Origin of the sequence: Lactobacillus gallinarum DSM 10532 = JCM 2011, from assembly GCF_001434975.1 — a bacterium.
GTDB lineage: Bacteria > Bacillota > Bacilli > Lactobacillales > Lactobacillaceae > Lactobacillus > Lactobacillus gallinarum.
The window spans coordinates 1-57,671 of the sequence record NZ_AZEL01000004.1; the positions used below are offsets into that span (position 1 = coordinate 1).

Genomic DNA, 57,671 nt, shown 5'->3' on the forward strand with positions numbered 1-57,671 from the left:
AATTGGATCATATCTATCAAGCAGCTTAAGTGTTCAATTTATTATTGCAATTTACGTCAAAGATATTTTATAATTGAGATTAAATTTAAGAAAAGAGAATAAATATGAAAAAAGCGATTGTTTTAATCAGTGTAATGGCCGCTGCGCTATTGACGGGATGCAATAAGCAAACAGCAAAATCAAATTCAAGTTCACAATCATCAAGTAGTTCAAAAATTGTACGTCATGAGACTAAATCATCTAGTGAAGCTCCTCGCATTAATATTCATAAAAAATATAAGGGCTTTAAACTTGCGACTGTACCTAGCCAGTACCGTGGTACCTGGTATCGCGGCGATCCTTATTCTAAAAAGGCTAGAAAACTCGTGATTACTGAGCATACGGTTAACGGCAATGTCACTTATCAGAAAATCGATCCAAATTTAAAATTGAATCGTCACTCTGAAAAACAAAATAAAAAATACTCTGGCAATATTGTTCTAATTGATACTCAAGGTAATTCGTTAAAAGTGCGCGGCTTCTTGGATCTGGTGAACTTGGATTATCAGCCTGGTCAATTTAAGAACCATGATTGTCTCTTCTTAAGCTATGGGACTGATCCTAGTGTCATCAACGGTGCGATTTTTATGGATAAAAATGTTGCACTTAAATATAGAAAGTATGATTTTACTAAGGTAAAGAAATAGTAAACTATTTTACCAATAAACGGCTGGACAAATCATTTAATTTCTTTAGCTATTTCACGATACTAATAAATAAAAGGTCTCTTAGAAAGTTTATGTCTTTCTGGGAGACCTTTATATTTGCTATACATTTTATTCGTAGTCTTCAGGATTAATATCAGGTTTCGGTAAATTTTGCTTATGATCAAAAGTCACACCTTGAATCCCATTCACATAAGTCCAATCCTTAAGTGTCTTCATGTCGCCGGACAAATAATATTTACTGATCAAATTATTCCAAACATCCCGCTTATCCAATGGTACGTTAATCAATCCTGCACCATGATCTATCATCAACTTATTCGCTACTAATATCGCCGTTCTTTTATTTCCATCCCCAAAAAGTTGATTACGCATATTATGATACATTAACGTCATTGCTTTATCTGTAACAGAAGTATCTTTTTGCATCAAATTATTAAAAAAATCTACTTCAGATTGATAATCTAATTCTTGAGGCTTCCATTCACCTTTATCATTACCAAGTTCTACAGTAACTGAGCCTGTTCTAAAACTGCCCGGATTTAACGAATCATACCTCGCAACCAACAGATTAATATTCTGCTCAATTTTTAACGATAGTTCTTTATTTTCCCTAATAACATACTGCCAGCCCCACTTCAATTGAACAATTACGTTCAAATTATTAATAGATAACACCAGCCGGACTCATGCTATCAATAATCGTTTGCGTTTGCGGTAATATAGTATTTACCCCTTCAAAACGTGAATTTGTAAAAACTAATCTAACTAAATTCTTTTTTGGCAAAACGTCTATTTTGTTCTTTTGTTAAGTGAAATTTATCAGGATACATCAATAACTCCTTGTTTATATTCTACTAAAAAGAAAACGACGCAACCAATAACAACAAACTAAGAATTACGAATTTAAAAAGCATCAAAAGTTAGAATTTTCTAACCTTTAATGCTTTTTTACTATGACTTTTCAATCGCATAAGCAATTACCCATATTACTACTATGAAGATAATTGCAATTAGCCACGCAGCTGAAGAAAATTGCCCACCTACTAAAATCATCAGACCAATTGCTACAGCATAGATACCGGCTAATGCCATTTTTGCTCGCTGATATTTTCCCTTTAAAGTATTTTTATACTTCTTTAGTATTTCAGACATAATCGTATAAATGACTATTGCGGTATAGATAAAGGCACTACTGAATGCCATCTCTTTTCTATAATACATTATCCAAAGGATAACCATTAATAGAAACATGAAAACATAACCTAAGATATTCAATACTTTTTCTAACTTAGCTAACTTTTTCTTCTTGGCATAGCTAGCTAAAAGTGCGGCGGCTACCAACACAACAATAACCGGCAAAAACCACTGTCCACCGGTTAAAACACTCGTTAAAAACATCATCTCACCCCTTAAATATTGAACAAGACACCAACAATTGAAAATAGTATCAATACCCAAACGAAACTTATAATCAGACCTAATGCAAAAGCCAACCATTTTTTCATTCTCTTTTGTAAAATTACATAGGTCAAAATTAATACAGCAGTCTGAGGCACAGCGGCCAAGAAATTAGTTAGCGATTCTATCCGCAAAGCACTAATTGCAACAAACGCCAGACTAGTAATGAATGAGATAATCGCCATTCGCTTAACGCTAATATCTTCTACAAATTCAAAAACCAGAAATGCCACAATGAATCCTCCACCAATGTAGGCAGATTTAAAACCATGAAGAGACAAATTCATCAATGAATTGTGCAAACTAAATCCATTTTTAGCAAAATACAATAACCCTGCAATTACAATCCCTAGCAAACTGCACCAAAAATATTTCTTTGCTAAGCCACGATTATTTTTAACTAAAAACCAAAACGCGATGACAAAACCAATTACTGGAATAACTAAACTCGCCACTATCAAGACATCTTGTATATATTCTTTTTTGCTTAAGTCTTCATTCATTTTCCCACCAGATTCCCTATATTTTTCTAAAATTATACACTCATAAGATGAATAAACAATAAAAAGTCGTATTTGAATCAAAGAAAAAATCAAATACGACTTTTAGTAAAAATATTCAGTTAAATCAAAAACAAGAATGCAATTAAAGCAGGAAGCAACTGCACCAGCCAAATCTTTTTAGTTGCAGTAAAACCACCAAAGATGGCCACAACCATGATCATCCCCAACAGTAACTGCCAAACTTTAATCACTGTACCAAATGGGAAAACAAAGTAACTCAAGATTAACAATAATCCCAGCATCCCATTATAAATACCTTGATTAGCCATCGAAACACGAGCTTCTTTTTGCTTAACAAAATTTTCACTCATATCAAAGGCCTTGGCTTGCTGAGCTGGTTTACCAAATATTTCTAATAGACAAATTCCAATATGTTCAATTCCGACAATAAAAACTAGCGCGATCTCAATCATCAAAAAAGTTGCTGCTGTTCCCATACTATCTCCTATCTATTTGACAATGTTGTCACCCGACACTGCGCTCATTTTTAAATGGCTACCATTAGTTTCTTTACCAATTTGCGCATGAGTAGCTTTCCCTCCAAAAATAGTGTTATCACCACTCAATGTTGTCAGGTCACATTGGTCAACTTCAACATTTTCTATTAGATTATCCCCTGAAACAGTTGTAACTGCAAGACTTTTCGTGATTTGACTATTCTTTAAAAGAAAACTACCACTAGTCAGATCCGCATTACCAGAATCGACTTTCAGTTGATCTAATTTTGCATCCCCTGAAACAATGGACAGCGATAGCTTTGCGACCTTTAATCTATCAATCTTCAAATCACCACTAGCAGAGCTAAATTCCAATTCATCTAAATTAACATCTTGTATTCTCGTATCTCCGCTAGCTAGGCCAATATATGCTTCACGTAATTGGTGATCTTTTGGAACAGTAATTTTTACTTTACCTACATCACTGCTTGTCACTACTTCTATTTTGAACAAGCCTTTCTGCCAGAATTTACCATTCTTACGATCAGTTTCAGGCTGCTTAAGTCGCAGCTGCTGCTCATTTTGTATTACTACTGGCTGTTTGTCTTCTGGGCCATGATAGTGAACCTCAAAATGATCCCCAGATTCAATTGCTAAATTTATATCCGCAAAATCTACTTGCAGTTCCTCAAATGCCTCATTAGTTAAGATCTTATCTACCTTTTCAATTTTATCGTTTTTATTAGAAAACATGTTACATCACTCCTTAACTAAGTGAATCTCACGATCAAACAACTGCCGCATGCCTTCATTAAAGTTATGTGCAATAAAGACAATGGTAGCTTTTTCTTTGACCAACTTTTGCAATATATTCATCGTAGCCTTTTGATCAATGGCGCTGGTTCCTTCATCGATCAAGATGATGTCGGCATCGTGAATTTTAGCTCTGGCTAGCACGATCTTTTGTCTTTGACCACCAGAGATATTCAAATTATCCAAATTCAGTTTTTCGTTAACGCCGTCTTTGAACTTGGCAATGTCGGGTGCAAAATTAACTTCATCAATGACCTGGGCAACTTTTTGATCTAAATGATCGTTAAACATCGTAATGTTGTCTTTAATAGTCCCAGGGAAAAGGTTAGGATCTTGCGGAATATAACCGATTTTAGTCATATCTGGGTTGACCACGTTGCCTTTTTTATCTTTAAATTCAACTTTTCCCTTACTTGGCTTAATTGAACCTAAAATCAGCTTGAACAAAGTGGATTTACCAGCTCCAGAGTCGCCTGTTAGAAGGATCTTTTCACCTTGATTGATTTTTAAATCAGGGAAACGCAAGCTTTCGCCATTGGGAAAATCGAGGGCTAAATCATGTGTCGCAATCGTTGCGGGTGCAGCTGTAGTATGTTTTTTCTCTACATTAATTTCAAAAGTGTCTGCACTAATATTATTCATCAAATTATGTGAAGATTTCATATAACTGATTGCCTGCAACATTTGCCGTAAACCAATCGAAATATTAGCTGCAAAATTTTGCACAGACATAATTGCACCGAAGATAATCAATCCCTTAGTGATCAAAGAAGCTGTCATTGCCATCAAAATTATTTGCATGACAATATTGCATACACCGTTAAGAATGATCATCTCTTGTTGTGCTGCAGTTTGCTTAACGTGAGCCTGCTCGACTTTATCAGCTGCTTGCTCTTGCACCTTAAATAATTTGATCCCGGCAAAATATCTTCTAATTTCTTCAAGTCCAGAAAACCACTGCGATAAGGTATTCAAGTACATCTTATTTTGTTTGGATAAATTATCGGTTGCCCGTTCCATCTTTTTCTGGACTAATTTCGGTACATAGTAAGCAAAAATATCTAAGATAACACTAGCAACAAATAATGACCAATGCACAGTAATTAAAGCAACTAAGGCTGCAACAAACATCGTGCCATAAAAAGGAATAATTATATACCACTCAAAATAATTATCTTTTACCAAGTTAAGATCATTAGTAATTCTGTTTTGTACATCTGCAATTGCATGATACTTTCCATCTTTGAAGTAATGATCAAAAAGTTTTTGACGCAGCTTTTGATTATATTCTTCCTCTTGAACCCTAACTTCGTATTGAATGTAATAAATCAATCCTTGTGCAAATATGTAAAAGATACCTAATATTAAAACGGTCCAAAGTACACCAGACCAATTATGATCTTTAACATAAGTCAGCCAATACATCTGAACATAACCACCGCCAATAGCGCCCACTCCAGCTAAGATGGAAAGAACATTAATGTAAATAAAACGGAAATAGTTAGTCTTAATAAATCCTTTAAAGCTCATCTGTTTCACCTGCCTGTCCATTGCTTAATACAATCTTGCGGTCAAAGGCATTTATTAATTCATTTGAAAAGTTATGAGCAATCATGACAATAGTCAGATCGGTTTTAAGCAAGTTCTTCAAAACTTTCTTAGTTGCTTCACTATCTATTGCGCTAGTTCCTTCATCAATAAAAAGCCACTTCGTTTGATAAACCAGAGCACGAGCCAAAATAATCTTTTGTTTTTGCCCTCCAGATAGATTATCTTGATCAAGGTCAACTGCTGTCCTGATTCCTGCAGAGAATTTTTCAATGTCTTTATTTAGATCAACCCACTGAACAGCTTTTTCTGCTAACTTATTCAACTTTGGATCAAACATTGTGATATTGTCTTGAATACTGCCAGGAAATAAAATCCCATCCTGAGCTACGTAGCCAATTTCATCAGAATTAATATTTAAATCTCCCTGTTCATCTACAAAAGAAATTTTGCCTTGAGTTGGCTTCAGTTTGCCCAAAATCAGCTTAAACAAAGTTGACTTTCCAGTTCCGCTGTCACCCAGCAATAAAACTTTCTCTCCCTTTTTCACTTCTAAGTCAGGATAAGTAATTTTCTCACCATTAGGAAAATGCAAACCCAAATTTTCAATTTTTAATTCAGCAATATTTTGATCACCGTGTTGATTTTTTGCAATTTGTACAGGCTTCTCCATCGCTGATATTTTTTGATTAAGTTCTTTAGTTGATTTGATTAAATTCCACTCTGAAACTAAATATGTAATCCCGTTCATCACAGTTGAGCTAAATGCAATCGTCGTCATCACAGCACCAAAAACAATTTGTCCTTGGAAATAGAGATAACCACACAAGAGCATCAAAATTACCTGACCAAAAGTATTAAAACCAGCACTCACTACATCCGCAATAGCTACAGTTTGTCCTTGTTTAATAGCAGCCTTTTTATACGCTGTTGTCGATTGATTTAAAGAGCTATTGAAAATATCAAAGCTAGCATATCTTCTAAGTTCATCTAGTCCATTAATCCACTTAGCAATACTATTTAATAGAGATTTGTTTTTCTCAGTAACTTGAATAGTGGCCTTCGATGTCATATTTTCAAAAAGCTTAGGCAACACTAATGAGATAATTGTCAGAATTAACGTTAAAATAGCTAAAATCCAATTAAAGTAGAATAAAATGATAATGGATAAAATCACATCCAAAGCATACATGTAGACATTTTTTAGTGGTGTCGCATAATTTTTAGTTAACTGATCAAGATTAGCATTCAAATCATTTTGAACTTTAGCTGTTTCCGTAATATTATTTTTAAAAATGAATCGACTAATTTTTATTCTAATTTTGTGCAAATAGTTTTGTGTTTGTTGACTAAATAAATAATCTGAACCAGAGATTAAAAGTAAGCGCATCAAATCTAATACTTGTGAAAGAATTAAAAAGAATAAAAAGCCGCTAAAATTCAAATTTTTCAAATTATTGTAGGCTGGCGTCATTAAATATTGTGTACTAGCGTTTATTGCCATGCCGATTGTTACCATGGCGAAGACTAAGATAAAGCGTCCCCTATGTATCTCGTAAAATCCCTTAATATTCATTCATACTCACATCCATCATATTATTGAAACTATCATATTTTTATTTATTTTTAATTTTACCCCCCTGTTTTTAATTTTCAACTCAATTTTGCCAAGTGGTCAAAAAATTACCCCAAGATGCAAAAAAAGCATGCCAACTTGACATGCTTCTCATCAAAAATATGATATTTTTTTACTTTTCAAACCAATCCCAATCGTTGCCCATAACGTGAACTTTGCTATCACTGTTATCAGCACTACTGATTTTTTCAGCTCTTGTAGGACGTTCAACTGTATATTCATCACGCGTATTCTTCTTCACGATGCCTTCAAATTGAATTACGTCGCCCTCTTCTAGATTTAAGTCTTTGAATGCCTTAGTCATATGAAGGGCAATTTGTTTAACTACTACATTATCTTCATTATCGACAGTTAACTCAGTAAAGATCCCTTTACGATCGTCAGGACGTAGAAACTTCGCAGTAAAGATATGACGATCTCCATCTGCATATTTTGCTAAACTCTCATTGTATATATCAATCATCTGAAAATTCTTCCTTCCGTGTCCACTATAACATTTTTTACTTGTATCGACGCATTTTCATAAGAAAAAGAGCGGCAAACGCACACAGTTGTCGCTCTTTAGCAAGATGATGGAATGAAGAAATTTTTTAATTGCTTATTTCACTTCTAAAGGAGGAAGGATGCTCATCCAGCCACCTGTTATAGTAGTTCTAAATTGTTGATTTGTTAAATGGTTTTAATCTTTTATTCAGCAAGTGCCTTTACTTTAAGTAGCAATGCAATTTTGGCAACATCAGCTTCGTTTTCTGCCACGATCATCGCCTCGTTTGTTAGCGGATAATCGATTGCCTGTTCATGTTCTAAGGCAAATAGTTGCAAAAAAGTTCTCGTGCTCCGACCATTGCCTTCTCTAAAGGGATGAAAGAAATTAATCTTGTCGATCAAACTCGCATAATTTTCAGCAGTCAACGGTCCTTTTTTCGGTAAATTAGAAATAGCTTCGTTAATATCCTCTTCGGCGTAGTCAAAGCGTTCACGTGGGAAAAAGACGGTATTTCCTTTACGAAAATCACCCTTGCGGTAATGTCCCGCCCATTCATATAAAGGTGAGAACATTATCTTATGAATTTTCTTTAAGTCCTCGATTTGGCCTACTTTAACTTTTTCCTTTAACAGCAATAATTCTCGCTCAGCTGAAATTTGAAATTCCAAGTCTGCTAATTCTGCTGCATCCCTAATCCCCAACTTATTCTTCATTGTTCCATTAGGATAAAGAGTCACTGAAATCCAATCTTCTGCCATTAAAATGCCTCATTGATTTCATCAATAATACTTTGATCTGGCTTATTTGCCTGGTCAACTAACCGTGCAATATCTTTAGTTTCCGGCTTCCAACCCTCTAAGTGATTATTCTTTACTACAAAACAAATTTGTTGAAACATTTGGGGATCAGGAATTGTTACTCCTTGGATTGTTTGTTTATCTACATCAATTTCTAGTTTATAATCTTGCATTTTATCTACCAATATTTCTCAAGTGGGCGTTCATCTCTGCCCTCACGACTTTGACGCAAGTGCTCTGTAATTATCATCGTCAACACTTCTGCCAATTTATCTATTTGTTCTACGGTTACATATTCATATCGGCCATGATAATTACCACCACCATTGAATAAGTTCGGAGTCGGAATGCCTTTTGGCGTAATAAAGTTACCATCAGTACCGCCTCTAAATGATTGAACATGTGGTGTCAGACCACACTTGCGATAAGCATCTAAAGCTAAGTTGACGATATATGGCTTATCCTTTAATCCATTATAGATGTTCTCATATTGACGACGAATCTTAACAGTAAAGCGATCGCTGCCATATTTTTCATTCAGCTTCTGAACGATTTCTTTAATTAAATTCTCTTTTGCAATGAATTTATCCCATTCAAAATCACGAATTATCATACTAATATCCGCATGGTCTACCGTGCTTGTAGCATCAGTAACTAAGAAAAAGCCCTCATGATTGCGTGATTTTTCTGGAACTTCATCTTGCGGTAATGCTGATAAAAATTCGTTCATTAATGTGGTGGCATTGACCATTAGGCCGTAAGCTTCACCGGGATGCACAACGGTGCCTTTAATATGAATAGTAGCTTCAGAAGCATTAAAGGTATCATAAGAAAAATCACCGGGGCGGCCATTATCTAAAGTATAGGCAAATTCTACGCCAGGAAAATCGTGCGGATCAAAATATTTACCGCCGCAGCCAATTTCTTCATCAGGGCCAAAAGCAATATATACGTCTCCATGTTTAGCATCGGGATGTTCTACCAAATAGCGTAACATGGAGAGTGCCCCAACAATGCCAGCTTTGTCATCAACACCCAATAAAGTATGACCATCTGAAGTAATTAATGTTTGGCCTTTTAAATTTAACAAATCCGGAAATTCCGCAGGATCGAGAACTATTCCTTCATCTTTGTCTAAATAAACCTTTTCTCCATCATAATCAGAATGAACTTGGGGCTTAATATTTTCAGCATTAAAATCTGCAGTATCAACATGCGCAAAAAAGCCAATCGGTGTAACCTCATCAATTGTATTTTTAGCTAATTTTCCAATAGCAAAGGCTGTTTTATCATTGTAATATGCGTCGAGTCCCATATCTTTTAATTCTTGTACCAACTCTTTAGCTAATACAACTTGACCAGGTGATGATGGAATTTGGTCATGATTTTCAAAGAAAGAACGCGTATTTTCCTTAGCATAATGAATAAATTTATTTTGTTCGTAATTTAAATTATAGAAACTCATATCTCACGCCGCCTTTTCATTTTAATTTCATATTGTATTCAGTATAATAGATTACTTTTATGAATTAAAGGATTTTTCACAAATCGCAACCATAAGTAGATTCAAAAAAGAATATAATGAATTGACAAGAATTATTTGAATGAGAATAGGAAAAACTTATGGATGAATTATTTGAAAAAGCACCTATTAAAAATAGTCCATTTTAAATTAGCCTTCCCTGTGGTGCTAGGGATGATTACCACAATGATTTATAACTTAGCTGACACGATGTTTGTAGCTAAGACTGGTAATACTGACTTGGCGGTAGTAGTCTAATTTCACGTCTTTTGGGTGAAAAGCGTTATGATCTAAGCAAAAGAATCAGCAGTTTTTGTTTATTCGGATCTGTGATTGTTGGTATTATTTTGACAATTTTACTTCTAGTTTTTGCCAAACCAATTTTGATCCTTCTAGGAGCCAAAGCATCTACTTATTCATATGCTTTTGATTTTTATCGGATTATCGCTCTGGGTTCTGTCTTTATTATCTTTTCTTTAGTTCCACAAAACTTAATTCGAACTGAAGGCTTAGCTTTTGAAGCCATGCTCAGCACAATGATAGGAACTATTTTATCTATTATTCTTGATCCCATTTTTCTTTTTGGCTTAAAATGGGGCGCAACCGGTGTCGGATTAGCTAATATCATTGGCTATTTGGTAACTGATTTATTATTAATCTTTTTCACCATCAAGAATGCTCATTACATTAGCTTAAATCCGAAAATTATGAAGATTTCTGGGCAAAATATTAAGAACGTGATTGCCATTGGTATTCCGGGTTCAATCACCAACTTTGCTCAAAGTTTCGGTATGGCTTTACTTAACTCATCTCTTGCCGCATACGGCGCTAACAAAGTTGCCGCTATGGGAATCACTCAAAAAATTTATAGCATCGTCATTTTAGTTATTGTTGGTTTTGCCTTCGGTGCACAGCCATTGATTGGTTATAATTATGGTGCTAAAAACTGGCAACGATTAAAAGACATTTTACGCTTTGATACTCTAGTTTTAGTAGCATATGCAATTATCGTTGGTGGCTTACTGATCATCTTTGCCAAACCAGTGACTGCACTATTTATGAATCAAGCCTCAATTGTTTCAGCTGGTAGCTACATGTTAATTGCCACGATTATTACTACCCCGTTTGTTGGAATTATTTTAGTTTATACTACAGTTTTCCAATCAATTGGGAATGCCTGGGGAGCCTTCGTTATGGCAATTACTCGTCAGGGCATCATTTATTTCATTGTGTTAGAAATTTTGAAGAGTACTTTAGGCTATCATGGTATCGTTTGGTCACAAGCAGCAAGTGATATTCTAACCTGGATTATCGGTTACTTCATGTTTAAAAAGAGTCTAGATCTAAAAGATAAGTTAAAGAAATAAAACAATAAAAGACCTGCAGAATTTGATATTCCGCAGGTCTTTTTTTATCGCAATTATTCATAAATAATAACTGGTTCATTCTTAGAAATGTTATTCCAAACTTTTCTAATCTCGCTAGGCTTAACATTGACACAGCCATGTGAGCCACCTCTTAAGTAGGCTTTCTTACTCCAATCGGTTCTCCAACTAGCATCATGGAAACCACAACCACTTAAAGTAAATGGCATCCAGTATTTAACTGGTGAAGCATAACTTGAACCATCGTCATTGGTACCACGCAAAGTACTTGGAGATTCCTTGTAGTGAATATACCAAACACCACGTGGAGTTTGATCACCCTTGCTACCTTCCATCGTACCAGTAACTACATCATCCAAATGTGCAGCTAACTTACCTTTTCTAACAAGCCAAACTTCTTGCTTCTTTAATGAAACAACTGCATAAGTATTGCCGATTTCATGATTACTCTTACCGTAACCATGAGCGTAAGTACTATAGCCTAAACCATAAATTGCATCAGCACCATCAAAAGTGGTTTTCCCATCTGCAAAAGCTTGTAAGATCAAACGACAAGCCTTTTTAACATAAACGCCCCAGCCCCAGGTCTTATTTTTAATGGTAATTGTCTTACCCTTAACCTTATTACCAGTAGGAACCGTAAACTTATAGCTTTTATGCAAAGTAGAAACTTCTTTATCAATTTGGTTTAATTTTTCAGTTAATTTAGATGTATTGCCAAATTGATATTTACCATCTCGGTAGCTGACATCATTTAAAAGATCTTTGGCCTTTAACTGATAACTCTTGCCATTAATTTTGTAAGTCAATTCAGCCTTCTTTAACGCATTCAACTTCTTCTTAGCAGTAGCTAAATTTTTAGTAGTAAAATTATAGGCTTGATCTGAAGGCGTCTTAGTTTGTTGCTTTTTAAACAGTGCTTCAGTTTCTGCCTCATCGATTGTCGGTGCGGTCGTATTATAGCTATAAACCAATTTTTCATTTCTTAATTGCACATGATTTTTAGCTTTTTTATTTACTTTGGCAGTTGCCTTAGCAACAGTTAATTTGCCAACCTTCACACCATCGATTTTAACATTTGGATTAAAGTGTGTTCGTGCATACTTCTCCGCTGCAGCTTGACTGGCTACACGATGATTGTGAATACCAAAACCTGCAATAATGCTGACCACAACTAAAATACCAACCATTAATATGATTAGATTGCTTCGTTTATTTTTTCTTTTTAGATCCTCGTTCATACTATTCTACCTTTATTCCCATAAGTAAGCTAATAGTTTAAATATAGCACCCAAGAACATATGTGTAAAATCTTATGTTTTTATTTGGCTTTTTTCATGATAACTCTCGTCGCATCCTTCAATGCAAAATATAATATTGGCGTACAAATTGCAGTTGAAATTGAGTTAATTACGGTTGCAGGCAAACTTACAAATGCACCAATATATGCTACTTGCAAGTTCGTTCCTACCATTAATGCTTCAACAATTGAAACGCAATATGTAGTAAAAATCTTAGTCACACCGGCAACAATACCTAAGATGATAATATTCTTCTTACTATCTTGATAATTCATCCCTTTAAAAATTAAGCTCAAAACTGTCGCAACCACAACAACTTCAAGCATAGTGAGCCATGATGTAGCAGCATAACCATTTAATAAATCAAAACCACCTAAACCAATAATTCCGGCAATCATCCCATTGCGATAACCCAAATAAAGAATAGCTACTGCCGTCAAAGTATTGCCAAAATGAATAAATGGTCGACCTACCATAGCAGGTACAGGAATTCGTAAGACCCAGATACCAATATAAATAATTGCTGCAAATAATCCGGTAAAAATCAATGCTTGTAAAGAATTTTTATCTGTTTTCATTATTTTCTATTCCCCACCTTTTCTAATAGCCAACTTAATCCTGCCGCATAATTCGGCCCTAAACGCGGATCTTGCTTAGGAGTATTCAAAATAGCTCGTTCCACAAAATCAGCCGCAATAGAGCAACTTTCTTTTAAACTATATTGATGTATAAATGCCGCTAAAAAGACACTCGCAAAAATGTCGCCGGTACCAAAGAAGCTTCCTAGCAATCTTCTCTGGGTTAGTGACCATTCTTTTCCTTCAGTAATGCCCACTTCTCCGATTTTTTCATCTGACAAATCTATTCCAGTGATAATTACATTAGGAATATCAAATTTAGTCGATAATTCTTGCGCTAAACTTGTAGCCGTTTGAATGGAATTCTCTTCAGCTTTTTTTCCTAATAAAAATGCGGCTTCAGTCATATTTGGCGTTAAAATTGTAGCCTTAGTAACCAATTGCCGCATTTTTTCAATATACTGCTGGCTTAAGCCACGATACATTTTGCCATGATCCGCCATCGCCGGATCTATTAAAATAATTTTTTGACTAAGTAACTCTTTATTTTGCAGCCAAAAATCTAATGCATTTTCACCTAAATAACCTAAATATGCTGCTTTAAAACTTATATCTAATTCTTGCCAATGTTTAGTGATTTGAGTCATTTCATGACTTAAATCTAAATATGTATTATTGCCAAAACCACCAGTATGCGTTGATAAAATTGCAGTCGGTAATACAGTGGGCTTCAACCCACATGCACCCAAAATTGGCAGGGCAACACTCAATGAAACTTGCCCCATACATGATAAATCTTGACTGATTAATACTCCCCCATCAATCATTTTTTCACTCCAATCAAAAAATCCTGCTATTAGCTTAACATAGTTAATAGCAGGAAACATTAAAATTTAACGTGCATTAAATGTATTTGGTTTGATATGATTTAAAATTTGGTAACCAATTGCTTTGTTTCTATTTTCGTCATTTTGAGTTTGATTTAAAAACATGATTAAGCCATTTTGATTATCAGATGTCATTTGAATCCAATTACCAAAGTGAGTGTTGTATAAGTTACCATATGCTGACTTCAAGGCACCGTTATTCTTGATATACATACCACCTGAATAACCATTTGGAGATTTAGAACTCAAGTTAGTCATGTAATTATACTCGGTTTTATTCAAAATCTTTCCATTTGTAAGTCCAACTTGAATACGGTAGTAATCCATTGGTGTAGAGAACAAATTACCTGCACCAACTAATTGAGAAGCTTGTTGTTTTTTAACATATTGTGCCCATTGATAATTTTTCTGATTCCAAGTATAAGAAATACCATCAGTCATACCAGCTGGAACATCTTCCAAGAAGTAAGTTCTCTTTAAATTAAGTGGATTAATAATTCGTTCTTTAACATTATCTTTATATGATTTGCCTGTAACTTGACGAATAATTCCTGCTAACAAAATATAGTTGGTATTATTATAAGAAAAATTGCCTGGTTTATTTTGACTAGTAGAATTTAACTTATCAACCACCCAATTGATGGCACTAGCTTCAGAAACTACGGACCCACGGTTAACCTCCGTGTCACTAGCCTTAAGTCCTGAAGTGTGCGTCATCAAATTACCAACGGTAATATCTGATGAGCCCTTTAAGTTAGGATACCAAGTTGAAATTTTAGTATCTTGATTAAACTTTCCGGCATAGATTAATTGTGTAATCATTGCAGCCGTAATTACCTTTTGCAATGAACAAACAGGATAAACAACCTTTCTATTTCCAGCACCAAGACGCTTGCCATAATAGCCATAGCCATAACTAATTTGTTGTGGATGACCATCTTTAATAATTACGGTAGTACCTCGTGCATAATAATTAGCCAGTGTACTTCTAACAAAACTACGCATTTCAGTTTGATTATAACTTGCGGCATTTACTTGATTAGCGGCTGCTAACCCACCTATTGGTAAAGAGGCAGCCACAGTAAGTGAAGCGGCTGTTTTAATTAATGCCTTTCTTAAATTAATTTTTTTCGTTTTAATTCCCTCCAGAATCGATCAGTTCTTTATAAAATATATTAGCAATTATTTTTTTCAGTGAAGTTACAGATTAGATAAAAATTATTCATACTTAATATGGATAGTCATCTAAATGATCTTTTTCCGTGATTTTGCGGATAACTTTAGCTGGAACTCCCACTGCTAAGGAATTATCTGGAATATCATGCGTAACTACAGCACCTGCTCCAATTACACAGTTGTCGCCAATCGTCACTCCTGCACAAACAGTAACGTTGCTGGCCAACCAGCAATTATTCCCTACCTTAATAGGTGCACCATATTCAATATCTGCCATTTTGCCATCTGCTTGCATTCTAGGATTTCTTTGTTCAGGTAGTAAGGGATGCAAAGGTGTGGCAAAAGTAACATTAGGGCCACACATCACATTATCACCAATGGTAATTGGACAAGTATCCAGAATCGTTAAATTAAAATTAGCATAAAAATGATCACCTAATTTAGTAAAGCGACCATAATCTACCTCGATCGGTCCTTGCAAATAAACCCCTTCTCCGTGATCCGGAAAAAGCCGATCAATAATAGCTTTTCTTTCTAACTTATCTTCATCAGTTGTCAAATTATAATCTCGTGATAAACGATGTGCCAAACTAGAAAAATGTTCCAATTCTTCGGTATCAGGGCGATATGGTTTACCAGCGAGCATGTTCTTAGTATTTTCTTCCATAATTATTTTTCCGCATTCTTTTTAATTTTTTGATCATTAATAATAATTATATGATAAACTCGTTACTGTTGTTAAAAAATAATATATTAAAGAGGAAAAAATGCAAAAGAAAAATATTACAGCTATTTGTATTGGATTGCCTGTCTTTTTGATCTTGGCAATCTCAATCATGATTCATGCCAGCTGGATTAATGGTTTTGACAACTTCTTTGAACAAATTGTTCATACCATTCCTAATCTACAAGGCATTATGAAAAAGATTACTTTTTTAGCAGATACTAAAGTTGATTTAGTATGGATGATTTTAATCGCCATTATTTTATGGATTAAAAAGCAACGCCCTCTTTCGCTTAGTATCGTAATTACTTTAATTACTGCAGATGCTTTTGGATGGGTGGTAAAACACATTATTCAACGTGCCCGCCCTGTGCAACACTTGGCCGTAGATGATGGCTTCAGTTTTCCTAGTGGTCACACATTAGGAATGGCAATTATCGTCTTTTGGTTAATGATGATTTTAATCCCAGCATTAGTAAGAAATAGAACTGCCAAGATTTGGTTGAATGTTTTATTAATCGTTTGGCTGATTTTAGTCATGATTTCAAGAGTATATCTTTATGCTCACTTTCCATCAGATGTTTGTGGCTCTGTTGCTCTTGGAGCAATGTGGGTTGGCATTATCGATGCTATCTGGGATAAAGTTACTCCTAGAACTTCTAAAAATAACTTTTAAAACCAAAACGCTAGTTTTCTAGCGTTTTTTTATGCACAAAAAAAGTCACTAAGGAAAATGTCCTTAGTGGCTTTTCTACACCTTCAAATTTCTTCCTATCAGCAAATGCCATAAGAGACATCTTGCCTAGCCTTTTCATCCTCGGAGCGCTCATCACACGCTCCGCTATTATGATAACAGATTAAATAAGAAATATAAAGTGGTTTGTTTTGATTTTATTGAAACTAAAATTAATTTACCCATTCAGTGATTTTACTGTCATTTTCAGCTACGCCAATCACATTTAAATCTTTAGCCCATTTTTTAAAGTGGTTAACATATGCCTTGCGATTAGCTCCTGCGGAAGTAAAGAATGAGGCTACTTCTCCTTGATATCCCTTCATTTGATCTAATAAGGTCTTGATTGGAGTTGCTGGATAGCCTGACCAAACAGGACTACCAATTAAAATTAAATCATAATTATTAAAATCAATATTATCTAGCTTAATATCTGGAAAACTATTGGCTTGGATTTGATCTAAAGCGATATCATTGGTTTTATATTGATCCGCATCAAAAGTGCCGTCAACAGCATCGACTTCCTTAAGATCACTATCTGAAATTTGAGTATGAATCTTTTCTGCTAATTTCTTAGTATTGCCCGACCATGAATAATACAAAATTAACGTTTTCTTAGCCATAATTAGCCCTTCCTTTAATTATTTTATAGATATAAATAACCTTATAATCATAATTTACCAATTATAGCCGCCAATGTAAAAAGAATAACCTATTAATTTATAAATTGTCTAATTACATTAAGCATTGTGTGACCATATTTTTTCAATTTAGCTTGACCAACACCACTTACCTCTAAAAAATCATTTTCATTTTGTGGCTTAATTTTGGCCATATCATGTAAACTACGATCCGAAAAGATCATAAATGCAGGAACTCTTTGTTTTTTAGCTAGTTCTTTGCGTTTTTCTCTCAAAGCGTCAAATAGACTCACATTTTCATCTTCATCAAAAATTTGCTTCTTCTTTTGAATCTTACTGATCCGCCGTTTTACTATAGCTTTTCCATCTAAAACATCCCAGCCGCGGTTAGTTACATGGAGCAAAGGGTATTTTGTCCCTTCAATTTTTAAATATCCAGAGGCAATTAAATAGTCAATCAAACTTACAGCCTCTTTTTGACTGACTTTTAAGCTATTAAAATGTTCGTATTGCTCCGCATGCATTTCCTGCATCCGCTGATTAGTCGAACCAACTAAACATTGAGCTACGACATTTTTACCAAAACGTCCATCAAGTTCATAAACTAACGCAATAACCTTTTGGGCATCAGTAGTGATATCTTTCAAATCACCTTGATTAAGACAATTTGAACATTTACCACAAGGCGGACAATCTTGACCGAAATAGCGCACAATAAATTGTTGCAGACATTCACCGGTATTTACGTAATCAGTAATCGCCTGGAATTTTTGATATTGTAATTCCTTATATTTTTGATCTGCATCTGATTCTTCAATAAAATAGCGATACTGGTGCAAATCCCCTGGATGGTAAATCATCACTGCTTCACTTTCTTCACCATCTCGGCCGGCTCGACCAGCTTCTTGATAATAGCTTTCAATGTTGCGAGCACTTGATGCATGAACTACAAAGCGGACATTACTTTTATCAATTCCCATACCAAAAGCGTTGGTCGCCACAATTACTTGAAATTCATCAAATTGAAACGCCTCTTGCACTTGTGATCTTTCTTTTGCATTCATCCCGCCATGATAAGCGCCTACTGAAATTTCTTTTTTAGCAAGATAATCCGTTAAAGATTCAACTTTTTTACGAGTATTAGTATAAATAATCCCGGCTTCATCAGGATGAGCCTTAATGTATTGCGCAATGTAAAGCTGAGTATTTTGCGGAGAATTAACCACCTTAAAACTGATATTGGGACGAGCAAATGAAGTAATAATAAAGTTCTCTCGTTGGATATTTAACTGTTGTCCAATATCATCTTGAACTGCTGGAGTGGCGGTTGCCGTCAATGCTAAAATATTCGGCTTACTTTTAAGAGAATTAATTCCTTCAAAAATTTGTCTATAAGCCGGGCGAAAATCGTGGCCCCACTGTGAAATACAGTGCGCTTCATCCACTGCGACTAAATCAACATCCAAGAAGTTAAGCTGATATCTAAAATAATCCATCGTCAAACGCTCAGGCGTAATATAAATTAGTTTGATTTTTCCCTCATATGCCTGACGTAAAATAGGATTTACTTCTTCTTGCGGGGTGGTTGAATTCAATGCCGCGGCGTTAATACCATTTTGTTTTAGAGAATCAATTTGATCTTTCATTAAAGAAATTAACGGTGAAATAACCAGCGTAATACCAGGATTCATTAAAGCAGGAACTTGATAGCAAAGCGATTTACCTGCACCTGTTGGCATAACTGCCAAGACATTTTTTCTATTTAAAATTAAATCAATTACTTTCTTTTGACCGGGACGAAAACTAGAATAGCCAAAAGTTTGTTTTAAAATTTGTTCTGGATTCATAAATTTTCCTAACTTATTTGAAACATTTTCTTTATTTTAGCAGAGTCCATCAAGGATTATAATTGAAGTATTATATGTAAGAAAGAAGGAAAAAAATTGATACATCTTTTTCATCGACGTATCACATTCTCACTCGCTTTAACTATTGGTTTTTTAACTCTGATAATTATCGGAAGCATTTTATTATCACTACCTTTTGCAAATAAAGTAGGACAAACAACTAATTATTCTGATGCACTTTTTACTGCTACTTCAGCGGTTTGTGTTACAGGATTGAGTACAGTTACAACAGCAACACAATGGTCATTCTTTGGTCAATTAATTATCATGATTCTGGTCGAAGTGGGCGGTTTAGGGTTCATGACTTTTGCAGTTATGCTCAGTAATTTTGCTCATCAACGAATGAGCTTAGGCGCAAGAATGCTAACTGGAGAAGCATTAAACCTTAATCGTCCTTCTCAACTTCGAATAGTACAATTGATTATTAAACTTTCCTTGGTCGTTCAACTGATAGGGGCAATATTACTCTTTATCGCTTTAAAGCCGCGATTAGGGATAGGAAAAGGTATTTGGTATAGCATCTTTCATTCGGTAACAGCTTACTGTAATGCAGGATTTGATTTATTCGGACCATCTCTTGAACAGTTTAATAATAATCCCTATTTTCTAACTATTATTATGCTTTTAATCGGTGCTGGTTCATTTGGTTTCTTAGTATGGCGTGACTTGTTAACATATCACATTCATCATAAGCTTACCTTACATACTCGATTGGTATTAACAGTTGGCATAATTATTTTAATATTATCAATAATCGGTTTCTTAATTAGTGAACAAAATCTTAAACAATTTGATGGCAATCTCAACGCTGTTCAGAGATTTTTCAACACATTATTTTTAGCAGTAACGCCAAGAACAGCTGGTTTTGCTTCAATTCCTTATACTAAGCTTAGTGCAGCTAGCATTGTAATTACTATTATCTTAATGTTCATTGGTGGAGCTCCTGGATCTACTGCGGGTGGTGTTAAAACGTCAACAATAGGGATTTTATTCTTACAGAGTTTAGCAACCTTTACTGGAAAAGAAGCATCATTTTCTCATCGTCGCTTCACTCGTAATAATATTAATCGTGCCCTAACCCTATTTTGCTCTGCAATTTTATTAATTATTTTTGCGACACTATTGCTAACTATGACGCAACCACTCTCACCTCATAATGGCATTATCGAAGCAGTTTTTGAAGCAGTTTCTGCATTTGGTACCGTTGGATTAACTCTCGGTCTTACTCCACACCTTAATTTATTTGGAAAAATTATTATTATTGCTTTAATGTTTATCGGACGAGTTGGCATTTATACTTTTATGTATTCTATTTTCAAATCTCATCCTGCTAAACAAAGTTATCGTTACCCAGAGGAGGAAATTATCATTGGCTAATTTACATCAACAACAAAGTTTTGTAGTTTTTGGTTTAGGAAAGTTTGGCATGGCACTGACCATGGCGCTTTTACAAGCTGATCAAGATGTTTTAGTAGTAGATTCAAATGAAGAGGTCGTTAATGATGTCGCTCATTTGGTTACACATGCTGTAATTGCTGACGCTACTGATGAAGAGGAATTACGTGATCTTGATATCGGTTCTTTTGATCACGTTTTCGTTACTATGGGCGAAAACGTGGAAGGTAGTATTATCACTACTATGTTAGCTAAAAAGATTGGTGCACCAGATGTTACTACCCGAGCTAATAATCATAATCACCGTTTAGTTCTAGAAAAGATCGGAGCTGATCACGTCATTGAACCTGAACAAGATATGGCCAGACAATTGATTTTTCATCAGCTTCATCCTAATGTCGTCAACTATTTCAATCTTTCTAAAAACGTATCTTTAGTCGAAGTTAGCGTTGAAAACCCTAGCTTTTTTAACAAATCATTAGGTGACTTGGACTTCCGTAAAAATTACGATGTGAACATCATCGGCATCACTCATAATGGTAAATTGAATCAAGTTCCTCTTGCTACTGACATTATTAATCCGCATGATCGGATCACTTTGATAGGGTCAAATGAAGCCGTGCAGAAGATTAATGAAATTTTACAAGAAGATAAATAAATATAGAGCATTACAAAAAGCCTTGAGAATTTCTCAAGGCCTTTTAATTTGGTCAAAACTTTATTTACTTATAAAAGGTTTCTTCAACGGCATGCGTAATCGCAATTTTATCATGTGCATAAGACAAACCGCCTTGAATATAAAGCATGTATGGATCACGAAGTGGACCATCTGAAGAAAGTTCAATAGTTGAACCTTCGACAAATGAACCTGATGCCATGACAACTTCATCTTCATAACCATCTTGGTGATATGGAATTGGATCAACAAATGAGTTCATTGGTGAGTAATGTTGAATAGCCGCACAGAATTTAACCATTGGGTCTGGTTTACCAAAGGTTACGGTTTGCACAATGTCGCTTCGTGGATCACTCCACTTTGGTGATACTTGCATCCCCATTTCTTCTAACAATGCAGCTGTAAAGACCATTCCTTTTTGTGCCTCACCAGTTGTATGTGGTGCCATGAAGAATCCTTGGTAGATATCACGTAAATAGCCCCAAGTTGCGCCTTCACCTTTACCAGCACCAGGAACAGTTAAACGCGAACCTGCTCCATCGATTAAGTCTTGACGACCAACTAAGAATGCGCCACCCTTTACTAAACCAGCACCCGCATTTTTGTAAAGTGAACCTGCCATCATATCTGCGCCGTAGAAAGTTGGTTCTTCACATTCAGAAAATTCACCATAGCAGTTATCAATAAAGATGTTAACATCAGGACGAACTTCCTTGATGAACTTAAGCATCTTTTTGATTTTGTCCATAGTAAAAGTTTTACGAGTTGCATAACCCAAAGATCTTTGAATGGCTACTACTTTAATTGACTTGTCTTGCAAATCTTTTTTAGCATTTTCATAGTCAACTTCGCCATTCTTTAATTCAGTTGTCTTGAAATTGATGCCCCATTCCTTCATGTTGCCTGGTTTATTACCAGCAAGACCAATTACTTCTTGGATTGTGTCGTACGGGGTACCTGTCAAATAGTAAAGAGTATCGCCTGGGCGCAACATACTAAAGAGACCGACAGTGATGGCATGAGTACCTGAACCGAATTGTGGTCTAACTAAGGCATCATCAGTCTTGAAATAATCGGCATAAATATCTTCGATCTTGTCACGGCCAATGTCGTCGTAACCATAACCAGTTGAAGGCACGAGATCTTCTTCACCAACATGATGCTTTCTAAACAAATCAAGTACACGTTGTTGATTATATAAAACTTGTTCATCAATCTCATCAATGCGAGGTTGGATCATTTTTTCTACTTTAGTAACTTTATCACTTAATTCTTGTGGTAAATTTTCTTTCCATGAAAAACTCATTTCTTACTCCTTAATTTATCTATCCTTGATAACTTCAGCTTGCACTTTTATGCTGCCATCTTCTTGTGGTTCTAAGTAAACGCCCTGAATTTCTGGTACAAAGCCTGGAAATTTTTCAATCGCATGAGCCAAAACTTCAAAGTATTTTTGATCGATCTCTCCCCACTTTTCACCTGGTGCAACGATAAAGACTCCTGGTGGATATGGCAAGGCACCCTCAGCTGCCGTTCTGCCCACTACATCTTCAAGATCAACTAATTCTGTTTGATCTTTCTTAAAGAGTTGGTCAGCTTCAGCCGGTGTCATTTGGTAATTTTGCATATTAGGCTTAGCAAACAACTCTTGCTGCAGGACAAAAGTTTTATTTTCTTTATAATACTCATGCATTTCCTGGCAGAGCTGCTTCAACGTATAACCATGATAACGCTCAGGATATTCTTGATATAAAAATGGTAAAACATCCTTTACCAAAGCATCTTCATCATAATACTTTTCAAATTTTAAGAAGGCATCCAGCAAAGTATCTAATTCTTCTTGTGAATCACCAGGTGTTAGAAGAAACAGCAAAGAATTCAAATCATTTTTGGCACGAATAATATGATTTTCCATTAAAAATTCTGCAACTACCGCACCAGGAATACCGGTTTCTTCATACTTAGCATTTTTGACATCAATGCCCGGAGTTTTAACTGTAATCTTGAGTGGATCGATCATAGCTTCACCACTGCCCATTTTTCTAAAGCCATGCCAATCGTCATCTTGACTCATGTTCCAGTATTTAGCTTCATTCATTAAATCAGTAGTAGGAATTTCAGCAAAATTGTCAGGTACTAATGGCTTAAACAATTTAGATTGCTTTAATAACTTGTGGCGCCATTCAATGCCCATGCGTAGGGTGTCTGCCCACCACTTTTTGTTTCCTTCACCAGCAGTGACATAGGAATTTACTGTAAGGGATGCATATAACGGATATGCATATGAAGAAGTAACAAACTTCAAATAAGCATGATTGAAATGTTTGTGGTCCACATAACGCTTTTGCCCTTTAATATGCGAATCCTTTTTCAAAATTTGTGAAGCTTGAGCCATCCCTGCTTGTTGTTTATGCAAGGATTGAGTTACTAAAATTCCCGGATCATCTGGTCCCAGATTTAAAAGAAGCGGTGACAAGTGTCTCATAATTGGTACAAATTCTTCAAACCCGCCCCAAGCACAGTCAAACAAAATATAATCGCAAAGTTTACCAATTCGATCTACAATCCATTTTGCATCATAGAATACGCCATCATAGGTTTCTGCCTGCACTATTGCTAATCTAAATGGACGCTTAGCCTTGGCTTTTTCTGGATCAACTTTTGCTACTTCAGCTCTAATTTTGTCTTCAGTCAAAAAGTCGGGATCCATCTCACCAATCAGCCCCAAAGCATTACGATCAGTTGAAATGTAAACCGGCTTAGCACCGCTCATGACCAATGCGCTGTTATACAAGGACTTGTGGTTATTACGATCAAATAAAACCAAATCCCCTTCAGATAAAAGTGCGCTGGCACAAATTGAATTAGCACTAGTTGTACCGTTAGTACAGAAGTAAACCTTATCTGCATGATAAGTTTTTGCAGCTAATTTTTCAGCATCAAGTGGTGTACCTGCATGAGTCATAGTATCACCCAGCTGAGGCACAGTATCACTAGTATCAGCAAACATTAAATTCTTACCAAAGAACTTATTGAAAACAACACCTGCTGGATGCTTATCATAATACTGACCATTATGGTGACCTGGGGTAGTAAAACTAATCGGTTTTGCCTGCGCAAAATTAATTAGATCAGTCAAAAAACCTGGCACCATTTTCTGTTCATAATTTTTTGCCAGATCAACAATTTTTTCTCGATCAGCTGTTGAAACTTGCCTATCAACTTCAATTATTGGAATAGAAAAGCCAGATTGATCTCTTAACGCTTGGGCTTGCTTTTGCGCATTAGGATCTTTATTTTGAATTACAATTGCAGCTATTTCTGCACTATTTTTAACTCGATCAATAGGAACTGATTCCCAATTTTTTATTTTGCTTAAATTAACGCCGCTTCCGAACGCTATTTTCAAAAAATCCATGCTTTTCCTTTCCATTTTTATTACAAATTACGAATTCAAGTTGCAAAACTTAAATAATTCTTTATAATCTTTTTACAGTATTATGTAGTTTCTGAATCACTTCACAAATTACGGTACATATTATATAAATATTGGAGGTTTTAAACAAGTGCACTTGCCCTGTTCGCCCCCTGAACATAAAGATATTTAAATGTAATTGAATAAATACTTGGAGGAAAATATTTTTATGTCAGAGGAAATAGAAACCATTAATTTTGAGCCCGGCAAAAAACATTATATGAGCTGGCCGGTCATCGCATTAATCGACTTTGTTACTATCATCAGTTTTGAAAACATCTTCTATCCATTTCAAAACCAAGGGTTATCTGTAGTTGTATCTTGGATTTTCCTTTTATTTGCCTACGTTATTCCTTATGCTCTTATGTCCAGTCAAATGGGATTAACGTTTACAGATCAGGCCGGAGGTTTAGCATCATGGGTACGTCATTCATCTAATGACACTCTCGGTTACTGGACTTCTTGGATGTATTGGGTTCAAACTGTACCATACTTAGTTGACGTTTCTAACTCAGTCATCGTGTCATTCTCCTGGATTATTCTAGGAAACAACACGCTAGACAAGCATATGTCTACTTTCTGGTTTGGAATTCTTACTTTCGTAATCATTTTAGTCTTTATCTTGATTGAAAATGCCATTAAGAATTCACTTGAACTGCTCTCATTAATCGGTGGTGGTGCAATGTTCATCATGTCCATGCTCTTTGTTTTACTTGCTGTTTGGGCAGTAATGCATGGTCATCATATTGCCACGCAACCATTTAACTGGGGTGCATTCAAACCATCATTTAGTTTGCGTTACTTCTCTACCACCGGATTATTAATTTTTGCTATGTCCGGTGCTGAACTTGCTGCTCCTTACATTGTGCAAATGCGTGATCCTAAGCACGAATTTCCTAAAGCAATGTGGATGTTGGCATTAATGACTGGTTTCTTAACTATCTTTGGTACCCTAGCTTTAGCAATGTTCTTTAACGCACACCACATCCCACATGACTTCAAGATGAATGGTCCTTACTACGCTTTCCAACTTTTAGGTGAAAGTTTAGGCTGGGGCAAGGTCTTAATGTACATCTTTGCAGTCGTTCAAGCTATCTTCATGATGGCCCAACTTGCTGTTTTACTTGATGCTTCAAGTCGTGTATTTGCTGGTGACGTTGCCGACAGATACATGCCTAAATGGCTTACTGGTAAAAAGGACAAGACTGGTCGTCCAGTTCACTCTTACACTTTGACCTGTGGCTTGGCTTTATTCTTGCTTTTACTTACTGGTACTTTGCCAAACATCAACTCAATTTATAACTGGTTGTTAAATATTAACGGTATTATTTCACCATACAAGACCTGCTGGGTATTCTTCGCCTTTGTTATGCTTCGCATGCACCAAGAAAAGTTCCATTCAGATTATGTCTTTATCAAAAACAAGACTGGTGCTCTAATTATGGGCTGGTGGTGCTTGATCTTCACTTTCATCTGTGCAACTTTAGGATTCATTCCTCAAGAAGCTGAGGCAACATTTGGTAGTGCTGCATTTAACCACCAATTACTTATGAATATCATTACGGTAATTGTTCTCTTCGGTTTAGGATTCTTGCTTCCATGGCTACGTAAGCGCGAAGAAAAACGTGAAATGAATATATAATAAAAAAGGAGATGGCTCTAAGCCATCTCCTCTTTGTTTTGGTTGATAAAATCGAATTGCTTTTGAAAAACTTTTTTATCACGTAAATCATACACTGATCCAATCACAGGTGTTAATGCAAAAGCTCTTAATGTATCAAAGTCTTCTGTCTTATTTGCATAGATATGATGCATTTCCGGCTTAATTTCAAAAATTTTATTCAAATAAGACGGACTAATTTCATCAACATATCCTTGCAAAGTAAAACCTACGCTAGTTAAAGTTTTTCGACCACGTAATGCTGTGATAGATACACGATTATGTCTTTTTAGATTACGGTAAAAACTTTTTTGATTCGTAGTAGCGAAAATTAAGCGACCATTTTCATTAAAATCGATGTCTATAACATTGGTATGTGGCTCTCCGTTTTCATCTACTGTACCAAAAATTGCTGAATGAAAGCAATCTACAATTAAATCCAAAAATTCATCATTACCAATATCATCAGTTAATTCAGGAACGTGTTGTCTCATTGTTTTTTCCATTTCTATATCACTCTATTACATCTTTAATAAAGATTTTATTTCTTAAGTGACATATTATTAATGAATATACTACATATTTAGAATAACTTAATTATTGAATCTATTTACACAGTTGTCCTATCCAAAAGCCTATGAAAACTAAAATTACTCCCCCCAGATATGAGGTCACTGCATAAAGAATCAAGCCATGGTAATTTCTACTTTTATATAATTCAACTAATTCAGTATTCATTGTCGAAAAAGTTGTATAACCGCCTAATACACCGGTTCCAACTAAGGAATAGAAAAAGACATTGGTTCCAAGACCAAATATAATGCCTAAAATAAGTGCCCCCGTTAAGTTAATAAGCAATGTGGGAGTTGGCAAATTAGAAAACTGTTTACCTATCCATTCCCAATGTTTTTTACCATAATTAGTTATTGCATATCTAATCATCGCACCAATTGACGCACCAAGTCCTGCTAATAGAATCTCCACTTTAATCTTCCTTTCTAAGCAACATTCCCACGTTTTTGCCGATTCTCATACCTAAAAAGGCAAAAATAAAGCCAAAAATAATTGAACTCAAAAAATAAATTAAAGCAGTCAATGGTAAACCGGCTTGAATATTTTTTAAAATATCTAAATTAAAAGTAGAAAACGTTGTAAAAGCCCCCACAAAGCCCGTACCAATTCCTACAGTTAACCATTGACGGAAATCTTTAAATTCCATAAAAAAGTAAGTGAAAAAGGCTAATAAAAAACAACCTATGATATTTCCCCAGAAGGTACCATAAAAACTCCATTGAACATTTAAGCTATAGCGCGCCATGCCACCAAAAAAGGCAAAACAGGCTATACTAATATAATTGCTAATTTTCATTAAAAACATTCCCCCCAAACGAAAAACGTCTACTCCGCCCCTTAAGGCAAAGTAGACGTCATTAGATTTCTCGGTTAATGGTGAACGTCATCACCTATTTAGTTAACATATTGACTATACAACAAGCAATAGAATCTATCAAGTCAAAATTGTAAATTTAGTAACAATATACTTGAAAATGATATAATTTAAAAAGAAAGGATGATTTTATGAACTTCCCTTATGAAAAAGAATTTCGTACATACTGTAAACAAAAGAAGAAATTAGCGGATTCAACTATTTCTTTAGCTGCAAAATCCATTACAACTTTTTGGAATTACTATGCCGCAAATGTTGGACCAGACGCCAACGTTAACGATGTCAGAGCTGGCGATATTCGAAATTTTTTAGACTCTCTTGAAACTAAATTGAATTTTAAGAGCAACACAGTTAACAAATATCTAAGCCATATTAAAATGTATTTTGTTTTTCTAAGTGAATATGGCTACATTATTACATACCCATTATTAACGATGCGCGGGAACAAGTTTGATCGCAAGCAAAAATATATCATCAATTGGATGCCTTACTTGCCTGATTTAATTAAGGTTGAAGATATTCATCCTGAAACCATTAAAATGATGGCGGCTATTGCAGCTGGCTTTAAGCCAAAAGAAATCATCGTTTTAAAAACAAATGACCTACTTAAACACATAGATAATGATGAAGTCAAAGAATACATTAAAGTTCATACAAATTATGAAAAGAGCAATAATCCTTATATCTTTGCTCGTAAAAACGGTGAGCCTTATGCATCAGATTTCAATATCAATCAAAGAATTGCACCAGATCGAAAAATCATTGGTATGCCACTCACAACGCACAAATTACGCATGAGTTTCGTTTACTCCATTCTTTCTAATCATCAATTATCTGACAACGACATATTGAAGACTTTACGAATCACACTTAAATCACTCACCTACTACCGTAAAAATATGACTCTTTACGTAGAGACAGAAGATTTTACCCTATCAAAATAAGCTAAGAAAGTTTTTCTCCTAGCTTATTTTTTCTATCTTCGATTATTTCTTAGACCTTTGTTGCCGGTCAAAACATATTCTTCAATTAATTGAAGGACTTGATTGTTTTGTGGCAATTCTGAGTGCTGTGCTAGACGCCCGGTAACCGTAATTTGTATGTAATGTCTAACTGCACCCTGATAGATATATTTACCAGCTTCTACGCTTGAAACAGGCACAATTCCATCAGCCACGTAATTTTTAGTCCCAGCTACCGAATACATTGTTAAATACTTAGGTAATTTATTTCTATTCTTAATAAAGTCCTTGAGCATTTGCGTTGGACGATTAGAAGTTTCCGCAAAATTATAAGGTGAACCGATTGTCATCAAAACTTCAGATCCGAGTAGGAGATGCCGAGCCTCTTGAAGAGCCCAGGAGAAACATCGATAAAGGTTTGGTAACCCAAGCTGTTGCCAAAGCCAATGATTTTTTGGTATTTGGCTTTGGTTTCTTCAACGCTTCCTTGAACTTCCAGCATACTCATAAAGATTCTTCTAAAGCCGTATTTATGGCCGAGTTCAAGATACTCGGCATCTTTTTGATATTCACTGTGGTCGGGATAGATTGATAATCCCAAGTTGCGCATTGTCATCTTTTGCTCCTTTTATGTCATCGCTTACATTATAAAGTTAATTATGGCGAATAATATAAGTAAGTGCAAATGATAAAAAATAAACTTGATTCGATAAAATATACCAAGATATCAAGATTAATTGAAAAATGTATAGCTTTTGTCTTTACCTTTTATGTGTATAGAGTAAAATATGTACAAATCGAATAAAACGGTTTCAATTTTATTTTGTAAGGTTAGGTATTGCCATGAAGCTTTTAAACCGATCAGACAAAGAATTAATCATTCTAAGCTGGCCAATTTTTATTGAATTTCTCTTCAATGTGATGGTGGGAAACGTCAATGTATGGATGATTTCTCACTTTGATGAAGTGGCTGTAGCTGCTGTTGGTGCCTGCAACCAATTTTTTGGCTTGTCATATAATGTTTATGGGTTTGTAACGGTAGGTACACAAATCATGATTGCGCAATTTCTTGGTGCCAAAAAAACACAAAGAGATTCCTAAGGTAATGAATACAGCAATCTTTGGAGCAATTGGAATTGGTTTGCTTTTAGGAGCTATTTTTATTCTTTTGCCATACCCTCTGTTACGCTTCTTGAACATTCCAGATGATGTAATTGCAATTGCGATCCCTTATATGCAGCTGTACGGAGCAGGAACGATTATTTTGGCGTTAAATTCTGTCATGTTAGCCTGCTTGAGAACGCATGGTTTAACCTTGCAAGCTTTGATTGTGCCAACTATCGCTAATATTCTTGCGGTTTGTGGGAATTATGTGGTGCTGTTTTCACCATTCGGCTTACCTAATTTTGGCGTTAGAGGGATTGCAATCTCAGGTATCTTTGGCCAATTTTGTGCGGGGATTGTAGCAATTTATTTAGTTAAGCGATATGTGAAGTTCAACGTGTTAAAAGTTAACTTCAAACGATGTTCGATACCATTTTTAAAACAAATTCTTAAGTTAGGATTACCTTCATCAGGTGAATCAGTCTCTTATTCTGGGGCTCAAGTGGTAGTCACAATGATTGTTGCTACTTTAGGAACTAATGTATTGATTACCAAATCGTATGTTTCAGCGATTACCCAATTTGTATTTTTAACGGCTTCAGCCTTATGTCAAGGAAATCAAATTATTATTGGTCGTACTGTTGGCGCCAAAGATTTCGAAGGAGCATATCAAAGAGGCTTTCGGTCAATGGTGCAAAATGTGGGAATTTCAACTTCAATTTCAATCGTGACCTTTATTTTTATTACGCCAATTATGCATATTTATACAAATAAACCTGAAATCATTGAATTGGCACGCTGGGTTTTCTTGGTCGAAATTATTCTTGAAGCAGCAAGAGCGGTTAATATGACTTTGGTAGGATCATTAAATGCGAGTGGGGATGTTAGATTTCCGCTTGCATGTAGTTTAACTGTGCTATGGCTAATTAGCTTGCCATTTTCATATTTATTGGCAATTGTCTTTCATATGGGGTTAGTAGGTGTATGGATTGCGTATGCGATCGATGAAAGTTTGCGCGCAATGTTGATGATCTACCGGTGGCATCATGGTACTTGGAGAACCAAGGCACTGTTTGTATAGTTGTTACCACATATTTTCCCTGTGATTTAATTAAATTACTGAAACTTGAAAGCACCAAAATCAAGCTCAAGTCTTGTCGCTGTTGAGCTTTTCTGCGCTTTATTAGTTTTTATATGATCTGTTTCAGTGCAATTTGAATGAATCGTGGCAGTTGGTTAATAAAGTCATTGATTGCTTCATCTATCTTTTCAAAACTAGTCTGCTTAAGCTCTTTTAATTCTGAAATCAAGTAGACCAATGCATCTACGAATTTAATATCAGGCAAGGATTCGTTCATTAGATAGAATAAATCTCCGATTGTCTTATCATCTGTATTTTGTCTTTCCTGCCAGGCCAATAGATCATAAGTTATTGCTGTAACTGCGATATAGCCACATTGGCCGTCATAGCTTTGAACTTGAGATTTATCTAGAGCAAGATATTGCTTAGCCGTCTTAAAATATGTTTTAATTTGCCATCTACGGCCATAAAGTTGGACGATTTCTTCAGATCTAAGCTTGGTTTGAGTAGTAGCTAAAACCAAATACTTGTTCTTGCTTCCACGGTTGGAGACAAAGACCAGCTTTAATAAAAAGCTATGCCCATGATATTGAACCTCTACTATGCTTGAATAAAGATAATGATTCTTTTTACAGATACTTGAAGCAGCCAATGAGCTGGGCTGCAATCAAACATAATAGTTTTTACCAGTTAATTCCGCCATCGTTAAGTACATTGCGAGCAGTTCTAACGGAAAAACGTTTGTCATCTTTAGCTCTGAATAAAGAAAGCCGAGCAAAATGTACCGACATCAGCCCAGAGATAATCATAGTTAATGAAATGGTAGATTTACGCTTGAAGTTGACTTGTTTAGTTAGCTTAGCTAGACCAATTAGTTGTCAGCAAACTACTAGTAATTCCCCAGCAATAGGAACCTATTAAAGCAATCGGAAACAAGGCAATCATCGTTTGCTGCAAAATTTTAATAAAAGTCAGTTGTTTATATTTGACTAGTAAATCAACTATTTTGTTCTCATTCATATTCCCACCATTTTCTTTTCCTTACAAGTATACATTCCGGGACGAAATAGGACAAAAAAAGCGTTTAAAAATTTAAACGCCTTATAGTTTAAGTTATTCAGGATCTGAATCTGAGTGGTAAGTAATACTGAAGCCTGCTTGGAACTCCTTGCCTGGTTCCAAATGATTCATGCCATATTTATCTTCTAGCTTGCCATCTGCATCGTCTCGGTCTGCAATTCCCCACCATGGTTCGATACATACGTAGTTAGCAGTCTTTGGATATTGTGACCAGATACCAACAAATGGAGCGTTTCTGGTCCAAACATTAATGTGGAACTTACTCTTGTCAGTTCTAAGTGATACTTTATTATCGTGTCCATGTAATTCATAAATTAAAGCATCATTCTTAAATAATTCATCACTCAAAGAAATAAAACTATCAGTTGAAGCTAATGAGCGGTTATTCCAATCAAGGAATGCGTTCTTTAAAGGAATTTTCACACGAGCTACAGATGGATGCATATCGAAGAAGTAATCTTCCTTCTTTTCATCATCTTTTATTGGCAAGTTAAATCCTGGATGTCCGCCAACACCAAAGATCATAGTGTCATCAGATTTATTCAAAACGCTAAAGTTTTCTTCAAGTAAATTATTCATCAAATTATAATTTACTCTAAATTCAAATTTGAAAGGATAAACCTTATGGGTTTCTTCGTTATCTTTTAACAAGAATGTGATACTTTCTTGAGTATGATTTTCAACCTCAAACTTAGAATCTCTTGCAAAACCATGTTGTCCTAAATGGTAAGTCTTACCCTTATAAGTATATTCGTCATTCTTCAGTCTACCTACAATTGGGAAAAGAACCGGTGCATGTCTTCCCCAAACTTTAGGATCAGCTTGCCACATAAATTCTTCACCAGTATGAACACTTTTAACACTTTGAATCTCAGCACCTTGATCTGAGATTACAACTTTAATCATATTATTTTCAATAGTATAATCCATAACTTAATTTGTCCTTACTTAGCTTATTTAGTAATATCAAAAATATAATGTAATCGCTTTGATCACTTATATTTTAACATTAATCATTAAACAAAACAGATGCTTTTAACAAAAAACAGCTGGATAATCCAGCTGTTACTTAATTTATAAATTATAAAATGAACTTAGTTAAGTCCTTGTTCATGATAATGTCATGTAATTTTTCTTCAACGTATGCTTCAGTAATGGTAATTTCGCCCATTTCCATATCAGGACCTTCATAGAGAACATCTTCAAGTAATTTTTCAAGAATAGTAGAAAGACGTCTGGCACCAATATTGTCTGTCCCTTGGTTAACATCAAAGGCAATTTGAGCAATCTTATCAACTGCTTCTTGAGTAAAGATTAACTTAATACCATCAGCCTTCATTAAAGCAATATATTGCTTAAGCAATGAATTTTGTGGATCCTTTAAAATCTTGACAAAGTCATCCTTAGTCAATGCATTAAGTTCTACTCTAATTGGAAAACGACCTTGCAATTCCGGAATCAAATCACTTGGCTTGCTTTCTGCAAAGGCACCAGCAGCAATAAATAAAATATGATCAGTTGAAACAGGACCATACTTAGTATTTACGGTTGAACCTTCAACGATTGGCAAAATATCTCTTTGTACACCTTCACGAGAAACTTCACCAGAATTACGCTTGTTACCAGCAATAATTTTGTCAATTTCATCGATAAAGATAATACCATTATTTTGGCTTCTCTCAATAGCGCGTTGATAAATAGTATCATAATCTACCATCTTGCGTGATTCTTCTTGAATCAAGACTTCACGTGCGTCACGAACAGATAAAGTACGCTTAACCTTCTTCTTTGGCATAATGTCATTAAGCATGGAGCCCATGTCCATTCCCATTTGTCCCATCATGTCACTCATTGGGTTAGCTTTAGGAGCTTGTTCAACTTCAATGGTTACTTCACGATCTTCAAGCAAACCTTTATTTAGCTTTTCAGCAACATCCATCCGCTGATTTCTAACTTCATCAGTTACTTCTTCCTGATCGCCATTTTGATTATTTGGATTTGCACCGCCCATTAGCATAGACATCATGTCTTGCATTTGTTGCATTTGGTTTCCACGCTTTTCACGCTTAACACCAGGAGCAAGCAAACGAACCAATTGCTTGTTAGCTTCTTTAGTAGCTTGAGGCTTTACACGCGCAAATTGATCCTTTTCTTCCATACGTACGGCTTCGCCTACTAAATCACGGACCATTGATTCAACATCACGACCAACGTAACCTACTTCAGTAAATTTAGTAGCTTCTACCTTAACAAATGGTGCTTCTACAATTGAAGCTAAACGACGAGCAATTTCAGTTTTACCAACACCTGTAGGACCTGCCATTAGCAAGTTTTTAGGTGTAATTTCATGTTGCATTTGCTTAGACAATTGCATTCTACGATAACGGTTATAAAGAGCAATTGCAACTGACTTTTTAGCTTCATCTTGACCGATAATATATTCGTTTAAGATCTTAACTATTTCTTTTGGTGTTTTAATAGCCATACTTTACTCCTTAAATTTCATCGGTAACAATATGATCATCAGTAAAGACATCGATTCCTGAGGCAATTTTTACAGCTTCATGAGCGATTTCATCAGCTTGCATATCATTTGCATGACGTGTCATTGCAATAGCTGCTGCCTGTGCAAAGTTACCTCCTGAACCAATTGCCACAACGTTTTCATCTGGTTCAAGAACTTCACCATTACCTGAAATTAGTAACAAATCTTTATCATTAAATGCGATTAACATTGCGTTTAATTTTTGCAAAGTTGGATCCTTACGCCATGCTTGAGCCATTTCTACGGCTGCACGACGAAGATCACCACTATATGCTTCAAGCTTGCCTTCAAGCATATCTTGCAAGCTAACAGCGTCAGCAACACCACCGGCAAAACCGATAATTACACGATCATGGTAAATACGACGAATCTTACGTGCAGTTGCCTTAGCGATTACCTTTTCACCTAAAGTAACTTGTCCATCACCTGCAATTGCAGTTTTTCCATTAAATCTTACTGAACAAATTGTTGTCATATTAGACCTCAACTTTCTTTATTACGAGGGAAGTATTTTTCATAATCTGATTTTAAATGCGCCATTGTAACATGCGTATAAATCTGGGTAGCAGATAAACTACTGTGTCCTAATAGTTCTTGGACGCTACGTAAATCCGCCCCATTATTAAGCATAGCGGTTGCAAAAGTATGACGCAACTCATGAGGGTGAACTTTTCCACTTATTCCAGCCTGATTAAAAGTTTTTTGCATCACATATTCAATTCCGCGTTTGCTCAAAGGCTTGCCTAAATTACTTAAAAAAACATGCTGTTCAGCATCATCTTTTAATAAATTAGGTCGTGCATCTTCAAGATACTTAACTAGCGATTTTTTTGTATGATCATCAAAAGCAACATAACGATCTTTATTTCCTTTACCATGGACCAAAATCGTTTGTAAATTAAGATCTATTTGATGCAAGGTTAAATTGCTAACTTCACTTACACGCATCCCCGTAGCGTAAAACAGTTCAAATAATGCCAAATTACGCACTGTCAAAGGTTGATTACCTTTCAGTGAGTCAAATACCTGCTTCAGCTCGTTCTCGTAAAAAAATTCTGGTAATTTTTTCTCCCCACGTCTTAGGGCAATTCCCTGTGTGGGATCAATCTGGATAAATTTTCTTCGCGTTAAAAAGCGGAAAAATGAATGTAAACTCGACATTTGTCGCGCTTGACTGCTACGTGCTAATTTACGATCAGCTAAATTTTGTAAATAAATCTGAATATCACGTTCTTGCACATTCTTCCAGCCATCAAAGCCACCATTATTTTGCCAAAATTTTTTAGCTTCTAACAAGTCGGTTTGATAAGAAGAAATAGTTAAATCACTATAATGTCGCTCATTTTGCAAATAAGAAATAAAATGAGTTAATTCATCTTGTTTTTCTGACATTAATCTAAAACTTCCGCTTTAAATTTATCTATGCTTTCGATACCACGTTCACTAATTTTTTCGTGACGTTCACGCTTTTTACGGATCTTCTTACCTTCCCAGGCAGGTAAAAGCGCAAAACTAGCATTCATTGGTTGAAAATGCTTGGCACTAGTAGTAGTAACATAATTTGCCATTGACCCTAATGCAGTGTCTTTAGGAAAGGCAATTGGCTCCTCACCTAAAGCTTCACGTGCAGCGTTAATTCCGGCTACTAAGCCACTTCCTGCACTTTCAACGTAGCCTTCAACACCTGTCATCTGTCCTGCAAAGAACAATCCAGGACGCTTCTTAGCTTCGTAACTAGCAGTCAACACGTCTGGAGAAGCCATATAAGTATTTCTGTGCATCTTGCCGTAACGAACAAAACGAGCATTTTCAAGTCCAGGAATCATAGAAAAGACCCTCTTTTGTTCACCATACTTCAAGTGAGTTTGGAAACCAACGATGTTATACATTGAAGCAGCAGCATTATCTTGACGAAGTTGGACTACTGCATATGGTGTTTCACCGGTATGAGGATCTTCCAGACCTACTGGTTTAAGCGGTCCGAACAACATCGTCTTAGCACCTCGAGCGGCCATAACTTCAATTGGCATACAACCTTCAAAAACATCATTCTTTTCAAAACCATGTAATTGAGCAGTTTCTGCTTTAATTAATTCACGAGTGAAGTTTTCATATTGTTCCTTGTTCATTGGACAATTTAAGTAAGCAGCTTCTCCGCGATCGTAGCGTGATTTTTTATAAACAATATTCATATCAATTGAATCCGCAGCTACAATTGGAGCAGCGGCATCAAAGAAGTGCAGACTATCTGTACCAGAAAACTTCTGAATTTGCTCAGCCAATGCGTCACTGGTTAAAGGACCAGTGGCAATAATAGTGATGCCTTCTGCCGGAATTTCAGTAATTTCTTCCTCATGAACTGTGACATTATCTAAGCCACGCAAAGTATCAGTTACGTATTTACTAAAACTGTCACGATCCACTGCTAATGCTCCACCAGCAGGAACTTGGGTCTTATCAGCGGCTTTCATAATCAATGAATCAAGATGACGCATTTCTTCTTTTAAAAGTCCTACTGCATTAGACAACTGATTAGAACGCATGGAGTTTGTGCAGACTAATTCCGCAAATTCGCCGGTTTCATGTGCAGGCGTCTCTTTTTGAGGACGCATTTCGTACAGGTCAACGTGAATTCCACGCTTAGCTAATTGCCAGGTTGCTTCACTTCCAGCAAGACCTGCTCCGATTACAGTTACATTTTTGGGCATTAAATCACCTTATTCTTAATCTTATTTATCTTCATTTTCTTGTGGTTCCTCACGGTAATCACCATTTGGACACAAGATAACTGGTCCTTTTTTCGAATGCTTTTCTACTAAGAAATGACCATCGTTAGGGCAGTTCCTGCCAATTGGTTTGTCCCATGATACAAAATCACATTCTGGATAACGTGAACAGCCATAGAATTTGCGATTTCTACGTGATTTCTTTTCTACCACTTCACCTTTACCACACTTAGGACAAACCACACCAATCTTCTTCACAATTGGTTTAGTATTACGACAATCTGGGAAACGTGAACATGCATAGAACTTGCCATAACGTCCCATCTTAATTACCATCGGTGCACCACAGATATCGCAGTTAAATCCAGCTGGTTCGTCTTTAATTTGTACCTTTTGAATTTCGCTATCTGCTTTGTTCAATTCCTTCTTAAATGGTTGGTAATATTCGTCAACTACACTTACCCATTGCTTTTTACCATCTTCGACTTCATCTAATTCATTCTCAAGATGAGCAGTATAGTCTACATTAGCAATGTCTGGGAAAAATTCTTCAACTAATGTATCAACAATTTCACCTAATTCAGTTGGAACAATTGAACGACCATCTAACTTGACGTAATAGCGACGTTGAATGGTATCAATTGTAGGTGCATAAGTTGATGGACGTCCAACACCATTTTCTTCTAGAGCGTGAACCAAGCTAGCTTCAGTATAACGAGCAGGGGGTAAAGTAAAGTGCTGCTTGTTATCTGACTTGGTCATTTTAACTTGATCGCCTTCTTGCAAGTCTGGCAATTCAACATTCTTTTCTTGCTGATTATCATAAACTTTAGTAAAACCAGCAAATTTCATTTTTGAACCAGTAGTTCTAAAAATTACGCCATTTTGCACAATATCTGCTCTAACAGTGTCATAAACAGCAGGGGTCATTTCACTAGCTAAGAAACGTGACCAGATTAGTTTATACAAACGGTATTGCTCTTTAGTTAAAACATCCTTTAATGATTCAGGAGTTCTATATACGCTAGTTGGACGAATTGCTTCGTGGGCATCTTGAGCATCTTCCTGATTCTTAAAATGTCTTTGACTCTTAGCAGCAAATTCTGCTCCATAATTTTCATGCAAGAACTTTGAAGCTTCTTGTTGAGCAACTGGAGAAGTTCGTTTAGAGTCAGTTCTCATATAGGTGATTAAACCAACAGTGCCCTGCTTGCCTAGACTAATTCCTTCATATAATTGCTGTGCAATGCTCATAGTTCTACGAGTTCTATAGCCTAAGCGTTTATTAGCTTCTTGTTGCATAGTTGAAGTAGTAAATGGTGCAGCAGGCTGTCTGCGACGTTGACGAGAAACAACTTTTTCAACAATAAAGTCTTTCTTCTTATCAATCTTTGCTAAAACTTCTTTAACTGCATCAATATTTGGCAATTCTGTCTTCTTGCCATCAACACCATAAAAAGCAGACTTAAACTTTTCTTTGTCTTTTGCAAACTCGGCATCAATTGTCCAGTATTCCTTAGGCTTGAAGTTTTTAATCTCTTTTTCACGATCAATAACTAGCTTCAAAGCAACAGATTGAACACGACCAGCACTCAAACCTTTTTTCACTTTAGCCCATAAAATTGGGGAAAGTGAGTAACCTACAATTCGGTCAAGAACACGACGAGCTTGTTGAGCATCAACAGTATCCATATCGATTGTTCGTGGATGCTTAAAACTTTCTTTAACCGCATCTTTGGTAACTTCGTTAAAAGTTACTCGGTTTTTGGCATTCTCATCTAAATTAAGAGCATGCGCAACGTGCCAAGCAATAGCTTCCCCTTCACGATCGGGGTCGGATGCCAAGTAGACTTCTTTAGCTTTTTTAGCTTCGCTTTTAAGTTCTTTAATTGTGTCACCTTTGCCACGAATGGAAATATACTTTGGCTTATAGTTATCTTCAAAGTCAATCCCCATTTGAGACTTAGGTAAATCACGAATATGGCCTTTTGAGGCAATAACGTGATAATTTCTACCCAAATATTTTTCAATAGTTTTAGCCTTTGCGGGAGATTCCACAATGACTAAAGTTTTTTTACGTTTTTTAGTTTTTGATTTACTTTTTGCTTTAGTAGGCATTAAATGCCTCCTTATTTAAATATTTTTTTTACTTTATACAGTCCAAAGATAAATAATACTTTGTTAATTGTCAAATCTTTTCGTTTTTGAATTTAAAATCAACAATTGGTGTAGCGCCCGCTTCAATCAACTGATTAGGACCTGCAGACAACTTACTAGTAATTGGACCAGGGACTGCATAAATATCTCTATTTTCTTGTAATCCTAAGCTCGCAGTAATTAGTGAACCAGACTTTTCTTTGGCCTCTGTAACAATGATACTTTCACTCAAACCAGCAAGAATCCTGTTACGCTCGGGAAATCTATAGGGCCTCGGCGGCGTATCTGGCAGGTATTCACTAATAATTAAACCATTATTTTTTATTTGCTCTTGCAAGGAATAATTTTCTGTAGGATAAGAATGGTTCAAGCCATTGCCAACTACGGCAATAGTACGACCTTCATTTTTTAAAGTGGCTTCATGTGCCAAGGCATCTACTCCCCTAGCTAAACCGCTAGCAATTACTTTATTTTGATCAAGCAAATTTGGAACTAATCGATTAATTACATCCCTACTGTAGCGTGTCGGATAACGCGAACCAACAATCGTTACGATATCCTTCTTTAATAAAGACAAATTTCCCTGTGCAAATAAAATTAAAGGCGGACGATAAATCTGCCGGAGTTTTTCAGGATACTCTTCATCAAAGAAACTAATTACAATACATTGCCGCTCAATTTGGCTAGTCAGTTTGGCTAATTTATCATCATTAAAAGCCAATTGACATGCATTTATCAATTTTTCTGATAAATCCATCTCGTTTAAATCATCAATTTCAATTTCTAATCCCGGCTTCATTTGATTGGTAATCGTTAATAATTTTACGTAGCCGACACCCTTTTGCAATTTTAGTCTTAATAAAAATTCTTTTTTTTTCATAAAAAGCCTCCACTATTTATTACGCAAAAAAAGAAGCTTTTTTCTTTTAAAATCGAATTTTATTTAAAAAAATCACTTACAGGAGCAAAAGTCTTACGGTGAATCGGAGTTGGACCATATTTCTTTAACGCTTCAACATGTTCCTTAGTGCCATAACCCGCATTTCTAGGAAAACCATATTGTGGATAAATTTTATCATAATCATCCATCAATTTATCCCGAAATACCTTAGCAACAATAGACGCAGCTGCAATAGAATTGGATTTAGCATCCCCCTTGATCAACTCAATTTGGGGTATATCTATTGGTACATTCATAGCATCAACCAAGAGTGCATCAGGTTTTACATCAAGAGCTTTTACTGCTTGAGCCATCGCCTGACGGTCTGCTTCATAGATATTAATCTGATCAATTACAGCGGCACTTTTGACGCCAATTCCGACGCTGACAGCTTCTGACAAAATCTTAGGATAAAGTTGCAGTCTTTTTTCAGGGCTTAATTTTTTAGAATCATTCACTTCTAATAAATCAAAATTATGATCAATAATCACAGCAGCTGTGACTACTGGCCCAGCCAAAGGTCCACGACCAACTTCATCAACGCCAGCGACTAATTCTCCTTTTTGCCAAAATTGTTTTTCATATGAAAAGCGTTCTAAAAAAGCTTCTTTCTTTGCTAATAACTTAGCTTGCTTTTTTCGATAACTAACTATTAATTTCTGTACGCCCACCCGAGGATCTTTTTCTAATTCCGCTAATTGAGCCTCAGTTACATCATTTGATGATAATAATTCTTTTACTTCTTTAATCGTCATTGCTTGGCCTATCTAACGTAATTCTTCCAATTGCGCCCTTACGTAATCGCTGCAACATAAATAGTGAAAATCTATCATAATCATCACGCATACCATATTTTTCAGTCATTGCTAAAAGAATATCCGGATCTGACAAATTCTCAATATCTGCACTATTTAACTTAGAAAACTTAGTCAAATCTTTCAAATAGTGCTGGCGTAAATTCTCAAGTACATATAAAGCCACATCATCAGCATGAAATACGCTATCCTTAATTGCACCAAAGGCAGCCAACTTATAACCAACTTCTTGGTCTGAAAACTTAGGCCATAAGATACCCGGTGTATCCAAAACTTGAATATTACTACTGGTCTTTAGCCATCTTTGGCCTTTCGTAACGCCCGGCTTATTACCTACTTCAGCCACATTGCGTCCTACTAAGCGATTAATGATGGTCGATTTGCCGCAGTTAGGAATACCTGCAAGAGCTATTCTAATCGTAGGATTTGAGGCACCTCTAGCTTCCAGTTTTTTAGTCTTTTCTGCAGCAGCTTTTTTAACCATTGAGATTAACTTTTGCATATTGGTATTATGCAGTGAATCAATAGCCAAGACATATTTACCTGGTCCACTTAATTTAGTGGCCCACTTTTTAGTTAAAGCAGGATCAGCTAAATCTGCTTTATTCAAAATAATAATATGAGGCTTATTGCCTACTAATTCTTCTATCATTGGATTTCTTGATGATTCGGGAATTCTAGCATCAAGAACTTCAACTAAAACATCGATCAAGCCTAATTTGTCTTCGAGCTGATTTCGAGCCTTATTCATGTGACCTGGATACCATTGAATTGTTGCCATATTATCTCTTCTTTCTTTAATATTATTCTTCTTCATCACCTAAGAAAATTACTTCCGCAATCAAAATTTCTCGATATAATACCAAAAAGCCATGCCGATACTCTTGTTCTTGCTGTGCAATTTTTCCTAAATAATTACGTTCTTGTCTAAAAGCATAGCGATAAACTTCCGCTCTAAATTCTTTTTGATCATCTGTTAATTCTTTTTGTTTAACAGTATATTTAACTTCTCTAATAAAATCCTTAATAGAAGTTTGATTCATTTGTGTTCGCAAATCGAACTCTAGCTGCTTGCGAATCTTTTTAGGCAAATAAACCTGATTCATCTGCTTTAGTGCATAATGAACCATCGCCTTGCGTACACGATTTACTTCTTTCCTTTGATCTAAATCAGGCTTGTTTTTTTCAAAAATAAATCTAAACACAACTGTAGGAACTATTAAACTTAATAAAATCAATACAATTTCACTAACTAAAATCAAATGAAAATCAGCAATATTAACGCTCATTTCACTTAAAGTATAAGCCAAGGCAAAAGTCACTGCACCATGAATTCCACCTAAACTAAAGATTAATGCGTCCTTTGAACTGACTTTTCCTTTAATTGATGGTGAAAATCGACAATAGAAAAAGCGCACTGCCAAATTCGCAACATATAAAATTATACCAATTAAAATTGCCTCAATCGTCTGTTGATTGAAAATCATCATCGCGCATTGATCGAATAATAATAATTCCTAAAAGCAAAAAGACAGCACCATTTAAAATATCAATTATTAATTGTGAAAATTGGTGATTACTGTAAAAAATCGATGCATTCGTTAAACGACTACGCTCAGATTCTACGTTGTGAAGTAAACCTGCAGCTACCACAGCTATGATCCCTGAAACATGAATTTCTTCAGCTACAAAATAAATAATAAAAGGTGTCAAAAAGAATAAAACTTCCATGGGCATCTTTACATCAGATACCAAATGGTGTTTTGATCTGAAGCTCTTTTGCCTCAAAAAGACTAGAATAGCCGCGATTAAAATTCCTAGCACAATTCCACCACCAGCAGAATAAATGAGGTCAATAATCGCTTCACCAACATGAAGCTGCTTATGAATATACCAATCTACTGCCATATTGAGCAGTATAATACCGGACGCATCATTAAATAAAGATTCATCTTTAAGATAAAAACTAATTTTTTTAGGCAGCTTTAGCCCGTGAATGACTGATTCAGTTGCCGTTGCATCTGTTGGTGTAGAAACAGATGCCAAAATAAATGATAGTGGCAGAGAAAGTCCTATAGCATAAACTCCCAATCCTGCTACAACTGTTGCTAACACGATCATTACTACCGTTAAGCCAACGATTGCACGCCAGCTACGTAAAATACTATATAGCCGAGTTCTTTGGCCCTCAAAAAATAAGAGCGGTGCGACAATCAAGCCCAAAAAGACTTCTGAATTAAAATTTTCAATTAAAAGATTGGTCTGCGGCACTAACGCAATCGCCATCCCAATAACTAGGGCAATATAATTAACTGATATTTTTTGTAAAAATCGTTGCTGGATCATCGTTGCCATGGCAACAGCAAAGACGAGCACTCCAATAAAAATCATTACTTCCATTTTATTTCTCATCCAATGAAAAAGCCCAGGCAACAGAGGCTTGGGCTTAATACATCATTTTGTCTTCATACATTCTATATGCACGATCAAAAATAGACATACTTGGTAAATAACTAGCATTAAGTTCTAAATAATCTGACAATTTTTCATAATCTTGTTCCTGCTTAGGAAAAGTCAGATCATGCTGTGCGTTATTCGCAAATTGTGCTATTTCATCTGAAGAATCCGCATCACGCTGCGTCATCAAATAACGATAAAAACTTTCTCGATAAGCCATTTTTACTCCGTATAAAACATAACTGCGTAGGCACCATGACCTGCATGAGTAATAATAATTGGACTAGTTTCTCGAATCAAAATATCTAAATTAGGATTTACTTCCTTAAAACGAGCAGCTAATTTTTCCATATCATCTAGTGTATCAACATATGAAATACCTACTTGCTTAACCTGATCGCCCAATTCCTTCAATTGGTCAACCAACATATCATTAAACTTTTCGGTGAATTTCTTGCCCCGTCCCTTTTTAGGTACTAAGACTTTCCCATTCTTCATTTGCAAGAAGATTCTAATATTTAACATGCTGACTACACGACTAGCCAATTTTCCAAGTCGGCCGCCTTTTACAATATTGGTTAAATCAGGAATCATCATTTCCAAATACATATTGTCTTCCATTTTCTTCAGATGATCCAAGATTTCATCAATAGACTTGCCTGCTTGAGCATCTTTAGCTGCAGCAAGGACTTCATAGCCTTCGCTTCGATCTGTATAACCAGAATCATGGCATACGACCTTAGCATCAGGAACCATTTGAGCTGCTTGCTTAGCGGCATCGATTGTTCCACTAAGAGACTTAGCCAAAAAGATTCCTAACACTTCACTGCCATCAGCAGTCAACTTTTTAATTGTTTCTACAAAGCGACCAATTGGAGGCTGACTGGTCTTAGGCACATCACTGCCTTCATCCATTCTTTCAATAAAGTCGCGTCTAGTAATATCTACACCGTCAACATATGTCCTACCATCAATAGTTACTGACAAAGGTACAACAGTAATATCATATTTTTTTATTTCTTCTTCAGTTAATTGAACTGAGGAATCTGTCATAATTTTAATTTTTGACAATGTATTCGACCCCTATTCTAAGATGCTCACTTTAATTTTTATGATAAAATATGAGCAAGTAACATATAGTTAGTATATCAAAAATTTTCCAGAAGAAAAAAGGAATGATTGGATTGTTGGATTGTTGCATCACAAAAATGAAAAAACTTTGGCAGGAGCCAAAATTAAGATCGGAAAGATACTATTTACTTGATAACATTTTTAGTGCTATTACACATGGCATCGGCTTTGGTCTAGCTGTTGCAGGCTTAGTAGTTTTAATTGTTAAAGCTGCACATACTGGCAGTCCCATGCGCATAGTAACTTTTACTATTTATGGTTCATGCCTAGTCTTGTTATATTTGTTTTCAACTTTATATCATAGTTTAGTTTTTACGCGAGCTAAAAATGTCTTCCAGATTTTCGACCATTCTTCAATTTTTCTCTTGATTGCAGGTTCATATACCCCATACTCTTTAGTTGCAATTGGCGGTGCATGGGGTTGGACATTATTTGGCTTGATCTGGGGATTAACGATCTTTGGGATCATCTATTATATTTTCAACCGGGGAAAGCATGTAATTCTCGACACCGTACTTTACGTTGCTATGGGCTGGTTAGTAATTTTATCCGGTTCATACTTGTATGTGCGTCTTAGCCCAACAGGCTTTTGGCTATTAGTCAGTGGTGGTATTGCTTATACGGTCGGAGCGATTTTATTCAGTATGCGTAATGTGCCATTTATCCATACGGTTTGGCATTTATTCGTCATGTTAGGTTCAATTTTAATGTATTTTTCCGTTTTACTTTACGTTTAAAAAGGATGTATCAATTCTGATACATCTTTTTTAGTTAATCTAAATTTTCTAAATACTTTTCTATTGCATCTGGACTATTCTCTAATCTGCTTGAAACTACTAATTCTCTAATTTGATTAAGAGTATGTCCTAATTGAGCACCAGGACGCATCCCATGCTTAATTAAAAAGCGTCCATCTATTGCAAGCTCAGCTGGCTTTTTAATCGGCAAAGCCATATAACGATCAACCAACGCTTCCGAAGCAACAGGCTGTCCCAAAATATGAGCCACATCGATAGTATTAATTATTGTCCTTTCACCTGCTTGGAATAATTCATAATCATTCGGAGTATAATCAGAAATAAGGTCAAAGAATTTAATAATACGTCCTACCTGTTCAGTCATAGCATTAGAATTTTTCCAATCTCGCATAAATCGACTGATTTCTTCATTAGGAAGCTTAAGTAGAATAATAATCAATGACCACAAACTTGTTTCAAGAGTTGGACTAAACTGCAAACGTGGATAAATTTGCAGTAATTCTTTTTTTCCTGCAAAGTCAGGAACATCTTCACTTAATTGCGTATCAAGGAAAATCTGAAAAGCTTGTCTTGAATGAGGACCCAATCCCATCTTTACAAATTCATCCCGAATTCGTTCTACCGAAATTTTCTTTAAAAGTTCATGATTATCCTTAATTGCTTGTCCAGTCTTTTCTTCCAAATTGAATTTTAATTGACTGGTAAAACGAACTGCCCGCATCATTCTTAATGCATCTTCATGAAATCTCTTTTCAGGATCACCAACCGCACGAATAATATGATTTTTTAAATCTTCTATACCATTAAACAGGTCAACAATTTGCCCATGAAGATCCATTGCTAGTGCGTTAATTGTAAAATCTCTGCGCTTTAAATCTTCATCAAGGTTTTGTACAAATGTAACATGATCTGGTCTTCTAAAATCTTGATAACCAGATTCAGTTCTAAAAGTGGTAATTTCATAGCTTTCACCGCCATACAAAACGGTTACCGTACCATGCTTAATTCCTGTATCAATCGACTTTTCAAAAAGCTCTTTAACTTCTTCAGGATAGGCACTAGTAGTAATATCTACATCATGAACATGTCTATCAAGTAAAAGGTCTCTCACTGAACCACCGACAAAATATGCTTCAAAGCCGGCATCTTCTAAAATCTGTAAAACCGGCATTGCTTTAATAAATACTTCTGGTAATTTATCTACTTTAATCATTAGCAAAATCTCAATTCTTAATTTCTTTATTTATAACTTTTCACTTTTAGTTTGTTAAAATGAAGGGAAAGACATAAAGGAGGTAATCATTATGCTTAAAATCAATAAATCTACCGCGATTGATATCTTTATGATTGCATTAGGATGTGCCATCTATGGACTAAGCTTGGAAATCATTTCAGTTTCCAATGAATTAGCCGACGGTGGAATAAGTGGTATTTCACTTATCTTACGCCATTTTTGGAATATTAATATGGGACTTTCCACCCTAGTACTTAATATCCCATTAATCATATTAGGTTATCGTTTTATGGGCAAACGCTTATTAACCTATACAATCTGGGGAACGCTCTGCCTTTCCTTTTTTCTTTGGTTTTGGCGTTCAGTACCTATTATAAAACAATTAGATTTAGAACACGACCTCTTCCTTTCTGCAATTTCAGCAGGTGTACTCTCAGGTATAGGTTTAGGGCTGGTTTTCAGATATAACGGTACCTCTGGCGGGACTGATATTATTGCTCGAATTTGTCAAATCAAATTTGGCATTTCATCTGGCAAAATGCTGCTATTCTGTGATGCTGTAGTTTTATTTGCATCCCTGTCCTATCTAGATCTCAAGCATATGATGTATACTTTGCTTGCTTCTTTTGTCTTATCACGCGTAATGGATACTGTACAACAAGGTGCTTATAGTGCACGTGGTTTATTAATTATTTCTAATAAGTATGAACAAATTGGTAAAATGATTGATTTAAAACTTGATCGTGGTTTTACTTACTTTAAAGCTCTAGGTGGTTATAAACAAGATGATAAACGAGTAATCTACGTAGTCGTGTCTCCTAGAGAAATAGCGACTATTAAACAACTAATTAGGCAGGAAGATCCTAATGCATTTGTGTCAATTATTGAAGTTCACGAAGCGTTAGGTGAAGGATTTACATATAAGCAAAAACGGCATCACTTATTAATCCGTAAATAAAAAGCGTCCGAGAAAAGCAATTTTCTCAGACGTTTATTTTTTACAAATTATTGTACAAATCTTGCATTTCCATATCTTCGGGTACTAATTCAAGATATTTTTGCAATAACTGTTTAGTAATATCAGGATTGTTTTGAACACTAAAGAACATAATCATTTGATGCAAGAAATCTGGATTCTCTTTAAAATCTGGATAAGCCAATAAAAATTCACTTTGTGCTTTTTCTGTATCATCTAGACGTTCATATGACAAAGCCATATTCCAGTGAGCTTGAGCATCAATGTTCTCATTATCAAAGTCTTTGAATAAGGCAATATTTTGCTTATTCTGGTGTCGATGCAAATATAGGTTAGATAGTTGCATCCGTAATTCACTGTTGTCAGGCGCCTGTTTAAGCCCCTTCTCGAGCAAATCTGCCGCAGTGTCCAACTGATTCAAATTTGCGGCTGCACGCGCCCCCATTGAATAAAGAGTTTCATCTAATTCATTATAGGCTAATCCTGCTTGTACGCTGCGCAATACTTGCTCGTTATCATGCTTATGTTCATAAGCTTGAGCAAGTAAAGGATAAGCATTGACATAATCAGGACTTTGATCTATTACTTCGTCTAATAGCTTAATAGCCTGATCATCATCACCAACAGCTAGCATTACTAGCCCAGCTTCATACTTGCTATCAATATCTAGCAGGCTACTGCTGTGCTCTCTAATAATTTTTGCGGCTGCTTCGTAATTGCCTAATTTTGCGTTAGTAGCAATTAATCTTTGATTTAGGTTAACTTCACCAAAAGTTTTCTGGCGCTGAATTAAATCTTGGTATAAAGATAAGGCTTGTTCATAGTTTCCACTTAAATAGTCAAGTTCAGCTAATCCGAATTTAATTGCATCCTCTTCTGGAGCAAGTTTAAGAGCTTGAAGCAATTTATCTTTAGCTGTCTCAATTAAGCCGCTTGTTTGGTAGTAATCTGCTTGTACAAGTAAACTATCCAGATAGGCTGAAGACTCTTTAGAAACGCCATACAGAAGCGAGAGACCATCATCTTCATCTCCATCATTAAGCATAATTTCTGCCAAATAGACTTTAAATAAGTCTTCCTGAGGAAATTTTGCAATTAAAGCGCGATAAACTTCTTTAGCTAAATCTGTAAATCCTAAATCGGTCAGATTTTCCGCTAAAGAAGATAAAATTTCAGGGTCATCTTTATCTAATGCTTCTTTTAAAAGATGTTTGCTTTGTGAAAAATCATGGTTTTGAATTGAATCAAGTAATTGTTCTGAATAACTCATTATTTTGCCTCCAGTCAGACTTTAATTGTACTAAAAAAAGACGCTGGAACAAAGTCCAACGTCTTTTTAAACTAAGGTTAAGTATCTTACTTAACAGCTTCTTTAAGAGCCTTACCTGGCTTAAATGCAGGTACTTCACTAGCTGGGATTTCGATTTCATCACCAGTTTGTGGGTTACGACCCTTACGTGCTGCACGGTGACGTACTTCAAAAGTACCAAAACCGATTAATTGTACCTTTTCACCCTTAGCAAGGTTGTCTTGAATTGAGCCAAAGATAGCATCAACAGCAGCAGCAACTTCCTTCTTGGTTAACTTAGTCTTTGAAGCAACTTCAGAAACTAATTCAGCTTTATTTGCCATAAATATTTCACCTCCTGAATTTGAACCCGAAGTTCAAAGTTTTTTCTTTGTTTTGAAAAAACAAGGAATAATGATCTAGATCTAGACTAATCATTGTTTCCTAGAAACCAAAATATCACAAAACCCCTGTTACAACAAGGATTTTTACAAAATATTGGTGTTTTTTTCATTATTTTCTCTTACGTGGAAGAATTTTGATCGGAGTTCCAGCAAAATTAAAGTTTTGTCGCAATTGATTAATCAAAAATCGTTCGTAAGAAAAGTGCATTAATTCTGGATCATTGACAAAAACAACAAAAGTTGGTGGATTGGTACTTACCTGTGTCATATAGTAAACGCGCAATCTCTTTCCCTTAACCATTGGTGTTGGAACTAACTTACTTGCTTCAAGCAATAAATCATTCAACACGCTTGATTGAATACGTTGATTTTGATTGTCATAAACTTCCTTAACCATTGATGGAATTTGATCAAGACGTTGACCAGTTTTAGCTGAAACAAACAAAATTGGAGCATAATCCAAATATTGAAATTCAGCTCTAATCTCGCGTTCAAATTCTTTAGCACTAGTACTATTTTTCTTTGGTAAATCCCACTTGTTTACAACAATGATAATTCCGCGCCCTGCTTCATGGGCATATCCGGCCACGTGCTTGTCTTGTTCTCTAATGCCTGTACTTGCATCAAGAACAAGTAAAACCACGTCTGAGCGTTCAATAGCAGCCATAGCTCGCAAGACAGAGTACTTCTCGGTTTTTTCGTAGACTTTTCCACGTCTTCTAATACCAGCAGTATCTACAACTTTAAATTTAATTCCGTCTTTAGTAAATGGCGTATCAACTGCATCACGAGTAGTACCTTCTTCATTTGCAACAATTACTCGATCTTCACCCAATAATTTATTAACAATTGAAGATTTACCTACATTTGGTCGTCCAATTACGCTAAATGAAATGACGTCATCAGCTTCGCTATCTTTTTCTGCTGGAAAATCATTAACTATTTCATCTAGCAAATCACCGATTCCCGTACCATGACTACTAGAGACAGGAATTGGATCACCTAATCCTAAACTATAAAAATCATAAATATCATTTCTTTGCTCAGGATTATCTGCCTTATTAACCGCTAAAATTACCGGTTTTTTAGTGCGATAAAGAAGATGTGCAATTCTTTCATCAAGATCAGTCACATGATTTACTACATTAGTTAACATCACGATGACATCTGCTTCTTCAATTGCAATCTCAGCCTGTGCACGGATCTCTTCTTCGATTTTTCCGCCTTCCCAGGTAATACCACCTGTATCGATCAAATCAAATTTATGGCCCATCCATTCAGCTTGAGCATAATTACGATCACGAGTAACACCGGGTTTATCTTCTACGATTGCTAAGCGTTGATTGATTATTCTATTAAAAAGTGTAGATTTACCTACATTTGGTTGTCCAACGATTGCAACAACTGGTAAAGCCATATGCCCCTCCTTTAAAAATATAAAAATAAAAAAGCCGACACAGAGTCGGCTTTTTTAACAGAAATGACTACTTACGGTCCTTTAATTGGTCACCAATGATGTCACCTAATGCAAAGCCGTTATCGTTGTCACCCATGTACTTCTTGTTAACTGAGTTTTCGTTACGTGAACGATGTGGACGAGAACTGTGGTTATCTGATGAAGAAGCGTTTGAGTCAGCAGCCTTGATTGAAAGTGAAATTCTTCTGTCACTTGGGTCAATGTTCAAAACCTTAACCTTAACAGTTTGACCAACCTTCAAAACATCGCTTGGCTTGTCAACGTGCTTGTTTGAAATTTCTGAAACGTGTACTAAACCTTGAATACCGTCAGTAACTTCAACAAATGCACCAAAGTTAGTTAATGACTTAACTTCGCCTTCAAAAATATCGCCTTCGTTTAAGTCAGCTGTAGCTTGTTCAAATGGTGAAGGTTCAGTTTGCTTAATAGACAGGGAAATACGATGTCTGTCATTGTCAATACCAATGACCTTAACCTTAACATCTTGACCAGCCTTCAAAACATCACTTGGCTTATCAACATGCTTGTAAGAAATTTCTGAAATGTGAACTAAACCGTCAACACCACCGACATCGATAAATGCACCGAAGTTAGTTAAGCGTGAAACCTTACCTTCGATAACGTCACCAACAACTAATTGTGATGCAACCTTATCAAATGCTTCTTCACGTTCTTCTTCAACTAAATCCTTGTGTGAAAGAATCAAACGGTTCTTGTTAGGATCAATTTCAGTAATCTTAAGCTTCATAGTCTTACCAATGTATGGCTTAAGATCTGAAACGTAACGGTTTGAAATTAATGAAGCTGGCAAGAAACCACGTGTACCAACATCTACAAGTAAACCACCACGAACTGATGAAGTTACAGTACCTTCGATAGCATTTCCTTCTTCGAAGTCCTTTTGTAACTTGTCGTAAGCTTCTCTTTCCTTCAAGCGAGTAACTGAGAAGAAGAATTCACCATTTTCCTTATCGCCACCGGCTCTTCTTAATACCAAGGCCTTGAACTTGTCGCCAGGCTTAACTAAATCATGTAAGTCTGTGTTACGATCTGAAGTGTATTCACGACGAGTAATAACGCCTTCAACACCAGCGTTTACAACGCCAACATCGATTTGGCCGTCTTCAACGTCTAATACTTCGACATCGACAATATCTCCGACCTCAACTCCTTGCATTTGCTTTAATGCGTCTAAAAATTGATTACTGTTTTCTGACATATGTACCTCCCAATATCATGTCCCATTTTAAAGGAAAGTTTGATATTTTTCTACTATTTTGTGCTGTTTTTTTAAAAATTTTTTTGACTTTTTTCGATTTCGGCTAAAATTGCGTCTACAACCTGCTCAATTGACATATTTGTAGTATCAATTTCAATTGCATCATCTGCCTTTTTTAATGGTGAAATCTTGCGGTGTGAGTCTTTATAGTCCCTTGCTGCAATATCTTGTTCGATTTCATCCACTGTCTGATTAGATTCAATGCCGCGCTCTTTAAAATCTAAAAGTCGACGCTCAGCACGAGATCTAGCAGAAGCCACTAAGAAGATCTTTACTTCCGCATCTGGTAAAACGGTCGTACCGATATCACGACCATCCATGATTACATCAGTTTTACCTGCCATTTGACGTTGTAAACTAACCATTTTTTCTCGTACTTTAGGCAAGGCAGAAACTTGTGACACATTAGCAGAAATTTCTGGTGTTCTAATTTCTTTAGAAACATCTTTTCCTGCTACATACACCTTTTGCTCACCATGTTCAGATTTCAATTCAATTCCATCTTCATCAATAGCTTGCAAAATTCCTGCTTCATCCCCGTAATCTAGCTTATGATTACGAGCAATAACTGTACATGCACGATACATTGCACCAGTGTCTATATAAACGTAAGACAGCTTTTTAGCAATGATTTTAGCAACCGTGCTTTTACCTGCTGATGCAGGTCCATCTACTGCTACTTGCATTTTAATAAAAAAGAGATCTTACTGCTCGACCTCTTTTACCCTTTCTGAAAGATTATCTCAATTTAAGTGTTTGGCCAACATTGACGTTTGAAGAATCTTTAAGATTATTTAATCTGGCTAATTGATCAACAGTCATGCCATATTTTTCTGCAATATTAGTTAAAGTATCACCATCTTTAACTAAATAAGTCTTAGGTTCAGTCTTTTGAGATGAACTTGAACTAGTCTCAACAGAATTCTTCTTAGCTGAAGATGAAGTCTTTTTAGCTTTACTTGATGATTTAATTGCCTTAGATGACTTTTTAGAAGAAACCTTCTTAACTGTTTGAACTTCTTCAGCTTTTTCAGAATGGCCTGATGACAAACGATGAACAACTGGGATTAATGCAATTAATATAACAACTAAAATCACAATAACTGCAATCCATCTAGCAGATCCACTGGGCTGCTTATCCTGTGAACTTCGCTTTTCAGTTGGCCGTTCATAGTGTTGATATGGCCCTGTTGATTTTTTATCCATCTGTAAATTCCTCCATTCACTTAACGGATTAATTCTAGCATACTTTAATAGTCTTTGAATATGAAAAATCCCATCAACTTAAAAAGTTAATGGGATTTTACTTTAATTCAAATTAAATCTTTTTCGTACAAATGGCTTAATCGTCTTAATAGTTGCCTCAAAAAGCAAATATACAACGACACTGTTAATTACACCTTTTAATAAATTAAATGGCACTATAATCGTAAAAATATAAGCTTGCATAGATGGTAAATGTAATAACTGACCTAGATATACCTTTTCAGTGAAGTGATACAAAGCACCATAACTATTAATCGCAGGTAAATTAGGAACCGCAGTTACTGCATATACTGGAGTCAAAATAAATGCGTTAGTTAAAGACATCACACAGGTCATTGCCAGAATACCAATAATTAATCCACACATTGGTTTAACTATTCCCATCTTAGTTTTTCTATTCTCAACCGTAACATTCTTACTAAAGAAATAAAATGGCAAAGAGAAAGACATCGAAGCAAGAAAAGCTGCAATTTCACCTACTACACTTGGTAAAGCAAAACCAGCAAAAATCAAGCTTAACACCATTCTAATTAATGCAATAATTACACCTGGAACAGCTCCAAAGATAAACATTCCAACTGTAATAATTACATCTGAAAAATCAAACTTTAAAAAGCCTACGCCAGGGATAATTGGAAACTCAAATTTCATTACCACAAAGGCAATACACCCAATTAACGCATACGCAATAATATTAGCTAATCCTGTAGCATTTGCTCTAGATTTACTCATGACTTACTTTCCTTCCTACAAAAAAGGTCTATTGCTCCAGCAACAGACCTTTATAAAGTAAAGTAAGATTTACTTTATTGATCTGTCTTCTTCCATCTAGACTTTAACTATCGGTATCAAAAGATTCAGCCACTTGCGTGGGTCGCGGACTCTAACCGCCGGTCGGGATTTTCACCCTGCCCTGAAGACAATAACCTATATATTTAATTTCTAAGTATAAGTTAATCTAATCTCATTAATTTGTCAACTTCGCGCTTTGACAATTCGCGATATTGTCCAGAAGTAAGAGAATCTAAGGTTAAAAATGCATATTTTTCACGGGATAATTTTTCAACTAAATGTCCTACAGCCTTAAACATACGCTTAACTTGATGATAATGTCCCTCGTGGATAGTCAATTGAACAATTTGAGTATCTTTACGCTTATCTGTTTTAAGAATCTTTACCTTTGCTGGAGCAGCCTTAAAACGATCCAATTTAACCCCTGTAGTTAATGTTTTAATCTCATCAGGAGTTAAAATCCCCTTGATTTTAGCAACATAAACTTTAGATACTTCATTTCTAGGGTGCATTAATAAATTAGCTAACTTACCATCGTTAGTCATTAAAAGCAAACCTGAAGTATCATAATCAAGACGGCCAACTGGATATAAACGATATGGCACATCTTCAAAATAATCAACAACCGTTTTTCTACCCTTATCATCATCTGCAGTAGAAACAACACCACGTGGCTTATAGAAAAGATATGTATGCAAGCTTTCTCTTTCAATTGGTTCATCATCAACCGTAATATTACTGAAAGTTTCAACCTTGGTTCCTAGCTTAGTAACTACCTTACCATCCACTTTCACGCGGCCAGCTACAATCATTTTTTCTGCTTTTCTTCTGGAAGCAATTCCTGCTTCTGCTATTACTTTTTGCAGTCTCTCTACCATTATCTTTCCTCTTTCTGCATTTGCTTATCTGCGGTTCCTTTTGCCTCAAACAAATCTATTTCACCATTACTATCATTATCCGCAAAATCTTCTATTAAAGGCAAATCTGCTAAACTATGATAATTAAAATACTGTAAGAAATAATCCGTAGTTACATACAATTTAGGATGTCCAGGAGCATCTTTTTTGCCATCGGCTTTAATCAAACCGCGCCAAACTAATGTCTGCAATGCTCCAGATGAATTAACCCCACGAATATCATCAATTTCTACCCTAGTAATAGGCTGACGATATGCAACAATTGCCAAAATTTCTAGAGCTGATTGACTTAAGTTTTTTGTTAAATCTTTTTGAAAATATTTTTCAATAATCTTGGCTGTTTGCGGACTAGTAGTCAACTTGTATGTATGAGCAATATGAATTAATTGCAAGCCAGAATCTGAATTCTTCGTTAGCTTTCGTTGCAAATTCTCGGCAACCTTATCTAAAGTTTCACCATCAATCTCTAGCATTTCAATTAAATTTTGCTCTTCTAATCCATTATCACCAGCCGCATATAAAAGTGCTTCTAAATTTGCCTCTTTACTTGCCATTTACATCAATTCTTTCTAAATTTAAATCACCAAATTCTCTTGCTTGTAAAATTCGAATTTCGTGTTTTTTGCCCAATTCAAGCATTGCTAAAAACAAACCAATCACATCAGAAATACTATGCATTTGATCAGTACAACTAAAAAAGCTGACTTGTCGTTTTTTTGCCAAACGCTGATGCAAATAATCAATCATTTCGTTAATTGGAGTCTCAGCCACTTTAATTGAAGCAGTATCCGGTTGACGCATCTTTAATCTGCGGAGAACCATGGAAAAAGTTGTTGCCAGTTCATTTGAAGTAATTTGTCCTTTAGGCAATGGTTGAACCTTAACAGAAGTTGAAACACTTGCTTCCTTTGACACAACAATTGGTACTTCTTCATTTCTTTCTTTAAAATATGCAGAAATCTTTTTAAAAATTGAATATTGTACTAATTGCTGTACTAATTCATCCCGAGGATCATCTTCAGCTTCCACTTCATCTACAAAATCATTTTGTGGCAATAAATATTGTGACTTTATTCTAAGCAAAGTTGAAGACATCACAAAATATTCCCCAGCAATTTGTAAATTCAGACTTTGCATTTGCCTCAAGTACTCTAAATATTGACTAGTAATTTGAGCAATGGGAATATCATAAATATCTATTTTTTGCGATTGAATTAAATGGAGCAATAAATCTAATGGCCCCTCAAAATTAGGTAACTCTAACTTTAAATTACTTTTATTCATTATCTTCTTCGACAGTTTTTAATAAATTGGTATATTCAGGTACAGCGGTAACTCTTTTATCAGGGTATTCATTTTTTAACTCACTGACAATTTCTTTTTCATAACTAATTTCACGAAAACCGGGAGCTAAAGAAAGATATCTGATCACAACAAACTGCTTAGTTACTTGTGTACCCAACACTCCTACAATATTATTCTGTTTATTACGGTACAAATAAAGCAGAAAATCATTATCTTCTTGATTAAGTCCTACTTCTTCTTTTAGATTTTCAATATTTTTAAAATCAGGCAAATATGAGAGTAATCCCATTGCCGTTTTTTCATAGTCTTTTTTATATTGTATTAGCATTATTAATCACCTAAAGACGAGGATGTGTCTTTTGATATACTTGTAAAATATGTTTTTGAGATAGATTAGTGTAAATTTGGGTAGTACTAATATCTGAGTGTCCCAAAATCTCTTGCACTACCCGTAAATCTGCCCCATTTTCAAGTAAGTGCGTTGCAAACGTATGGCGCAATGTATGGGGAGTAACATCTTTAGTAATTCCAGCAGATTGACAATATTTTTTTATCATTTGCCAAATTGCCTGCCGTGTAAGTTGCTTGCCTCGACTATTCAAGAAAATATGCTCATCATTTTGACCAGCTTTTAAAATTAATGGATCTCGCACATCTTGTTGATATTGCTTTATCCAATGCAAAGCAACTGAACTAATCGGTATCAAGCGCTCCTTAGAGCCTTTACCCAATACTCTAACTAAACCCAAATCTTCATGTAAGTCTTGTAATTCCAGATTAATCAATTCACTTACACGCATACCAGTCGCATATAAAGTTTCCAATATTGCTCGATCTCTTAAACCCAATTTTCGTTTAATATCAGGTTGTGCAAGCAAATCATTAATTTCTTTCTGATTTAGAGCTACAGGAAGACGTCGCTCTTTTTTAGGTAAATCAATTTCAAGCATTGGATTTAACTTCTGAATGTTTTGACGCGCAAGCCATTGATAAAATTTACGCATACTAGAAATGAGCCGACTAA

The 57,671-nt window shown here is 35.6% G+C and carries 55 protein-coding genes, 6 pseudogenes and 2 riboswitches (1 of these 63 running past the window's edge); of the genes and pseudogenes, 10 read left to right on the plus strand and 51 right to left on the minus strand.

Annotated features, from left to right (window positions below; genetic code table 11):
- Window positions 1-104: 104 nt before the first annotated feature.
- The gene (locus tag FC37_RS00580; protein WP_025005788.1) at window positions 105-686 is read left to right on the plus strand and encodes a hypothetical protein; all 582 of its coding nucleotides are present in this window, start codon (window positions 105-107) and stop codon (window positions 684-686) included.
- A gap of 129 nt (window positions 687-815) precedes the next feature.
- On the opposite strand, the gene FC37_RS00585 is transcribed toward FC37_RS00580, so the two are convergent.
- From FC37_RS00585 to pepT, 11 genes are all read right to left on the minus strand, one after another.
- Window positions 816-1,382, minus strand: coding sequence for a Fic family protein (locus FC37_RS00585; RefSeq protein ID WP_236697249.1), 567 nt, complete (start codon window positions 1,380-1,382; stop codon window positions 816-818).
- Window positions 1,383-1,658: 276 nt separating this feature from the next.
- Complete coding sequence (locus tag FC37_RS00590; RefSeq protein WP_236697250.1) at window positions 1,659-2,108, minus strand: hypothetical protein; 450 nt, start codon at window positions 2,106-2,108, stop codon at window positions 1,659-1,661.
- An 8-nt stretch (window positions 2,109-2,116) separates the two neighbouring features.
- On the minus strand, window positions 2,117-2,668 hold the full coding sequence (locus FC37_RS00595; protein WP_025005786.1) for a hypothetical protein: 552 nt from the start codon (window positions 2,666-2,668) through the stop codon (window positions 2,117-2,119).
- Between the two features lie 119 nt (window positions 2,669-2,787).
- Window positions 2,788-3,165: a DUF1304 domain-containing protein gene (locus tag FC37_RS00600; protein WP_025005785.1), complete on the minus strand. Its 378-nt coding sequence runs from the start codon at window positions 3,163-3,165 to the stop codon at window positions 2,788-2,790.
- Between the two features lie 12 nt (window positions 3,166-3,177).
- Window positions 3,178-3,918 (minus strand): DUF4097 family beta strand repeat-containing protein, encoded by a 741-nt coding sequence (locus FC37_RS00605; protein ID WP_025005784.1) that lies wholly within the window; start codon window positions 3,916-3,918, stop codon window positions 3,178-3,180.
- A gap of 6 nt (window positions 3,919-3,924) precedes the next feature.
- A complete protein-coding gene (locus FC37_RS00610) occupies window positions 3,925-5,508 on the minus strand; it encodes an ATP-binding cassette domain-containing protein (RefSeq protein WP_025005783.1) in 1,584 nt (527 codons plus the stop codon).
- Window positions 5,498-7,102: an ATP-binding cassette domain-containing protein gene (locus tag FC37_RS00615; protein ID WP_025005782.1), complete on the minus strand. Its 1,605-nt coding sequence runs from the start codon at window positions 7,100-7,102 to the stop codon at window positions 5,498-5,500. Before FC37_RS00615 ends, FC37_RS00610 begins: the two co-directional genes overlap by 11 nt.
- Window positions 7,103-7,274: 172 nt before the next feature.
- Window positions 7,275-7,625, minus strand: a complete 351-nt coding sequence (locus tag FC37_RS00620; RefSeq protein ID WP_003628488.1) for a hypothetical protein — start codon at window positions 7,623-7,625, stop codon at window positions 7,275-7,277.
- Between the two features lie 224 nt (window positions 7,626-7,849).
- Entirely contained in the window at window positions 7,850-8,407 is a 558-nt protein-coding gene (locus tag FC37_RS00625; protein WP_025005781.1) for a Fic/DOC family protein, read from the minus strand.
- Window positions 8,407-8,619 (minus strand): hypothetical protein, encoded by a 213-nt coding sequence (locus FC37_RS00630; protein ID WP_025005780.1) that lies wholly within the window; start codon window positions 8,617-8,619, stop codon window positions 8,407-8,409. The genes FC37_RS00625 and FC37_RS00630 overlap by 1 nt, the downstream gene beginning before the upstream one ends.
- A 5-nt stretch (window positions 8,620-8,624) precedes the next feature.
- On the minus strand, window positions 8,625-9,911 hold the full coding sequence (gene pepT / locus FC37_RS00635; protein WP_025005779.1) for a peptidase T: 1,287 nt from the start codon (window positions 9,909-9,911) through the stop codon (window positions 8,625-8,627).
- Between the two features lie 158 nt (window positions 9,912-10,069).
- Between pepT and FC37_RS00640 the strand changes: the two are divergent.
- Window positions 10,070-11,335: pseudogene (locus FC37_RS00640) on the plus strand (MATE family efflux transporter).
- Between the two features lie 53 nt (window positions 11,336-11,388).
- On the opposite strand, the gene FC37_RS00645 reads toward FC37_RS00640, so the two are convergent.
- The 5 genes from FC37_RS00645 to FC37_RS00665 form a co-directional block, all read right to left on the minus strand.
- Window positions 11,389-12,594, minus strand: a complete 1,206-nt coding sequence (locus FC37_RS00645) for a L,D-transpeptidase family protein (RefSeq protein WP_025005778.1) — start codon at window positions 12,592-12,594, stop codon at window positions 11,389-11,391.
- A gap of 80 nt (window positions 12,595-12,674) precedes the next feature.
- A complete protein-coding gene (locus FC37_RS00650) occupies window positions 12,675-13,232 on the minus strand; it encodes an ECF transporter S component (protein WP_025005777.1) in 558 nt (185 codons plus the stop codon).
- Window positions 13,232-14,059, minus strand: a complete 828-nt coding sequence (locus FC37_RS00655) for a PfkB family carbohydrate kinase (RefSeq protein ID WP_056945440.1) — start codon at window positions 14,057-14,059, stop codon at window positions 13,232-13,234. The genes FC37_RS00650 and FC37_RS00655 overlap by 1 nt, the downstream gene beginning before the upstream one ends.
- Before the next feature lie 66 nt (window positions 14,060-14,125).
- Entirely contained in the window at window positions 14,126-15,223 is a 1,098-nt protein-coding gene (locus FC37_RS00660; RefSeq protein ID WP_025005776.1) for a serine hydrolase domain-containing protein, read from the minus strand.
- Window positions 15,224-15,347: 124 nt separating this feature from the next.
- Complete coding sequence (locus FC37_RS00665) at window positions 15,348-15,962, minus strand: sugar O-acetyltransferase (RefSeq protein ID WP_025005775.1); 615 nt, start codon at window positions 15,960-15,962, stop codon at window positions 15,348-15,350.
- Window positions 15,963-16,062: 100 nt separating this feature from the next.
- Between FC37_RS00665 and FC37_RS00670 the strand changes: the two genes are divergently transcribed.
- Window positions 16,063-16,695 (plus strand): phosphatase PAP2 family protein, encoded by a 633-nt coding sequence (locus FC37_RS00670; protein WP_025005774.1) that lies wholly within the window; start codon window positions 16,063-16,065, stop codon window positions 16,693-16,695.
- A gap of 230 nt (window positions 16,696-16,925) precedes the next feature.
- Here the strand turns inward: FC37_RS00670 and FC37_RS00675 are convergent, their stop codons facing one another.
- Together FC37_RS00675 and recQ are read right to left on the minus strand one after the other, a co-directional pair.
- A complete protein-coding gene (locus FC37_RS00675; protein WP_025005773.1) occupies window positions 16,926-17,375 on the minus strand; it encodes a flavodoxin family protein in 450 nt (149 codons plus the stop codon).
- A gap of 92 nt (window positions 17,376-17,467) precedes the next feature.
- Window positions 17,468-19,240, minus strand: a complete 1,773-nt coding sequence (gene recQ, locus FC37_RS00680; RefSeq protein WP_025005772.1) for a DNA helicase RecQ — start codon at window positions 19,238-19,240, stop codon at window positions 17,468-17,470.
- 96 nt (window positions 19,241-19,336) lie between these two features.
- Between recQ and FC37_RS00685 the strand changes: the two genes are divergently transcribed.
- Both FC37_RS00685 and FC37_RS00690 read left to right on the plus strand, forming a co-directional pair.
- On the plus strand, window positions 19,337-20,677 hold the full coding sequence (locus FC37_RS00685; protein ID WP_025005771.1) for a TrkH family potassium uptake protein: 1,341 nt from the start codon (window positions 19,337-19,339) through the stop codon (window positions 20,675-20,677).
- The gene (locus FC37_RS00690) at window positions 20,670-21,353 is read left to right on the plus strand and encodes a potassium channel family protein (protein WP_025005770.1); all 684 of its coding nucleotides are present in this window, start codon (window positions 20,670-20,672) and stop codon (window positions 21,351-21,353) included. Before FC37_RS00685 ends, FC37_RS00690 begins: the two co-directional genes overlap by 8 nt.
- A gap of 64 nt (window positions 21,354-21,417) precedes the next feature.
- On the opposite strand, the gene FC37_RS00695 is transcribed toward FC37_RS00690, so the two are convergent.
- Both FC37_RS00695 and FC37_RS00700 read right to left on the minus strand, forming a co-directional pair.
- Entirely contained in the window at window positions 21,418-22,677 is a 1,260-nt protein-coding gene (locus FC37_RS00695) for a methionine gamma-lyase family protein (protein ID WP_014918875.1), read from the minus strand.
- A 15-nt stretch (window positions 22,678-22,692) separates the two neighbouring features.
- Window positions 22,693-24,789 (minus strand): putative ornithine decarboxylase, encoded by a 2,097-nt coding sequence (locus FC37_RS00700; protein ID WP_025005769.1) that lies wholly within the window; start codon window positions 24,787-24,789, stop codon window positions 22,693-22,695.
- Between the two features lie 226 nt (window positions 24,790-25,015).
- Between FC37_RS00700 and FC37_RS00705 the strand changes: the two genes are divergently transcribed.
- Complete coding sequence (locus FC37_RS00705; protein WP_025005768.1) at window positions 25,016-26,488, plus strand: APC family permease; 1,473 nt, start codon at window positions 25,016-25,018, stop codon at window positions 26,486-26,488.
- Window positions 26,489-26,505: 17 nt separating this feature from the next.
- Here FC37_RS00705 and FC37_RS00710 read toward each other — a convergent pair whose 3' ends face one another.
- From FC37_RS00710 to FC37_RS00720, 3 genes are all read right to left on the minus strand, one after another.
- Complete coding sequence (locus tag FC37_RS00710; RefSeq protein WP_025005767.1) at window positions 26,506-27,000, minus strand: pyridoxamine 5'-phosphate oxidase family protein; 495 nt, start codon at window positions 26,998-27,000, stop codon at window positions 26,506-26,508.
- A gap of 112 nt (window positions 27,001-27,112) precedes the next feature.
- A complete protein-coding gene (gene crcB, locus FC37_RS00715) occupies window positions 27,113-27,490 on the minus strand; it encodes a fluoride efflux transporter CrcB (RefSeq protein ID WP_056945441.1) in 378 nt (125 codons plus the stop codon).
- 1 nt (window position 27,491) lies between these two features.
- Entirely contained in the window at window positions 27,492-27,875 is a 384-nt protein-coding gene (locus tag FC37_RS00720; protein ID WP_025005766.1) for a fluoride efflux transporter FluC, read from the minus strand.
- Window positions 27,876-27,920: 45 nt separating this feature from the next.
- A riboswitch (Fluoride riboswitch) is annotated at window positions 27,921-27,979 on the minus strand.
- Between the two features lie 105 nt (window positions 27,980-28,084).
- Between FC37_RS00720 and FC37_RS00725 the strand changes: the two genes are divergently transcribed.
- Window positions 28,085-28,897, plus strand: coding sequence for a site-specific integrase (locus FC37_RS00725; RefSeq protein ID WP_025005765.1), 813 nt, complete (start codon window positions 28,085-28,087; stop codon window positions 28,895-28,897).
- A gap of 32 nt (window positions 28,898-28,929) precedes the next feature.
- Here FC37_RS00725 and FC37_RS00730 read toward each other — a convergent pair.
- Together FC37_RS00730 and FC37_RS00735 are read right to left on the minus strand one after the other, a co-directional pair.
- A pseudogene (locus tag FC37_RS00730) lies at window positions 28,930-29,277 on the minus strand (alpha/beta hydrolase); the annotation flags it as partial.
- A pseudogene (locus FC37_RS00735) lies at window positions 29,268-29,531 on the minus strand (MupG family TIM beta-alpha barrel fold protein); the annotation flags it as partial. The pseudogenes FC37_RS00735 and FC37_RS00730, both read right to left, overlap by 10 nt.
- A gap of 227 nt (window positions 29,532-29,758) precedes the next feature.
- Between FC37_RS00735 and FC37_RS00740 the strand changes: the two are divergent.
- A pseudogene (locus FC37_RS00740) lies at window positions 29,759-31,100 on the plus strand (MATE family efflux transporter).
- Between the two features lie 109 nt (window positions 31,101-31,209).
- On the opposite strand, the pseudogene FC37_RS00745 reads toward FC37_RS00740, so the two are convergent.
- The 13 genes and pseudogenes from FC37_RS00745 to FC37_RS00810 all read right to left on the minus strand — a co-directional run.
- Window positions 31,210-31,722 (minus strand): annotated as a pseudogene (locus tag FC37_RS00745) (transposase); the annotation flags it as partial.
- Between the two features lie 491 nt (window positions 31,723-32,213).
- Complete coding sequence (locus FC37_RS00750; RefSeq protein WP_025005761.1) at window positions 32,214-33,110, minus strand: aldose 1-epimerase family protein; 897 nt, start codon at window positions 33,108-33,110, stop codon at window positions 32,214-32,216.
- 151 nt (window positions 33,111-33,261) lie between these two features.
- Window positions 33,262-34,665, minus strand: coding sequence for an ATP-dependent protease ATPase subunit HslU (gene hslU / locus FC37_RS00755; protein WP_025005760.1), 1,404 nt, complete (start codon window positions 34,663-34,665; stop codon window positions 33,262-33,264).
- Window positions 34,666-34,675: 10 nt separating this feature from the next.
- Window positions 34,676-35,200 (minus strand): HslVU peptidase proteolytic subunit, encoded by a 525-nt coding sequence (hslV, locus tag FC37_RS00760; RefSeq protein ID WP_014918884.1) that lies wholly within the window; start codon window positions 35,198-35,200, stop codon window positions 34,676-34,678.
- Between the two features lie 8 nt (window positions 35,201-35,208).
- Window positions 35,209-36,117, minus strand: coding sequence for a site-specific tyrosine recombinase/integron integrase (gene xerA, locus FC37_RS00765; protein WP_025005759.1), 909 nt, complete (start codon window positions 36,115-36,117; stop codon window positions 35,209-35,211).
- Window positions 36,117-37,433 (minus strand): methylenetetrahydrofolate--tRNA-(uracil(54)-C(5))-methyltransferase (FADH(2)-oxidizing) TrmFO, encoded by a 1,317-nt coding sequence (trmFO, locus tag FC37_RS00770; protein ID WP_025005758.1) that lies wholly within the window; start codon window positions 37,431-37,433, stop codon window positions 36,117-36,119. The genes xerA and trmFO overlap by 1 nt, the downstream gene beginning before the upstream one ends.
- Before the next feature lie 21 nt (window positions 37,434-37,454).
- Window positions 37,455-39,569 (minus strand): type I DNA topoisomerase, encoded by a 2,115-nt coding sequence (gene topA / locus FC37_RS00775; RefSeq protein ID WP_025005757.1) that lies wholly within the window; start codon window positions 39,567-39,569, stop codon window positions 37,455-37,457.
- Between the two features lie 70 nt (window positions 39,570-39,639).
- Entirely contained in the window at window positions 39,640-40,488 is an 849-nt protein-coding gene (gene dprA / locus FC37_RS00780) for a DNA-processing protein DprA (RefSeq protein WP_025005756.1), read from the minus strand.
- A 59-nt stretch (window positions 40,489-40,547) separates the two neighbouring features.
- Window positions 40,548-41,303 carry a ribonuclease HII gene (locus tag FC37_RS00785; protein WP_025005755.1) on the minus strand — a complete coding sequence of 252 codons (756 nt, stop codon included), beginning with the start codon at window positions 41,301-41,303 and terminating at the stop codon, window positions 40,548-40,550.
- On the minus strand, window positions 41,293-42,144 hold the full coding sequence (gene ylqF / locus FC37_RS00790) for a ribosome biogenesis GTPase YlqF (RefSeq protein ID WP_056945444.1): 852 nt from the start codon (window positions 42,142-42,144) through the stop codon (window positions 41,293-41,295). The genes FC37_RS00785 and ylqF overlap by 11 nt, the downstream gene beginning before the upstream one ends.
- 22 nt (window positions 42,145-42,166) lie before the next feature.
- Window positions 42,167-43,763, minus strand: a pseudogene (locus FC37_RS10950) (cation:proton antiporter).
- Window positions 43,764-43,809: 46 nt separating this feature from the next.
- A complete protein-coding gene (locus FC37_RS00805; protein ID WP_025005752.1) occupies window positions 43,810-44,040 on the minus strand; it encodes a YozE family protein in 231 nt (76 codons plus the stop codon).
- 2 nt (window positions 44,041-44,042) lie between these two features.
- Window positions 44,043-44,891, minus strand: a complete 849-nt coding sequence (locus tag FC37_RS00810) for a DegV family protein (protein ID WP_025005751.1) — start codon at window positions 44,889-44,891, stop codon at window positions 44,043-44,045.
- A gap of 137 nt (window positions 44,892-45,028) precedes the next feature.
- Between FC37_RS00810 and trhA the strand changes: the two genes are divergently transcribed.
- Window positions 45,029-45,688 (plus strand): PAQR family membrane homeostasis protein TrhA, encoded by a 660-nt coding sequence (trhA, locus tag FC37_RS00815; protein WP_035434335.1) that lies wholly within the window; start codon window positions 45,029-45,031, stop codon window positions 45,686-45,688.
- Window positions 45,689-45,722: 34 nt separating this feature from the next.
- On the opposite strand, the gene FC37_RS00820 is transcribed toward trhA, so the two are convergent.
- Window positions 45,723-46,922 carry a CCA tRNA nucleotidyltransferase gene (locus FC37_RS00820; RefSeq protein ID WP_025005749.1) on the minus strand — a complete coding sequence of 400 codons (1,200 nt, stop codon included), beginning with the start codon at window positions 46,920-46,922 and terminating at the stop codon, window positions 45,723-45,725.
- A 91-nt stretch (window positions 46,923-47,013) separates the two neighbouring features.
- Between FC37_RS00820 and FC37_RS00825 the strand changes: the two genes are divergently transcribed.
- A complete protein-coding gene (locus FC37_RS00825) occupies window positions 47,014-47,901 on the plus strand; it encodes a YitT family protein (RefSeq protein ID WP_025005748.1) in 888 nt (295 codons plus the stop codon).
- A 40-nt stretch (window positions 47,902-47,941) separates the two neighbouring features.
- Here FC37_RS00825 and FC37_RS00830 read toward each other — a convergent pair whose 3' ends face one another.
- The 12 genes from FC37_RS00830 to xerD form a co-directional block, all read right to left on the minus strand.
- On the minus strand, window positions 47,942-49,189 hold the full coding sequence (locus tag FC37_RS00830) for a tetratricopeptide repeat protein (RefSeq protein WP_025005747.1): 1,248 nt from the start codon (window positions 49,187-49,189) through the stop codon (window positions 47,942-47,944).
- Between the two features lie 86 nt (window positions 49,190-49,275).
- Entirely contained in the window at window positions 49,276-49,551 is a 276-nt protein-coding gene (locus FC37_RS00835; RefSeq protein ID WP_003547110.1) for an HU family DNA-binding protein, read from the minus strand.
- A 169-nt stretch (window positions 49,552-49,720) separates the two neighbouring features.
- Window positions 49,721-51,028 carry a ribosome biogenesis GTPase Der gene (gene der, locus FC37_RS00840; protein ID WP_056945442.1) on the minus strand — a complete coding sequence of 436 codons (1,308 nt, stop codon included), beginning with the start codon at window positions 51,026-51,028 and terminating at the stop codon, window positions 49,721-49,723.
- Window positions 51,029-51,095: 67 nt separating this feature from the next.
- Entirely contained in the window at window positions 51,096-52,307 is a 1,212-nt protein-coding gene (rpsA, locus tag FC37_RS00845; protein ID WP_025005746.1) for a 30S ribosomal protein S1, read from the minus strand.
- Between the two features lie 71 nt (window positions 52,308-52,378).
- Window positions 52,379-53,053: a (d)CMP kinase gene (gene cmk / locus FC37_RS00850; protein ID WP_025005745.1), complete on the minus strand. Its 675-nt coding sequence runs from the start codon at window positions 53,051-53,053 to the stop codon at window positions 52,379-52,381.
- A gap of 52 nt (window positions 53,054-53,105) precedes the next feature.
- The gene (locus FC37_RS00855; RefSeq protein WP_025005744.1) at window positions 53,106-53,573 is read right to left on the minus strand and encodes an SAG1386/EF1546 family surface-associated protein; all 468 of its coding nucleotides are present in this window, start codon (window positions 53,571-53,573) and stop codon (window positions 53,106-53,108) included.
- 102 nt (window positions 53,574-53,675) lie between these two features.
- Window positions 53,676-54,365 (minus strand): ECF transporter S component, encoded by a 690-nt coding sequence (locus tag FC37_RS00860; RefSeq protein WP_025005743.1) that lies wholly within the window; start codon window positions 54,363-54,365, stop codon window positions 53,676-53,678.
- An 80-nt stretch (window positions 54,366-54,445) separates the two neighbouring features.
- A riboswitch (FMN riboswitch) is annotated at window positions 54,446-54,558 on the minus strand.
- A 28-nt stretch (window positions 54,559-54,586) separates the two neighbouring features.
- On the minus strand, window positions 54,587-55,303 hold the full coding sequence (locus FC37_RS00865) for a pseudouridine synthase (protein WP_025005742.1): 717 nt from the start codon (window positions 55,301-55,303) through the stop codon (window positions 54,587-54,589).
- Window positions 55,303-55,896 carry an SMC-Scp complex subunit ScpB gene (gene scpB / locus FC37_RS00870; RefSeq protein WP_025005741.1) on the minus strand — a complete coding sequence of 198 codons (594 nt, stop codon included), beginning with the start codon at window positions 55,894-55,896 and terminating at the stop codon, window positions 55,303-55,305. The genes FC37_RS00865 and scpB overlap by 1 nt, the downstream gene beginning before the upstream one ends.
- Window positions 55,886-56,626 (minus strand): segregation and condensation protein A, encoded by a 741-nt coding sequence (locus FC37_RS00875; RefSeq protein ID WP_025005740.1) that lies wholly within the window; start codon window positions 56,624-56,626, stop codon window positions 55,886-55,888. Before FC37_RS00875 ends, scpB begins: the two co-directional genes overlap by 11 nt.
- Entirely contained in the window at window positions 56,619-56,975 is a 357-nt protein-coding gene (locus tag FC37_RS00880) for a reductase (protein ID WP_025005739.1), read from the minus strand. Before FC37_RS00880 ends, FC37_RS00875 begins: the two co-directional genes overlap by 8 nt.
- A gap of 10 nt (window positions 56,976-56,985) precedes the next feature.
- Window positions 56,986-57,671 carry the 3' portion of a site-specific tyrosine recombinase XerD gene (gene xerD / locus FC37_RS00885; RefSeq protein WP_025005738.1) on the minus strand. The gene runs 220 nt beyond the window's last position, so only the last 686 of its 906 coding nucleotides appear in the window; its start codon lies beyond the right edge, outside the window; it ends in the stop codon at window positions 56,986-56,988.

Bases quoted from the DNA above. Each gene is read 5' to 3' on its own strand.
- FC37_RS00625 (WP_025005781.1), bottom strand. From the start codon at position 8,407: ATGGCAGAAGATTGGATTTCAGTGACTCTTTATCCTAATGGAACAATG.
- FC37_RS00600 (WP_025005785.1), bottom strand. From the start codon at position 3,165: ATGGGAACAGCAGCAACTTTTTTGATGATTGAGATCGCGCTAGTTTTT.
- hslV (WP_014918884.1), bottom strand. From the start codon at position 35,200: ATGACAACAATTTGTTCAGTAAGATTTAATGGAAAAACTGCAATTGCA.
- FC37_RS00750 (WP_025005761.1), bottom strand. From the start codon at position 33,110: ATGGATTATACTATTGAAAATAATATGATTAAAGTTGTAATCTCAGAT.
- FC37_RS00880 (WP_025005739.1), bottom strand. From the start codon at position 56,975: ATGCTAATACAATATAAAAAAGACTATGAAAAAACGGCAATGGGATTA.
- FC37_RS00650 (WP_025005777.1), bottom strand. From the start codon at position 13,232: ATGAAAACAGATAAAAATTCTTTACAAGCATTGATTTTTACCGGATTA.
- FC37_RS00855 (WP_025005744.1), bottom strand. From the start codon at position 53,573: ATGGATAAAAAATCAACAGGGCCATATCAACACTATGAACGGCCAACT.
- FC37_RS00695 (WP_014918875.1), bottom strand. From the start codon at position 22,677: ATGAGTTTTTCATGGAAAGAAAATTTACCACAAGAATTAAGTGATAAA.
- FC37_RS00725 (WP_025005765.1), top strand. From the start codon at position 28,085: ATGAACTTCCCTTATGAAAAAGAATTTCGTACATACTGTAAACAAAAG.
- FC37_RS00675 (WP_025005773.1), bottom strand. From the start codon at position 17,375: ATGGCTAAGAAAACGTTAATTTTGTATTATTCATGGTCGGGCAATACT.
- trhA (WP_035434335.1), top strand. From the start codon at position 45,029: ATGAAAAAACTTTGGCAGGAGCCAAAATTAAGATCGGAAAGATACTAT.
- scpB (WP_025005741.1), bottom strand. From the start codon at position 55,896: ATGGCAAGTAAAGAGGCAAATTTAGAAGCACTTTTATATGCGGCTGGT.
- FC37_RS00825 (WP_025005748.1), top strand. From the start codon at position 47,014: ATGCTTAAAATCAATAAATCTACCGCGATTGATATCTTTATGATTGCA.
- topA (WP_025005757.1), bottom strand. From the start codon at position 39,569: ATGCCTACTAAAGCAAAAAGTAAATCAAAAACTAAAAAACGTAAAAAA.
- xerA (WP_025005759.1), bottom strand. From the start codon at position 36,117: ATGTCAGAAAAACAAGATGAATTAACTCATTTTATTTCTTATTTGCAA.
- FC37_RS00785 (WP_025005755.1), bottom strand. From the start codon at position 41,303: ATGACGATTAAAGAAGTAAAAGAATTATTATCATCAAATGATGTAACT.
- FC37_RS00830 (WP_025005747.1), bottom strand. From the start codon at position 49,189: ATGAGTTATTCAGAACAATTACTTGATTCAATTCAAAACCATGATTTT.
- FC37_RS00580 (WP_025005788.1), top strand. From the start codon at position 105: ATGAAAAAAGCGATTGTTTTAATCAGTGTAATGGCCGCTGCGCTATTG.
- FC37_RS00605 (WP_025005784.1), bottom strand. From the start codon at position 3,918: ATGTTTTCTAATAAAAACGATAAAATTGAAAAGGTAGATAAGATCTTA.
- cmk (WP_025005745.1), bottom strand. From the start codon at position 53,053: ATGCAAGTAGCAGTAGATGGACCTGCATCAGCAGGTAAAAGCACGGTT.
- FC37_RS00665 (WP_025005775.1), bottom strand. From the start codon at position 15,962: ATGGAAGAAAATACTAAGAACATGCTCGCTGGTAAACCATATCGCCCT.
- FC37_RS00705 (WP_025005768.1), top strand. From the start codon at position 25,016: ATGTCAGAGGAAATAGAAACCATTAATTTTGAGCCCGGCAAAAAACAT.
- FC37_RS00720 (WP_025005766.1), bottom strand. From the start codon at position 27,875: ATGAAAATTAGCAATTATATTAGTATAGCCTGTTTTGCCTTTTTTGGT.
- FC37_RS00670 (WP_025005774.1), top strand. From the start codon at position 16,063: ATGCAAAAGAAAAATATTACAGCTATTTGTATTGGATTGCCTGTCTTT.
- FC37_RS00610 (WP_025005783.1), bottom strand. From the start codon at position 5,508: ATGAGCTTTAAAGGATTTATTAAGACTAACTATTTCCGTTTTATTTAC.
- rpsA (WP_025005746.1), bottom strand. From the start codon at position 52,307: ATGTCAGAAAACAGTAATCAATTTTTAGACGCATTAAAGCAAATGCAA.
- FC37_RS00620 (WP_003628488.1), bottom strand. From the start codon at position 7,625: ATGATTGATATATACAATGAGAGTTTAGCAAAATATGCAGATGGAGAT.
- FC37_RS00805 (WP_025005752.1), bottom strand. From the start codon at position 44,040: ATGGCTTATCGAGAAAGTTTTTATCGTTATTTGATGACGCAGCGTGAT.
- FC37_RS00700 (WP_025005769.1), bottom strand. From the start codon at position 24,789: ATGGATTTTTTGAAAATAGCGTTCGGAAGCGGCGTTAATTTAAGCAAA.
- FC37_RS00865 (WP_025005742.1), bottom strand. From the start codon at position 55,303: ATGGTAGAGAGACTGCAAAAAGTAATAGCAGAAGCAGGAATTGCTTCC.
- FC37_RS00875 (WP_025005740.1), bottom strand. From the start codon at position 56,626: ATGAATAAAAGTAATTTAAAGTTAGAGTTACCTAATTTTGAGGGGCCA.
- hslU (WP_025005760.1), bottom strand. From the start codon at position 34,665: ATGGCTATTAAAACACCAAAAGAAATAGTTAAGATCTTAAACGAATAT.
- FC37_RS00655 (WP_056945440.1), bottom strand. From the start codon at position 14,059: ATGATTGATGGGGGAGTATTAATCAGTCAAGATTTATCATGTATGGGG.
- FC37_RS00595 (WP_025005786.1), bottom strand. From the start codon at position 2,668: ATGAATGAAGACTTAAGCAAAAAAGAATATATACAAGATGTCTTGATA.
- trmFO (WP_025005758.1), bottom strand. From the start codon at position 37,433: ATGCCCAAAAATGTAACTGTAATCGGAGCAGGTCTTGCTGGAAGTGAA.
- FC37_RS00710 (WP_025005767.1), bottom strand. From the start codon at position 27,000: ATGAGACAACACGTTCCTGAATTAACTGATGATATTGGTAATGATGAA.
- der (WP_056945442.1), bottom strand. From the start codon at position 51,028: ATGGCTTTACCAGTTGTTGCAATCGTTGGACAACCAAATGTAGGTAAA.
- FC37_RS00615 (WP_025005782.1), bottom strand. From the start codon at position 7,102: ATGAATATTAAGGGATTTTACGAGATACATAGGGGACGCTTTATCTTA.
- FC37_RS00645 (WP_025005778.1), bottom strand. From the start codon at position 12,594: ATGAACGAGGATCTAAAAAGAAAAAATAAACGAAGCAATCTAATCATA.
- dprA (WP_025005756.1), bottom strand. From the start codon at position 40,488: ATGAAAAAAAAAGAATTTTTATTAAGACTAAAATTGCAAAAGGGTGTC.
- pepT (WP_025005779.1), bottom strand. From the start codon at position 9,911: ATGAGTTTCTATAATTTAAATTACGAACAAAATAAATTTATTCATTAT.
- FC37_RS00590 (WP_236697250.1), bottom strand. From the start codon at position 2,108: ATGATGTTTTTAACGAGTGTTTTAACCGGTGGACAGTGGTTTTTGCCG.
- FC37_RS00860 (WP_025005743.1), bottom strand. From the start codon at position 54,365: ATGAGTAAATCTAGAGCAAATGCTACAGGATTAGCTAATATTATTGCG.
- ylqF (WP_056945444.1), bottom strand. From the start codon at position 42,144: ATGGCAACAATTCAATGGTATCCAGGTCACATGAATAAGGCTCGAAAT.
- FC37_RS00820 (WP_025005749.1), bottom strand. From the start codon at position 46,922: ATGATTAAAGTAGATAAATTACCAGAAGTATTTATTAAAGCAATGCCG.
- FC37_RS00630 (WP_025005780.1), bottom strand. From the start codon at position 8,619: ATGCAAGATTATAAACTAGAAATTGATGTAGATAAACAAACAATCCAA.
- FC37_RS00835 (WP_003547110.1), bottom strand. From the start codon at position 49,551: ATGGCAAATAAAGCTGAATTAGTTTCTGAAGTTGCTTCAAAGACTAAG.
- recQ (WP_025005772.1), bottom strand. From the start codon at position 19,240: ATGAATCCAGAACAAATTTTAAAACAAACTTTTGGCTATTCTAGTTTT.